Here is a 55920-nt window from a genome sequence, read left to right as displayed (position 1 = left end):
CCAGCTCGCGGACGGCGTCCCACGGCTCGTCCGGCAGCGGCGGCGCCGACCGCGCAAGAGCCAGCAGCGCGTCCAGGTCGCAGCCCTCACGCACCCGTCCGGCGAGCGCGGCCACCGACTCGACGGCCTCCGCACGCCGTTCGGCGACCGGCACCAGGCCCAGGTGCCGGGAGGGCGCGCGCACCACCTTCGTGCGCCGCAGGACGCCCAGCACCGGCACCCCCGAGCCTTCCAGCGCCTCCCGCAGCAGCTCCTCGTGCCGGTCGGAGCCCACCTTGTTGAGGATCACCCCCGCCACCCGCACGCCCGGGTCCCAGGCGGCGAAGCCGTGCACGAGGGCCGCCACCGACCGGGACTGCGAGGAGGCGTCCACCACCAGCACCACCGGGGCCCGCAGCAGTTTGGCCACGTGCGCGGTGGAGGCCAGTTCGCCCTGGCCCGCGGCACCGTCGTAGAGCCCCATCACCCCCTCGACCACGGCCAGGTCGGCACCCGCCGCGCCGTGCCCGAACAGCGGTGCGATCCGCTCGGGTCCGCACAGATAGGCGTCCAGGTTGCGGCCCGGACGCCCGGTGGCCAGCGCGTGATAACCGGGGTCGATGTAGTCGGGGCCCACCTTGTGGGGGGAGACGGCCAGGCCCCGCCCGGCGAACGCCGCCATCAGCCCGGTCGCCACCGTCGTCTTGCCGCTCCCGGAGGAGGGCGCCGCGACGACCAGGCGCGGTACCCGGATCACGCGGCGCCCCCGCCCCTCGGTGCCGCACTCACCATTCGATGCCCTTCTGGCCCTTCTGGCCCGCGTCCATGGGGTGCTTGACCTTCGAGAAGTCGGTGACCAGGTCGGCCGCGTCGATCAGCTCCTGCGGCGCGTTGCGGCCGGTGACGACCACGTGCTGGGTGCCGGGCCGCTCCCGCAGCACCTCGACCACCTCGGCGACGTCCACCCAGCCCCAGTGCAGCGGATAGGCGAACTCGTCCAGCACCAGCAGCCGGTACGTCTCGGCGGCAAGGTCCCGCTTGACCTGCTCCCAGCCCTCCCGGGCCGCCGCCTCGTTGCTCAGCTCCGCGTCCTGCACGTTGCGCTTGAGCCACGACCAGCCCTCGCCCATCTTGTGCCAGGTCACGGTGCCGCCCTCGCCCGTGTCGCCGAGCACTTTGAGGGCCCGCTCCTCGCCGACCTTCCACTTGGCGGACTTGACGAACTGGAAGACCCCGACCGGCCAGCCCTGGTTCCAGGCGCGCAGCGCCATCCCGAACGCGGCCGTCGACTTCCCCTTCCCGGTCCCCGTGTGCACCGCGACCAGCGGCCGGTTGCGGCGCTGACGGGTGGTCAAGCCGTCCTGCGGCACGACACTCGGCTGTCCCTTCGGCATTACGCGGCCCTCCCTGCGATACGTGCGTCCTGTGCGCCGGTCGTACGGCGGACGAGTGCGGTCACCGCGTCCGCGCGCAGTTCGTCGAGCGTGACGGCCTCGCCGCCCAGGTACTGCGCCAGCTCCCGGGCCAGCCCCAGCCGCACGTGCCCCTGCTCGCAGTCCACGACCACCGAGGCGACCCCGTCGGCCGCCAGCAGCCCCGCAGCCTGCCGGGCCCGCACCAGCGGCTCCGGCCCCCCGGTGGCCCGCCCGTCGGTGACCGTCACCAGCAGCGCACGCCGCGCCGGGTCCCGCAGCCGCTCCACCCGCAGCACCTCGCGGGCCCGCAGCAGCCCCGCCGCCAGCGGGGTGCGGCCACCGGTCGGCAGCGTCTCCAGCCGGGCCGCCGCCGCGTCCACCGACGAGGTCGGCGGCAGCGTCACCTCGGCGTCACCGCGCCGGAAGGTCACCATGCCGACCTTGTCCCGCCGCTGGTAGGCGTCCAGCAGCAGCGACAGCACCGCGCCCTTGACCGCGCTCATCCGCTGCCGCGCCGCCATCGAACCCGAGGCGTCCACCACGAACAGCACGAGGTTGCCCTCGCGCCCCTCGCGGACCGCCTCGCGCAGATCGTCCCGGCGCACCACCAGACCGCTGCCGCGGCGCCCGCGCGCCTGCTGGTGCGGCGCCGCCGCCTGCACGGTGGCCGCCAGATGCAGCTTGCCGAGCGCCCCCTGCGGGCGGCGCGCCCCCGTGGTGCGGCCGTGCGCCGTACGGGCCCGCGAGCGCCGGCCCGCCGCGCCCTCGCCGAGACCGGGAACGGTCAGCGCACGCGCCTTGAACGGCTCACCCGCGGGAGCCGCGGGCTGCGGCGCCGCCGGGGCCTGGGCGCCCGTCCCCGTGCCGGAGGGCTCCTGGGCCGCCGGGCCGGCCTGCTCGGGCAGCGAGGGCCGATCCGCCGGCCCGCCCTCGTCCCGCGGGGCCTGCCCGGACTGCGACGGCGCGTCCTGCGGCGGCACTCCGCCCCCGCCGCCGGGCCCGCCGTCGGGTCCGTCACCGGGACCGCCGTCCGGCCCGTCGCCGGGGCCGCCGTCCGGGGGCTCGGGCCCCTCGTCCTCCTGCGGGGCGTGCTCCTCCAGCGTCCGGTCCAGCATCTCCTCGTCGAGCCCCGGCGCGTCGAACGGGTTGCGCCGCCGCCGGTGCGGGAGGGCCAGCAGCGCGGCCTGCCGCACGTCGGCCTGCTCGACCTGATCGCGCCCCGCCCAGGCGGCCAGCGCCGTCGCCGTACGGGCCATCACCAGATCGGCGCGCATGCCGTCCACCTCGAACGCCGCGCAGGTCGCCGCGATCTGCCGCAGCGCCGCATCCCCGAGCCGCACCCGCGGCAGCAGCGCGCGGGCCGCCGCGATGCGCTCCCGCAGCCGCTGCTCCTCGTCGGCCCAGCGCGCCGCGAACGCTTCCGGGTCGTCGTCGTGGGCCAGCCGCCGCCTGACGACCTCCACCCGCTGCTCCGGCTCCCGGGAGGCGGCCACCTCCACCGTGAGCCCGAACCGGTCCAGCAGCTGCGGGCGCAGCTCGCCCTCCTCCGGGTTCATGGTGCCCACCAGCAGGAAACGGGCGGCGTGCCGTACGGAGACGCCTTCCCGCTCCACGTAGGAGGAGCCCATGGCGGCGGCGTCCAGCAGCAGGTCCACCAGATGGTCGTGGAGCAGGTTCACCTCGTCCACGTAGAGGATGCCCCGGTGCGCGTCCGCCAGCAGGCCGGGCTCGAACGCCTTCACACCCTCGGACAGGGCCCGTTCGATGTCGAGCGCGCCCACCAGCCGGTCCTCGGAGGCGCCCACCGGCAGCTCCACCATGCGGGCCGGGCGCGTCTCACCGGTGCCCGCTCCGACGGCGTGCGGGCCGTCCGGGCAGCCGGGGTCGGGCGAGGCGGGGTCGCAGGAGAAGCGGCAGCCGGCGACGACCTCGACCGGGGGCAGCAGCGCGGTCAGCGCCCGGACGGCGGTGGACTTCGCGGTCCCCTTCTCGCCGCGCACCAGGACGCCGCCGATCGCGGGGGAGACGGCGTTCAGCAGAAGGGAGAGCTGCAAGTCCTCCTGGCCGACGAGGGCGGGGAAGGGATAGGGGATCACGCGTCACTCCTTCGAGCGGCTTCGGTCGGACACGTCGCGCTCAGCGGAACGCGACAGCACAAGTCGGTGGGGGCGCCTCGGCCCCGCGCGGTCGGCGCGGGGCCTGGCGGCAGCGCACGCCGGCCGCCCCGGCGTGCGGCGCGTGGCGGGCGGGCGCCGGGCGGAGCGACGGTCACGGCGCTCCCGGGGCGACGAACGGCAGACCCGTCGGTACGCCCTCCTCGATGAGCCGGAGCAGGGCCGCCGTGTCCGCGTGCTCCTCGATCAGGTCGCCGAGCCGGTCGAGCTGTTCCTCGCGCAGCGCGGCGAACCGGGTGTCGGGCGCGGGCACGAAGGCGCGGCCCGCGTCGGCGGCGACCCGGCGCAGGAAGGCGCGGCGGAAGCCGTCCGACTCCAGCGAGCCGTGCCAGTGGGTGCCCCACACGGTGCCGGCCCGGCAGCCGTCCAGCGCCCGGCCGTCCGCACCGGTCAAGAACGCCTCGCCGCCCAGCACCTCGGCCACCCCGTGGTGGATCTCGTAACCGTCCACCGGTTCGCCCAGGGCGGTGCCGTGCGGCCGGGCGAGGGTCTTGTCCCGGGCGAACCGCACCCGCACCGGCAGCAGTCCCAGCCCCTCGACGACGCCCGCGCGGGACTCCACCTCGTCCTCGATGCGCTCGCCCAGCAGTTGGTAGCCGCCGCAGATGCCCAGCACGGGCCGGCCCTCGGCGGCCCGCCGCGCCAGTGCCGCGGCCAGCCCCCGGTCACGCAGCCACGCCAGTGCCCGCACCGTCCCGCGGGTGCCGGGGACGACGACCAGATCGGCGTCGGCCAGCTCTTCCGGGCGGTCGCAGAAGCGCACGACGACACCCGGTTCGGCCGCCAGCGCGTCCACGTCGGTGAAGTTCGACATCAGCGGCACCGGCAGCACCGCGACCCGGAGCACGTCGGCACCGTGGGGCGCGGCGACGGCGGACTCGCGCACGGTGCCCCGCAGCGAGACCCGCAGCCCGTCCTCCTCGTCGATGCCCAGCCCGTGCCGGTGCGGCAGCACCCCCAGGGTGGGCCGGCCCGTCAGCCCGCGCAGCATCTCCAGGCCGGGCTCCAGCAGGGAGACGTCACCCCGGAACTTGTTGACCAGATAGCCGGCCACCAGTTCCTGGTCCTCCCGGGACAGCAGCGCCGTCGTCCCGAACAGCGAGGCGAACACCCCGCCGCGGTCGATGTCGCCGACCACCACCACCGGCAGCCGGCAGGCCCGCGCCAGCCCCATGTTGACGATGTCGCTGCGGCGCAGATTGATCTCCGCGGGGCTGCCGGCCCCCTCGCAGATCACCGCGTCGTGGGTGCGCCGCAGCTCCTCCAGGCAGCCCACCACGGTCTCCAGCAGCTCCTCGCGCCGCCCGTACCGCACGCCGCCCGCCTCGCCGGTACGGCGCCCGAAGTAGCCGCGGGCCGACATCTCGCCCACCGGCTTGCCCAGCAGCACCACCTGGCTGGTGCGGTCGCCGCCCGGTTTGAGCAGCACCGGGTTCATCAGCGCGCTCGGCTCGGTGCGGGCCGCCGCCGCCTGCATGGCCTGCGCACGGCCGATCTCGGCGCCCTGCCGCGTCACGTACGAGTTGAGCGACATGTTCTGCGCCTTGAACGGCGCCACCCGCAGGCCCTTGCGGGCCAGCCAGCGGCAGATGCCCGCCGTCACCACGCTCTTGCCGGCGTCCGACGTGGTCCCCGCCACCAGCAGTCCGCCCCCGGTCACCGTGCTCCCCTCTCGTCAGTGACGCGCCGGGCCCGCCGCAGGGCCCCGCCCAGCGCGCAGCCGGCCGCCAGCGCGAGCATGCCCACCCGGCGGGAGAGCCGCACCGCACGCTCGATGTCGGCGGAACGCACCGCGCGTCCCGCGCTGTTGAGGACGGGCCGGTGCTCGGTGCGGCCCCCGTAGGACAGCGTCCCGCCCAGCCGTACGCCCAGCGCGCCCGCGAACGCGGCCTCGACGGGGCCCGCGTTGGGGCTCGGATGGCGGTGCGCGTCCGTACGCCAGGCCCGTACGGCACCCCGCGGATCGGGCCCGGCAGCGGCGGCGAGGGCGGCCGTCAGCCGGGCGCCGGGCCGGCCCGCGGCGTCGTCCAGCCGCGCCGACGCCCAGCCGAACCTGCGGTGGCGCGGGGAGCGGTGCCCCACCATCGCGTCCAGGGTGTTGACCGCGCGGAACCCCAGCAGCCCCGGCACGCCCGCCAGCGCGCCCCACACCAGGGCGCCCACGACGGCGTCCGAGGTGTTCTCCGCGACCGACTCGACCACCGCGCGGGCGATCTCCTGCCCGTCCAGGTGCTGCGGGTCGCGCCCGCACAGTGCGGGCAGCCTCTCGCGGGCCGCGGCCAGGTCCCCGGCCTCCAGCAGGGCACCGACGGCCCGCGCCTCCCGGGTCAGCGACGTACCGCCCAGCACCGCCCAGGTGGCGGCGGCGGTCACGGCGATCCCGGGCAGCGGGGGGCGGCCCAGGGCGCGCGCACCCCTGTCCAGCGCGCCCCCGACGGCGACGGCGCCGCCCGCGCACAGCACGGTGTACAGCGCGCCCACCCCCCGGTGGTCGCGCCACATCCGGCGCTCCAGCGCCGCGGCGGCCCGCCCGAAGAGGGCGACGGGGTGGCCGCGTACGGGGTCGCCCAGCAGCGCGTCGGCGGCGTATCCCAGCACGGCGCCGGCCGCCCAGCAGCCGGGGCGGGGTCCGCCCGTCCGCGCACCGGTGAGGGGGCCGCTGCCGCGGCGGTCACCGGCCCGCATCACGCCGCGCGCCGGGCGCGGGCACCCGCTGCGGGGAGCGGAAGGCAGGCCGGAACGGCAGCAGATGCCGGGAACGACGGGGACGACGGGGATATGGCGGCGCAGCCACGCATGACGGTGTCCTCACTCAGGGTCCTCGCCCTGGCTCGACTCGACCGGCGGCGAGAGTCTCCTGGCTCCCGGATCCGCGCCGCTCCCGCCTTCCAGCCGCGTGGGCCGTGGCTCGCTGGGTGACGCTCCCCGGTGACAGTGGCGGGACCGCGCCGGATTCGCACCGGCTTCCTCTCCGTGCCGCCGTTGGGCACCGGAAGTCCACCACGCCCGACTGACCCCGTCAACTCGCCCTTGACCTGCGACGGGGGAGTGTGAGCAGACACACCGCGAGGGGGTGCGGGAGACATCCCGCACCCCCTCGCGTGCCGCGCCGGCCGCCGGGACGGCTAGGCGGCGATGAGGTAGATGCCGTACGCGACCGCCGCCAGGCACACCGCGTAGCAGACGTAGGAGCCGGTACGGCCCAGCGCCGAGGGAGCGGCGCCCGAGGCCCGGGGGGAGCCGGCGACGATGCCGACGGTGAAGACGCCGACGAGTCCCACGGTCGCCAGCAGACTGACCCCGAAGACCTGGCCGAGAGCGGCCCAGTCGATGTTCATGCGGTCATCCCTTCCGAAGGTGCGACGGGGTCAGGAGAGGCTGCCCGCGGAGGCGGGCCGGCTCGGCGCGGACGGGGTCTCCTCCTGGGCCGCTCCCTCGGCCCCGAGGGCCACTCCCGCCGGGGGCGGCGGCGGGGCGACGGCCCGCATGGCGGTGGTGACCACTCCGGCCGGCTCGGGCTCTCCCACCGCCGGGGAGGCGGCGGCGGGCGCCGGCACGGGAGCCTCGGCGGGCTGCGTCCCGGCCGTCTCCTCGACGTCGTTGACGTTGGTGTGGTCCACCGGGGTGCGGCGCGAGCGGAGCCAGATGGCGCCGCAGGCCGCCACGGTCAGCACGGCGACGGTCGCCACGCCCCAGTCGCCCTGCTCGGCCAGCAGCGCGGCGCCCGCGGCGACGGCACCGGCGGCCGGCAGGGTCAGCGCCCAGCCGATGACCATGCGTCCCGCCGTCGACCACCGCACGACGCTGCCCTTGCGGCCGAGGCCGGAGCCCATCACCGCGCCGGAGCACACGTGCGTGGTGGACAGCGAGAAGCCGATGTGCGAGGAGGCCAGGATGGTGGCCGCCGCACTGGTCTGGGCGGCGAAGCCCTGCGGGGGCTGGATGTCGGTGATGCCCTTGCCCATGGTGCGGATGATGCGCCAGCCGCCCAGGTAGGTGCCCAGCGCGATGGCCAGGCCCGCCGAGGCGATGACCCACACCGGCGGGTCGGAGTCGGGCGCCAGCACACCGCCGGTGACCAGGGCCAGGGTGATGACACCCATGGTCTTCTGCGCGTCGTTGGTGCCGTGCGCGAGGGAGACCAGCGCGGCCGAGGTGATCTGGCCGGCGCGGTAGCCCTTGGCGGTGCGCCCCTCGTCGGCGTCGCGGGCGACCCGGTAGGTGAGCCGGGTGGCGCACAGCGAGGCGATGCCGGCGACCAGCGGCGCGGCGAGCGCGGGGATGAGGACCTTCATGACGACGACATCACCGTTGACCGCGCCGGTGCCGACCGCGGCGATCGTCGCCCCGATCAGGCCGCCCATCAGGGCGTGCGAGGAGCTGGAGGGCAGCCCGGCGAGCCAGGTCAGCAGGTTCCAGATGATCGCGCCCACCAGCCCGGCGAAGATCACTTCGGGCTGGACGCCGGAGCCTTCGTCGATGATCCCGGAGGAGATGGTCTTGGCCACCTCGACGGACAGGAACGCGCCGAGGAGGTTGAGGACCGCGGACATCGCCACCGCCGCCCGCGGAGCCAGTGCCCCCGTGGAGATGGTGGTGGCCATGGCGTTGGCCGTGTCGTGGAAGCCGTTCGTGAAGTCGAACACCAAGGCCGTGACGATCACGATCCCGATGAGAAGCGTGATGTGTTCCATTCACCAGGCACAATCAGTTCGAGGGGCATTTGACGCCGTGAACGTAAGTACGGCGAGTGAACAGCAGGTGAACTGGGGCAGGCGTCGAGGTGTCACCCCCCGGCGTCTGTTGTGTGGGACAGATCACACTACGCCGACGGGCCGTTCCAGCGCCGACACCGCAGGCCGGCACGGGCCCGGCGCGCCGCCCGGCACCGGCCCGCCCCGCGGTGCCGCACACCCCGGCCGGATGTCACTCCGCCGCCGCATCCCGGTGGTTTGGAGCCGCCGCGCGCGTCAACACTGGAGGGGATGCGTCTGCGAACCGCGGCACTGGCCGCCACCTGCGTGCTCGGTACCGGCGCCGCCACCCTGGCGGCCGGCCGGTACGCCGCCGGTGTGGCGCTCCGCCCGCCACGCCCCCGCACCGACGGCGGCAGCAGACCCACCGCCGGATTCGAGGGCACCCGGCTGACCGTCCACACGCACGAGGACGGCCGTGTCGCCGTGACCCGCTCGCTCGCCGCCCGCCTCCCCGGCGTCTACGGGCTGACCGGCCGGGGCGTGCACGCGGTCGTCGGCCCCGTTGTCGAGGACGAGACCGCCGCGCAGCCCCGCCCGCACGCGGTCGTCCGCGAACTGCGCCGGGTCAGCCGCGGCCGGCTGAGCACCGGCGCCACCGTACGCCTGACCCCGCAGGTGCACGCCGGCGACCCCGGCGAGGCCCTCGGCCTGGACTACGCCGACGTGGAGATCCCCGGCGAACTCGGCCCGCTGCCCGCCTGGTTCGTGTCCGGCGACCGCGCCGCCTGGGTCATCACCGTGCACGGCCTGGGCGCCACCCGCGAGCACCCCATGACGCTGCTCCCCTTCTACGTGAGCCGCCGCCTCCCGGTGCTCGACGTCAGCTACCGCGGCGACCCCGGCGCGCCCCCGCCCCCGGACGGCATCGGCCACCTGGGCAACTCCGAATGGCGCGACCTGGACGCCGCCATCCGGTACGCCGTCGGCAACGGCGCCCGCCGCGTCATCCTGCACGGCTGGTCCGCCGGCGCCACCATGGCGCTCCAGGCCGCCGCCAACTCCCCGCTGCGCGAGCACGTCGTCGGGCTCGTCCTGGACTCCCCGGTCCTCGACTGGCAGCGCACCGTCCGCGCCCTGGCCGCCTCCCGCGGCACCCCCGCGGCACTGCTGCCGCTCGTCGTCCGCGCCGTGCAGGGCAGAGCGGGGCTGCCCGCCGCGGCGCAGACCGTCCCCGGCGGCCCCACCGTCCCCACGCTGATCTTCCACGGCCCCGCCGACACCATCGCCCCCTGGGACGGCTCCCGCGTCCTGGCCGCGCGCAACGACCCGCTGGTCACCCTCCACCGGGTGCCGCACGCCCCGCACGCCGCCATGTGGAACGCGGACCCGCACGCCTACGAGGAGAAGCTCCGCCGCTTCCTGACGCCCCTCATGTGAGACCGCGTCACGCTGAGGGGCATTCAGCAGACGGCGCCCGCCCGGCCGCAGCCGCCGGCCCCTCCGGGAGACGGAGCGCGCGCCGCCGACGACCGGATATGGCACCCCAGGTTTGGGTTTCGACGGCGCAGCATGAAGACTGCTCCTGTGACGACGTCCCGTACTCCGCGAGACAACCGGCTCCGCCTCGTCCCCCGACAACCCGTCGCGGCTGCCCGGCGCACCGTGACGACCAGGCGTTCCGCACGGACGCCGCGGCAGCCGGACGGTATGCCGCCCCGCGACCAGCTCGCCCGGCAGGCCCGCGCCTGCCTCGCCGACGCCGTCCGCCTCGCCCACTGGGCGGCCCGCACCGGCCGGTCCCCGCACGCGGGCGACGAGGCCCGGCAGGCCGGCGAGGACCTGCGGATGACCGTCCGGCAGGTGCGCGCCCACTGGGACCGGGCCAAGCTGGCCGGGCTGATCGAACTCCACGACGGGACGGCGCGCGCCGGCTGGCGGCTGCGCGCCTGGGACCGCGACGACAGCGCCGTACTGCGCGGCTGGGTCGCCCTCTTCGACGCCTGGTCGCTGGCCCACCCGGGTCCCCTGGCGCACGACCAGGGCCTGGTCGCCGAGGTCGTGGAGGCCGTGCCCCAGTTCCTGTCGGTCATGCACCTGTCCGGCGGGCCCGTCACCTTCGAGATGCTGCACGACCTGCTGGCGCAGCGCATCGCCGAGCTGCGCGCCGAACGGGACACCGGCCAGGAGGCGGGCCGCGCCGTGGTCGGGGTCGCCCTGCCGGGGCTGCTCGACTGGGCGCTGGACGGGCTGTCCGCCGTCGGCGCCCTCACCCGCTGCCCCGACGAGGAGGCCGCCGAGGAGACCGGGCTGCGGCACGGCTCCGCCGTCCTGACCCCGCTCGGCCACTGGGCGGTGTGGACGAAGCTGGAGCAGATCTGCATCGCGGCGCAGAGCCCCGCCGGCAACATCGAGCAGTCCGCCGAGGAGATGCTGCGCGGCTGCGCCCGGATGACGCCCGGCCCGGCCCGCGACGAGTACCGCGCCTGGCTCGCCGCACGGCCCACCGGGCACGCCGTCACCGAGCTGCTGGAGGCCGCGCGCGGCGACGACGCGCTGATCAGGGGCCTGGCCTTCGAAGCGCTGCGGGTGGTGGGCGCACCCGCCGAGGAGGCCGTGCAGGAGGCCGCCGCCGAGCCGGTGCTGCGGCCCTACGCGCTGCTGTGGCTCGCCGAGCAGGCCGGCACCGATCCCGAGGACCTGGCGGGCGGTGCCCCCGGTGTGCTCACCCGCGAGGAGGCGACGTGGCTGTGGGTGGACACCGCGGCGGCCGTCACCGACCACGGCGAGGCCCAGCTGCTCGTCGACCACCTGGGCACCGCCGTCCAGGGCTCGGTCCCCCGGCTGCTGGAGGACGTACGGGCCACCGGGCACCCGCGCACCGTCCAGGTGCTGGTGGCGCTGGCCGCGGCGCATCCGGACCCGGCGCTGGCCAAGGCCGTGCGCCGGGCCGCGTTCCAGGTCCACACCGGCGGCGAGTGAACCCCGCGCCCGGCGGCGCCGGGCCGTCGCGTCCGTGACGGTCCGGCCGGCCGCCGACAGCCCGGCCGGCGCCCCGCGGGGGGGCGCGGACGCCGTCGGGACCACCGTCGCGCGGGCGCTCGTGCGGCGGAAAACTGTTTGCCCCGCGCCGGTAGACTGGGCCCATGCCTCATCTCCTCGTGCATTAGGCGTGCGTACGCCGCTTCCGACGCACTGATCCGTACGCACGTCCACAGTCCTGCCTTGGAGTCCCCCAGTGATCACCGCCTCCGGCCTTGAGCTGCGCGCCGGCGCCCGCGTCCTCATCGAGTCCGCCACCTTCCGCGTCGCCAAGGGCGACCGCATCGGCTTGGTGGGCCGCAACGGCGCCGGCAAGACCACCCTCACCAAGTGCCTGGCCGGCGAGGGCCAGCCCACCGCGGGCACCATCACCCGCAGCGGTGAGGTCGGCTACCTCCCGCAGGACCCGCGCACCGGCGACCTCGACGTGCTCGCCCGCGACCGCATCCTGTCCGCGCGCGGCCTGGACGTCGTACTCCGCAAGATGCAGGAGAACGAGCAGCGCATCGCCAACGGCCAGGGCGCCACGCGCGAGAAGGCGATGAAGAAGTACGAGCGGCTGGAGACGGAGTTCCTCACCAAGGGCGGTTACGCGGCCGAGGCGGAGGCCGCCACCATCGCCGCCAGCCTCGGACTGCCCGACCGGGTCCTCGGCCAGCCGCTGCACACCCTCTCCGGCGGTCAGCGCCGCCGCGTGGAGCTGGCCCGCATCCTCTTCTCGGACGCGGACATCCTGCTGCTCGACGAGCCGACCAACCACCTGGACGCCGACTCCATCGTCTGGCTGCGCGACTTCCTCAAGACCTACCGCGGCGGCCTCATCGTCATCTCCCACGACGTGGACCTCGTCGAGACGGTCGTCAACAAGGTCTTCTACCTGGACGCCAACCGCTCGGCCCTCGACATCTACAACATGGGCTGGAAGCAGTACCTCACCCAGCGCGAGGACGACGAGAAGCGGCGCAGGCGGGAGCGGGCCAACGCCGAGAAGAAGGCCGCCGCCCTCAACGCCCAGGCCGACAAGATGCGGGCCAAGGCGACCAAGGCCGTCGCCGCCAAGAACATGGCACGCCGCGCGGAGAAGATGCTCGCCGGGCTGGAGGGCGAGCGCCAGTCCGACAAGGTCGCCAAGCTGCGCTTCCCCGACCCCGCCCCGTGCGGCAGGACGCCGCTGATGGCGGAGGACCTGTCCAAGTCGTACGGCTCGCTGGAGATCTTCACGGGCGTGGACCTGGCCATCGACAAGGGCTCCCGCGTGGTCATCCTCGGCCTCAACGGCGCCGGCAAGACGACGCTGCTGCGGCTGCTGGCCGGTGTCGAGACGCCGGACACCGGCAAGGTCGTCCCCGGTCACGGGCTCAAGCTCGGCTACTACGCGCAGGAGCACGAGACGCTGGACGCGGACCGCACGGTCCTGGAGAACATGCGCTCGGCCGCGCCCGACATGGATCTCGTGGACATCCGCAAGACGCTGGGCTCCTTCCTCTTCTCCGGCGACGACGTGGACAAGCCGGCCGGGGTGCTCTCCGGCGGGGAGAAGACCCGGCTCGCCCTGGCGACGCTGGTCGTCTCCTCCGCGAACGTGCTCCTGCTGGACGAGCCGACCAACAACCTCGACCCGGCCAGCCGCGAGGAGATCCTCGGGGCGCTGCGCACCTTCACCGGCGCCGTCGTGCTGGTCACCCACGACGAGGGCGCGGTGGACGCCCTCCAGCCGGAGCGCATCATCATGCTCCCCGACGGGGTCGAGGACCTGTGGAGCGAGGAGTACGCGGACCTCGTCGCCCTTGCTTGATCCATCCCTTATGGATCATTCGGCCGACGGTTGATCCTTCATCTGAGTGAGGACGGCTCATACCCCCGGCGCGCCCCGCGCCGGGGGTACGTCTTCGTGCCAGCAGCGCCGCCCCGGGCGTGACTGTCCGCGCGGCGAGCCGCTGACCTGCCCATTCTTCCCGTGTACCCGCCATGGGCCGATGTGCACGTGCATCTGCATGAGGCCGGAATCTCCTCCTCCAGGAGATTCATGCTGTGCACAAGCGCCCAAGCCGCCCGCGAAGACCTTGCCGAATGGGTGGCCAGATGCGGGAGGAGGGGTGATCATGAGAGTCACAGAGCGCACTTCCCATGAGGAGGCACGGGTGGCCGAGACTCTGAAGAAGGGCAGCCGGGTGACCGGCGCCGCGCGCGAAAAGCTCGCGGCAGACCTGAAGAGAAAATACGACGCCGGAGCGAGCATCCGGGCGCTGGCCGAAGAAACGGGCCGTTCCTACGGGTTTGTGCACCGGATGCTCAGCGAGTCCGGGGTGACGCTGCGTGGTCGCGGCGGAGCGACCCGCGGCAAGAAGACATCCTCCTCCTGAGGGCGCCTTCACCCGTCGGCATGGCTTTCGGGCGTTCACTCCGGTGGTTACTCTTCGGTTAACCGAACTGCTGGGTAACCACCGGAGGAACCTCGATGACCCTGCTCGACAAGGACGGCGTGCACGTCACCGCCGAGGGCGAGGTGGCCACGGTCACCCTCACCAACCCGGCCAGGCGCAATGCGCAGACGCCCGCGACCTGGCGGGCGCTGGCCGAGGCGGGACGCGTGCTGCCGGGCTCGATACGGGTCGTCGTCCTGCGCGCCGAGGGCAAGTCCTTCTCCGCCGGGCTCGACCGCCGCGCGTTCGAACCGGAAGGCATCGAGGGCGAACTGTCGTTCCTCGACCTGGCACGCCGTACCGACGCGGAACTGGACGCCGCCGTCGCCGAGTACCAGCAGGCGTTCACCTGGTGGCGCCGCCCCGACCTCGTCAGCATCGCCGCGGTCCAGGGCCACGCCATCGGCGCCGGGTTCCAGCTCGCACTCGCCTGCGACCTGCGGGTGTGCGCCCACGACGTGCAGTTCGCCATGCGCGAGACCAGCCTCGGGCTGGTGCCCGACCTGGCGGGCACCCATCCGCTGGTCGGCCTCGTCGGCTACGCGCGTGCCCTGGAGATCTGCGCCACCGGCCGCTTCGTCCACGCCGACGAGGCCGAACGCGTGGGCCTGGCCAATCTGGTCGTCGACGCCGCCCAGTTGGAGGGCGCCGTCACCGATCTGGCCGCGGCCCTGCTCGCCGCGCCCCGCGACGCCGTGATCGAGACGAAGGCCCTGCTCGCCGGGGCGGGTACACGCTCCTACGACGAACAGCGCGCCGCCGAACGGGCCGCCCAGGCACGCCGTCTGCGCGACCTGGCCGGGCTGGGCGAGTAGCCGCCTCACCCCGACGGAGGAGCACCGCGCGCCCGGGCGGTTCCCGGCATGCCCCTCGCCGCTGCCGCACCGGGGAACGGACCGGGCCGGTGCCCCTACCGGCGGGCGGTCGGCGGCGGGTCCACGGCGGTGACCAGCACCGCCACGGTGACCCGGGGCGCCGCTTTCGCCCGGCCGGTGCCCGCCAGCACGTCGTGGGCCGCCGTACGCGCCGCCCGCGCGGCGTCCAGCGCCCGTACGCCCGGCGACAGCGCGACCTCCACCAGCACATGCCGCCGCTCCCCGGACGCGCCGGTGACCTGCACCGCGGAGGCCGCCGGGCCCGCCGCCACCCGGGAGAGGGCGGGGCCCACCACGGGAGCCAGCCGGGCCACCCCGTCCACGGCCAGCACCGCACGTGCGACCCGCCCGGCCTCGTCCCGGCCGCCCGCCTCGGTCCCGGAGCCGCCGGTGCCGGACCCCGCGGAGGACCCGCCCCGGCCACCGGCCTCGGGAGCGGCCGGGGCGTCCAGCAGCTCCGTCACCCGCAGATCGGCCGCCGTCAGCGGCAGCCCGAGCCCCCGGTCGGCGCAGTCCAGCAGTGCGCCGCGTACGGCGTCCACGGCGGCGGGCACGGTCGGATCGGCGTACACGGCCAGATCCGCCGTCAGCCGCAGCGGGCCGGGCGGCAGCGCGCTCGGCGGAGGCGGCACGGCGGGTCCGTCCGTCGCCGGGCCGGCGGGCCCGATCCGCACCCCGCTCAGCCGGGCGCCGCCCGCCGCGCGGCACAGCACCCCCACCGCCGCCTCCTCCGCGATCCACGCGCCGTCCGCCGCCCGCCCCAGCGGCAGCAGCCGCCCCAGACCGAGCTGTCGGCGCACCATGTGCGTCAGCCGTTCCGCCGGCATGGCCCTCACGTCCTTTCCGCGCCCGCGGCCCGCGGCGACCGCGCGATGCCGCGCCACGAGCCTGCCGCGCCGGGCCGCACCGTGCCCGCCCGTCCGCGCGCATCCGGTACCCCGCTCACCCGGTCGGCCCCGGCCCGCCCGCTGTGCGCGAGCGGTGCGCGTCCGTACGCGCCTAGTGTGAACAAGCGGGGCGGCAGGCCGCTCCGAACCTCCGAAAGGGGCGCGAGATGTCCGAGTCCAGTACGTCCAACCGCTCCGAGAACCGCGGCGCCTCCCAGGCGGCGGACGACAAGAGCGGCGGCCGGTCCGAGCCGACGCGGCGCGGGGGAGGCGGGCCGGCGGGCTCCAGGGGCCGAACGACCATCGCCGACGGGGTGGTCGAGAAGATCGCCGGCATGGCGGCCCGTGACGTGGTGGGGGTGCACGCGATGGGCGGCGGCATGTCCCGCACGTTCGGCGCGGTCCGCGACCGGGTGCCCGGCGGCGGCAAGTCCGTGACCCGCGGCGTCAAGGCCGAGGTCGGCGAGGTGCAGACGGCACTGGACCTGGAGATCGTCATCGACTACGGCGTCTCCATCGCCGATGTGGCCCGCTCCGTCAGGGAGAACGTCGTCTCCGCCGTGGAGCGGATGACCGGCCTGGAGGTCGTCGAGGTCAACATCGCGGTCAGCGACGTCAAGCTGCCCGACGAGGAGGACGAGGACGAAGAGGACCAGGACCGTCCCCGGTTGCAGTAGGGGCGTGGCCGCCGGGGTGAGCGCGCGCCGCGCACTGTGCCGCGGTGCCGAGCGAAGGAGCACATGATGAACATGGCCCTTGTCGGCTTGATCGCCGGCCTGGCGCTGGGATTCGCCGGGTACTTCGGCGGCTTCGGGGCCTTCCTGCTGGTCGCGGCGCTGGGCGCCGTCGGGTTCCTGGTGGGCAGGTTCGTCGACGGGGACCTGGACGCCGGGGACTTCTTCCGCGGTCGCGGCGACGAACGCCGCAGGTGACCGCGATGAGCGACACGAAGGCTCCGACCCCCTCACGGGCTCCGCTGCCCGGCTCCGAACGGGTCGCCGCCGCCGAGCGCGGCCAGACCCGGATCGCGGACCGGGTGGTCGCCAAGGTCGCGGCGCAGGCGGCACGCGAGGCCCTGCGCGGCTACCGCGCCGGCTCGGCGGCCGGCACCGGCACCGGCCAGGAGGAGGCCGACGCCCGGGCCCGCCGCCCGGCGGCTGGCCCGCCCGTACCGCAGCCCGTCGGCCGGACGACCGTCACCGTACGGGAGCGCACCGCCCGGATCCGGGTGTCGCTGGAGCTGGGCTACCCCTCCGACATCGGCGCCCAGTGCGGCGCGGTGCGGCGCCGGGTCGTCACCCGGGTGAGGGAACTGGTCGGCATGGAGGTGCCGGAGGTGGCGCTCGACATCGAGCGGCTGCACTCGGCGCACCTGCGGGGCGACAGCGCCAGGAGGGTGACGTGAGCGGCACGGAAGACACGAACCCGCAACCGGACGCCGGCGGCGGCCCCGCGCCGGGCACCACGCTGGAGAAGGAACCCGCCTCCGCCGGACCCGGCGGCCCGGGCCCCGGCCCCGACTACGCACCCGCCGGTCCGCGCGAGGGCAAGGCGGGCCGCTTCTGGGCGACACGCCGCGCCCCCGCCGCCGTCACGGCGCTGCTCCTGCTCGCCGGACTCGGATTCCTGCTGTACGACGTCGCCTCGGTGCGGGCGGGCCGCCCCGGCATGGCCTGGCGCCGCACCCTCGCCGACGAACTGGCCACCCGGCGCCTGGACGACGTCTTCGTCATGGCGGGCGCGGCCGTGGCCGCCGCGCTGGGACTGTGGCTGCTGGTGCTGGCCCTCACCCCCGGCCGCCGCTCACTGCTGACCATGCGGCCCGAGCTTCCGCAGGTCCGCGCCGGCCTCGAACGGTCCGCCGCCGCGCTGGTGCTGCGGGACCGCGCCATGGAGGTGCCGGGGGTGCAGGCCGTACGGGTGAAGGTCTCGCGCCGCAAGGTCCGCGCCCGGGCCCTGGCGCACTTCCGGGACCTGGAAGAGGTCCGCTCCGACCTCGGCGGTGCCCTCGGCGACGGCATCGACCAACTGGGCCTGGCCCGCAGGCCCGGCCTTTCCGTGCGCGTACGACGACCGGGCAAGTGACGGGAGACGAGAGCCATGCTGCGGACCGTCAACCGGGTGCTGACCGCACTGATCGGGCTGGTGCTGCTCGCACTCGGCCTGGCCGTGCTCTTCGCCGCCGCCGGACTGCCACGCCGCTGGGACCTTTCCATGCCGTCCGGCTGGCCCTGGACCCGCCCCGGCGACGTGGTGCTCACCGACGCCGACCGCACCCGCTGGACCGGGGAGGGCTGGTGGTGGCCGGTCGTCATCGCCGCCCTCGCCGTTCTGGCCCTGCTCAGCCTGTGGTGGCTGCTGGCACAACTGCGACGGCACCGGCTGGGCGAGGTGCTGGTCGACAGCGGCGACGGGGAGGGGGCGCGGCTGCGCGGCGGTGCGCTGGAGGACGTGGTGGAGGCCGAGGCGGAGGCCCAGCCGGGGGTGGACCGGGCCCGGGTGACGCTGACCGGACGGCGCCGCTCACCCCGGGCCCGGGTCGGGCTGGTGCTGGCCCCGCACGCCCAGCCGGGGCCGGTGGCGCACCGGCTGCGCGGCGAGGCCCTGCACCACGCGGCGACCTCGGCGGGGCTGGACGCCCTCCCCGCGGAGGTGCGCATGCGCGCGGCCCGCCACCGCGCCGAGCGCGTCAGCTGACCCGCCGGGCCCGCGCGGTGCCGGGCGCGGCTCAGAAACCGTGCAGGGCCCCGCCGTCCACGGGCACCATCACGCCCGTCAGATAGGAGGCCGCGGGGGAGAGCAGGAAGGCGGCGGTACGGCCGAACTCCTCGGGCGTGCCGTAGCGGCGCAGCGGGATCGCCTCGCAGTTGCGCTCCCGGGCGGCGTCCCCGTCCCCGGTCAGCGAGTCGAGGTACTGCATCCGCTCCGTCCCGATCCGCCCGGGCATCAGCCCCAGGACGCGGATGCCGCGCGGACCCAGCTCGTTGGCCAGGGTCTTGGCGAAGCCGGCCAGGCCCGGGCGCAGCCCGTTGGAGAGGGTCAGTCCGGGGATCGGTTCGTGCACCGAGGCGGACAGCACGAAACCGATCACGCCGCCCTCGCCCAGTTCCCCGGCCGCCGTGCGGGCCAGCCGGACGGCACCGAGGAAGACGCTGTCGAAGGCCGAGCGCCAGTGTTCGTCGGTGAGCTGGTCGGCGGGTACACCCGCCGGGGGACCGCCGACGCTGACCAGGAGGCCGTCGAACCGGCCGAAGCGTTCGCGGGCCGCGGCCACGACCTGCTGCGGGGTGTCCGGGGCGGCGTTGTCCGCGGCGATCCCCACCGCCCGGCCCTCGGCCCCGGACGCCTCGACGCCCAGTCGGGCCGCCGCCTCCTCGGCCGCCTTCTGGGAGCGGCCGGTGATGACGACGCGGGCGCCCTCGGCGAGCAACTGCGCGGCGGTGGCGAACCCGAGCCCGCGGGTTCCTCCGGTGACGACGTAGACGCGCTGAGAAAGTCCAAGATCCATGGTGAGCAGTGTGCCGCACACCGGCCGCCGGGCCACCGGTCAGGTGGTGACCTTCTCCGGCTCATCCGGCTTGCCGGGCTCCTTCTCCGCGTCCGGCTCCTCGTCCCCGGGCTGCTCCCCGGCCGCCGCCGTCTCCCCGGCCGCCGCCCGCTCGCGGCGCTCCTTCGCCTCCCGGCGCACCAGGACGACCCAGCCCACCGGTACCGCGCCGGTGAACAGCCACCACTGGATGGCGTACGCCATGTGCGGGCCGATGCCGCTGTGGTCGGGCTCCGGCAGCACCTCGGGCTGCTTGCCGTTCGGCTGCGGCTTCGTCTCCATGAGCTGGACGAAGCCGCCCAGCATCGGCCGGCCCACGTCCCCGGCCTGCTTCTTGCTGTTGATCAGCATGACCTGGCGGTCCGGCAGGCCCTTGGTGTCCTTGATGCCGCTGGCCTCGGTGGTCTCGTCGGGCATCATCCGCCCGGTGACGGTGACCTCGCCCCGCGGCGGCTCGGGAACCTTCGGGAAGCTGGTGAGATCGCCTTCCGAGCGGATCCAGCCCCGGTTGACGAGGATCGCCTTGCCGTCGTCGAGGACCAGCGGGGTGACGACGAAGTAGCCGATGGTGTCGCCGTCGGCCGCCGTACGGTGCCGTACGACGACCTCGTGCTCCGTGTCGTACCTGCCGTGCGCGGTGACCGTGCGGAACTTCTCGGCGGCGGCGGGCTCGCGGCCCACGCCCGTCAGCTCGGTGACCGGCACCGTGGGGGCGGCGAGGCTGGCGGCCACCTCCTCGTTGCGGGCCACCCGGCTCTCGTGGCGGTGCAGCTGCCAGAAGCCCAGCTTGATCATGACGGGGATCAGCACGAGACCGAGCAGGGTGAGGATCACCCACTGCCGGGACAACAGGAAGCGGTACACGCCTACTGACGGTACCCCTTCGGCCCTCCGCGCCCGGGCGCGGGCCCCGGGTCGCCCGAGTCGCGGCGGGGCGGGCCCGGGCGCGGCTCGCGCGCTCGGCTTCCGGGCTCCAGCTCCCGGGCCTCAGCTTCCTGCCTCAGCTCGCGGGGGCCGGGGCGACGTCCTGGAGGAGCTGGGTGAAGGCCGCCTCGTCGATGACGGGCGTGCCGAAGGAGCGGGCCTTGACGAGCTTGGAGGTGGCCGCGTCCGGGTCGTTGGTGACCAGCAGGCTGGTGAGCCGCGACACGCTGGTGGCGATGTGCAGTCCCGCCTCGATCGCGCGGTCCTCCAGCAGTTCGCGGTCCACGGAGGTGTCGCCGGAGATGGCCACCCGCATCCCCTGCACCAGCCGCCCTCCCGGTTCGTACCGCCCCGGGTTCGGGTAGGGGCAGGCGGGCCGTTTGCGGGAGGGCCGCCAGCTTCCGTAGGAGCGGTGGCCGCCGGCCGCCGGGCCGCCGCCGCGCCGCACCACCGACTCGGACCACTCGCTCAGCGGTTTGCACGCCAGCAGCGGCAGCCGTACCTGGTGCCGGGCCGCCAGATGCAGGCTGGGCCGGAAGACCTCGGCCAGTACGCGCGCGTCGTCCAGCGCGTGGTGCGCCCGCTGCTGGACGACGCCGTAGTGGGCGGCGAGCGATTCCAGCTTGTGGTTGGGCAGGGGCAGGGAGAGTTCCTTGGAGAGGGCGATGGTGCACAGCCGCTGGCGTACGGGTGCCTCGCGCCGGGCGCGGGCGTACTCCCGCGCGATCATCGACCAGTCGAAGATGGCGTTGTGCGCGACCAGGACCCGTCCGGCGAGCCGGGCGGCGAACTCGTCGGCGATCTGGGCGAAGAGCGGCGCCTCGGCCAGCGCCTCGGCCGTCAGCCCGTGGATCCAGGTGGGCCCCGGGTCCCGCTGCGGGTTGACGAGGGTGTACCAGTGGTCCTCGACCTCGCCGCGCGCGTCCAGGCGGTAGACGGCCGCCGACACTATCCGGTCGTCGCGCGCCAGCCCCGTCGTCTCGACGTCCACCACCGCGTAGCCGTCCGGGTATCCGGACGGCCAGTCGAGGGGTGGCCGGGCGTCGGCGGCGGGCTGCGCGGGGATGCGCTCGGACATCCCCTCGGTGCGTGCCGTCTGGTCTTCGAGCATGGTTCCAGAGAATACGGGGCGGTACTGACAGCGGTGTCAGGCACGCCTGCCGCGCGAGGTGCGCGGCGGCGCCGTGCGGTCTGCCGTGCGGGCGGACTGACGAGGCGTCGGAAGGGGCGAATCGGATATCGGGAGCAAACCGTCGACCAGTGCCCGTATCGTCGCCGTGAACACCTTCTCGGGGTCGGGAGGGGCGGCCAGGGCGCGGACGAGGGCGGGGTCGGTGTCCGCCGGGTCGTGCTCCCACCATCCGGGTTCGGCGGGACGCTGTTGGGGTGAGCGCTCCCGGTTGCGCTCGATCAGCACCTGACCGATGACCGAGAACTGCACGGCGCGTACCGCCTCGGCCGCGCGCGCCCCGCGCAGTCCGGCGGCGTGCGCCTCCCGGGCGAGCGCCTGCTGGGCGGCGTGGAACATCCGCTCCGTCAGGCCCCGTTCGTGCACCATCGCGACCAGATGCGGGCGGGCCAGCAACTCACGCCGCAGCGCGCGGGCCACCGAGACGATGCGGGCCCGCGGTGTGGTGCCGCGCGGCCGGATGTCGCCCAACTCCCGCACCGTGCGCTCGACGAGGGCCTCCAGCAGCGACTCGCGGTTGCCCACGTGCCAGTAGATGGAGGTGACGGCGGTGCGCAGTTCGGCGGCCAGCCTGCGCATCGTCAGTGCCTGCGGGCCGTGCTGCCGCACCAGGGCCGCGGCGGCGTCGATCACCTCGTCACGGGTGAGCGGGGCACGCTGCGGGGCGGACCGTGCGGGGTGGCGCTGCGGAGTCGGCATGATCCCCCATTCTCACCGCTGCGCGGGTCTTCACCCTTCGCGGAGATGGTTGTAACGGTGTTACAGCGTCGCGTTGGTGCGGCGCCGTCCCCGGGAGGTGTCGCGGATGGCACGAGTCAGGTACGGGCCGCGCGGGCAGGAAGCGGCCGAACGGGCACGGCGGGCGAGCGCCCGGCTCCCCGACATCTGGTCCACCGGCCTGCAGGCCGTCTGGGAGACCGACCCCGAGGTGGTGGCCGCCGTGCTGCCGCCGCCGCTCCAACCCGCCGCCCGCCCCCTCGTCCGCACCGCCGTCAGCCAGGTGGACCTGCCCGGCTACCCGCTCGGCGCCGGCTCCGTGGCCGTGGCCGCCCGGCACGCGGACGCCGACGGCTGGTACCCGCTGGTGATGCCGATGACCCACGAACGCGCCCTCATCGGCGGCCGGGAGGTGTTCGGCGAGCCCAAGAAGCTCGGCGAGGTCGGCGTCGAACGCGGGCCCGACGGCACGGTACGGGCCAAGCTGGCGCGGCACGGCATCACCTTCGTCGAGGTCACCGGCACGGTCGGCGGTGCGCTGCCGCTGCCGGAGCCCACCGCCAAGCTCGACTTCTACTTCAAGTTCCTGCCCGGCGTGGCCGGCAGCGGCTTCGACGGCGAACCGGTGCTGGTGCACTGCCTGCGCCACGAGAAGGTGCGCCGGCTCGAATCGGTCACCGGCACGGTCACCCTGCGCGACTCGCCCTACGACCCCGTGGCGGATCTGCCGGTACGCCGTCTGGTGGAGATCACCCTCGGCGAGAAGACCAGCGACCAGCGGGGCCGGGTCGCCGCCCGCGTCCGGCCCGAGGAACTGCTCCCGTACGTGCACCAGCGGTACGACGACGCGGCCCAGGTGCTCGACGGGCCTCCGCCGGGCGCGGACGGCACCGCGGGGGAGGGGAGCGTCTGATGCGGCTGGAAGCGGGACAGACCGCCGTCGTCACCGGTGCGGCCGGCGGCATCGGCCTGGCCATGGCCCGCCGCTTCGCCGCCGAAGGGCTCTCGGTCGTCCTCGCCGACGTGGAGCGTGCCCCGCTGGAGCGGGCCGCGGACGAACTGCGCGCCGCCGGCGCACGCGTTCTGGCGCGCGAGACGGACGTGAGCGACCCCGGCTCCGTCGAGGAGCTGGCCGAGGCGGTGCACGACACCTTCGGCGCCGTCCACGTCCTGTGCAACAACGCGGGCGTCGGCTCGGGCGCCGAAGGACGGATGTGGGAGCACGAACTCAACGACTGGAAATGGGCGTTCGCCGTGAACGTCTGGGGCGTCTTCCACGGCATCCGCGCCTTCGTGCCCCGCATGCTGGCCTCCGGCGAGCCCGGGCACGTCGTCAACACCTCCTCCGGCGACGGCGGTATCGCACCGCTGCCCACCGCCTCGGTGTACGCGGTGACCAAGTCGGCCGTCGTCACCATGACCGAATCCCTGTACGCGCACCTGCGGGCCGAGGGAGCGCGGGTCGGCGCCTCGGTGCTCTTCCCGGGCCCGCACATGCTGCGCACCGGCCTGTGGGAGTCGTACCGCAACCGGCCCGCCCGCTACGCCAAGACCCGCCCCCGCAAGACGCCCTACCGCAGCCTCGACCAGTGGGAGGCCGCCATGCGCGAGGCCGGGCACGAGGTGCGGTTCACCCCCGTCGAGGAGGTCGCCGGCCTCGTCGTCGAGGGCATCCGGGACGACAGGTTCTGGATGCTGCCGCCCAGCGAGCACAGCGACGCACAGATCAGGGCCCGCGCCCGCTCGATGCTGGAGCGGGCCGACCCGGACTACCTGGAGAGTTTCATCCTCGGTTAGGAGGGCCCGCCATGCAGGCGCCCCACGACGACCCGTACCTGATCATCTCCTCCGACTGCCACGCCGGGCTGCCCACCGAGCAGTACCGGCCCTATCTGGAGGCCGCCCACCACCGGGACTTCGACGAATTCCTCGCCCAGCGGCAGGCGCGCATCGAGGAGTCCACCCGGCTCGGCATCCGCAACGAGGCCTTCGCCCGCAAATGGTTCGAGGAGCACGAGGAAGGGCTGCGCGGCGGCTGGGACGCGGCCCAGCGCGTCAAGGAACTCGACGGCGACGGCGTGGCCGGCGAAGTCGTCTTCCCCGACGCCGACGCCGTGGACAGCGGCACCGCGGCCCCCTTCGGCGTCGGCCTCGGCCTGTCCGGCGACCACGACCCCGAACTGGGCATGGCCGGCGCCCGCGCCCACAACCGCTGGCTGGCCGACTTCTGCTCCGCCCACCCCGAGCGGCACTGCGGCGTCGCCCTGCTGCCCGTCACCGCCGAGCCGGACACCGTCGTCGCCGAGATCCACCGCGCCAAGGAGTCCGGTCTCGGCGCGCTGATGATCCCCGCCATGTGGGTGGACAAGGCGCCCTACCACGACCGCCGCTACGACCCGGTATGGGCCGCCGCCGCGGAGACCGGCATGCCCGTCGTCACCCACTCGGGTGCGGCGCCCCGCCACGAGTACGGCGATCACCTGGGCATCTACGTCAGCGAGGTCACCTGGTGGCCCGCGCGTCCGCTGTGGTTCCTGCTGTGGTCCGGTGCCTTCGAGCGGCACCCCGGGCTGCGGTTCGGCATCGCCGAGTCCGGCTGCTGGTGGCTGCCGAACCTGCTGTGGTTCATGGACCGGCTCTACCTGGGCGCGCACGGCGGCAAGAAGCTCTCGCCGTTCGCGGGGCTCTCCCGTCCGCCGCACGAGTACCTCGACCGCCAGGTCTTCGTCTGCGCCACCAACACCAAACGCCGCGAACTGGCCCAGCGCTACGAGATCGGCGTCGACAACATCCTGTGGGGCAGCGACTTCCCGCACCCCGAGGGCACCTGGCCGAACACCCGCGGCTGGCTGCGCGACACCTTCCACGACATCCCCGTCACCGAGACCCGCCGGATGCTGGGCGAGTCAGCCGCCGAGATCTTCGGCTTCGACACCGCAGCCCTGGCACCGCTCGCCCGCCGGATCGGCCCCACCCCCGCCGACCTGGGCCAGCCCGCCGACCAGCGGCCCGTCGAGGAGTCCTGGCGCCGCGCCCGTACGACAGGGCGGCACTGGCTGACCGGCGGCGACTTCCCGTTCGTGGGGAGGGACACATGACCGGCCCGGCACACCGCTACACCGTCATCTCCGCCGACTGCCACGCCGGCGCCGACCTGCCGGACTACAAGCCCTATCTGGGCAAGCGCTGGCACGACGAGTTCGACGCCTGGGCGGCCACCTACGTCAACCCGTACGAGGACCTGCTCGCCGACACCGCCGACCGCAACTGGAACTCCGGGCGGCGGCTGGCCGAGCTGGAGGCGGACGGCATCGTCGCCGAGGTCGTCTACCCCAACACCATCCCGCCGTTCTTCCCCTCCGCGTCGCTCATGGCCCCCGTGCCCGGCAGCGCCGAACTGGAGCGGCGGTGGGCCGGACTGCGCGCCCACAACCGGTGGCTGGCCGACTTCTGCGCCGCCGCGCCGGGGCGGCGGGCCGGGGTCGCGCAGATCCTCCTCAACGACGTCGAGCAGGCTGCGGCGGAGGTGCGGTGGGCCCGCGCGAACGGGCTGAGCGGCGGTGTGCTGCTGCCCGGCGTCCCCCCGGGCTCCGGCATCCCCGAGCTGTACTCACAGGCCTACGACCCGCTGTGGGCCGTCTGCGCCGAACTGGACGTCCCGGTCAACCACCACGGCGGCTCCGCCTCGCCCCAGCTGGGCGACGAGCCCGCCGCCCGCGCCGTCTTCATGGTCGAGACCACCTGGTTCTCGCACCGCGCCCTGTGGCACCTGACCTTCGGCGGTGCCTTCCGGCGCCACCCCGGGCTGCGGCTGGTGCTGACCGAGCAGGGCTCCGGATGGATACCCGGCGTGCTGGAGATGCTCGACTACTACCACGGCCGCCTGGCCGCCGCCGCGGGCCGCACGGCCACCGCCGAGGCGAAGTTCGGCGCCGGACTGGCCGCCGCGATGGGCGCCCGCCCCAGCGAGGTGTGGCACGACAACTGCTACGTCGGGGCCAGCTTCATGCGGCCCCACGAGGTGCCGCTGCGTTCCCGCATCGGACAGGACAAGATCATGTGGGGCAGCGACTATCCGCACGACGAGGGCACCCACCCCTACTCACGGGAGGGGCTGCGCATCGCGTTCGCGGGGCTGCCCCCGCAGGAGGTCGCCGCCATGGTGGGCGGCAACGCGGCACGGGTGTACGGCTTCGACCTGGCGCTGCTCGACCCCATCGCGGCCCGGGTCGGCCCCACGGTCGAGGAGATCGCCGAGCCGCTGACGGAGATCCCGGCCGAGGCGACCAGCCCGGCGTTCGCCCCCGAGGGAAGGGTCCGCGTCTGGTGACGCGGAGCCGCCGTGGCAGCGGCACCTCGGCCGCCGCTGCCACGGCGTTGCGGGCCGGCCCGCACCACCGGGACCCGCCGCCTCGACGGCCTCCGCACCGGCGCGGCGGCCTCCGCACCGGCGCGGCGCCTGCTCGCGCCGGCGCGGCGCGCGCCTGCCGGCTTCCCGGATCGTCCGTGAGGCGGGCGTCTGCTCTCGGTGTCTGTGAGGCGCCCGGCTGCTCTCCGAGTCCGCGAGGTGGGCGCCCTTCGTGCCCGGTGAGTGCCCGTCGCCCCCGCCCGCGAGGCGCGCCCGCCGCCCTCGGCGCCCGTCCTCCGCGTCGCCCGCCCGCTCTCCGGGTCCGCGAGGTGAGCGTCGGTTCTCGACGCCCGTGAGGTGCGCCCCCCGACGCCCGGGTGAGCGCCCGCCCTCACCAGAGTGGGGCGGCGCCCCGTCCCTCCTCGCCCGCGCGGCGTGCCCACCATCGCCCCTCCGTGAAGCGCCCGCCCTCCGTACCGGCGCGGCGCCCCGCCTGCTCTCCCAATGCCCGTGAGGCGGGCGCCCGTTCCCGCGTGTTGTTGACGGTTTTTCGCATACGCACGAGTAACAACCCCTGGCGGGACCGCGCCCGGCACCCTTACCTTCCTGACATGCCGTCCAACTTGCCCGACGTCGTGCTGTGGTCCGTCCCTGCCTTCGTCCTGCTCACCGTCGTCGAGATGGTCAGCTACCGCCTGCACCCGGACGAGAAAGCCGCCGGATACGCGGCCAAGGATGCCGCGACCAGCATCACCATGGGGCTCGGCAGCCTGGTCTTCGACGCGCTGTGGAAGATACCCATCGTGGCCGTCTACGCGGCGGTCTACGAACTGACGCCCCTGCGCGTACCGCTCCACTGGTGGACGCTCGTGCCGATGCTGCTCGCGCAGGACTTCTGCTACTACTGGTCCCACCGCGGACACCACGTCATCCGCATCCTGTGGGCCTGCCACGTCGTGCACCACTCCAGTCGCAAGTTCAACTTGACGACCGCCCTGCGCCAGCCGTGGACCACCTGGACGGTCTGGCCGTTCTACCTGCCGCTGATCGCCCTGGGCGTGCACCCGGCCGCCCTCGCGTTCTGCTCCTCGGCCAACCTGGTCTACCAGTTCTGGATCCACACCGAACGCATCGGCAAGCTGCCCCGCCCCGTCGAGTTCGCCTTCAACACGCCCTCGCACCACCGGGTCCACCACGCCTCGCAGGGCTCCTACCTGGACCGCAACTTCGGCGGCATCCTCATCGTCTGGGACCGGCTCTTCGGCTCCTTCGTCCCCGAGACCGACCGGTGTGTCTTCGGGCTGACCAAGAACATCGACACCTACAACCCGCTGCGCGTGGCCACCCACGAATACGTGGCCATCGCCCGGGACCTACGCCGCGCCCGCAGCTGGCGCGAGCGGGGCGGACGCATCTTCCGCGGCCCCGGCTGGCAGCCGGCCGACCGGCCGCAGGGCGGCCGACAGCCGGGCGACGACCGGCTGCGGGGCGGAGAGCCGGTCTCCGCGCTGTCTCCCTCCAGCGGTCCGGCCGGCCCGCCCGCCTGACACCGATCCGCCGATCCGCCGTCCCCTTGCCGGCGCAGCCGGACATTCGGGGCCGGACATACGGCGCCGGACATACGGAGGCCCCGCGCACGGAGGCACAGACGCACGGGGGCCGGGCCGCTCGGAAGCGGCCCGGCCCCGGCTTCTCCCCGCCGGCCCCGCACCGGGCGCGTCGCACCCGGCCCGGGACCCGTCAGAGGGTGAGCGTCACTTCGTGACGGCCGCCAGCGCGTCCACCAGTCCGTGACCGTAGAAGCTGTTGTTGCCCTTCACACCGGTGCACTTGGCCGCGTAGGTGCCCTTGCCGTCCGGGTCGTAGCTCGCCGGGCACGGCAGGGTCTGCGCCTGGGCCTTCAGCAGCCAGGAAATCTCCTGGGCGCTCGACTTGGGGTGGGTGCTCTTGAGCAGCGCAGCCACGCCCGCGACCTGCGGGCCCGCCATCGAGGTGCCCTGGAGGTAGGCGTACTCGCCGTTCGGCATGGTGGACAGCACGCCGCCGTCCTTGGCCGGCTCGTCCGGGGTCTGGAAGGCCCGGTCACCGCCCGGGGCCGTCACGTCGATCTGGTTGCGGCCGTAGTTGGAGTAGTACGACTTGAGGTTCTCCGGGCCCGTCGCCGAGACGGAGGTCGCGCCCTCCAGCATCGTGGGCACGTCCGGGCAGGACGCCGGGTTGATGGTGCGCTTGACCGGCGTGCTGTCGTTCGGGCTGGAGTCGTCGACGATCTGCGCCGCCGCGTGGTCGTGCGAGGAGTTGCCCGCGGAGGTGACCGTGGTGACGCCCTTGCGCTGCGCGTACTTGACGGAACGCTGCACCGCGTCGGCGATCGCCTTCTGGTCGGCCTGGTCGTCGCAGTTGTACAGCCACGGGTCGACGTAGTAGCTGTTGTTGGTGACCGAGACGCCGTGGTCCGCGGCGAAGACCATCGCGCAGACGACCGCCTCGCCGTAGAACAGCGAGGTCTCCGGCTCGCTCACCTTGATGGACGAGACCTTGACGCCGGGCGCGGTGCCCGCGATGCCGACGCCGTTGCGGTCGGCCGCGATGATGCCCGCCACGTGGGTGCCGTGGTAGTCCTCGTCCGGGTTGTACGGGCGCCAGGCGCCGCGCGAGGTGTCGGCCTTGCCGCCGACGCAGTTGGCGGACTGCTTCGCGGAGAAGTTGGCCTTCAGATCCGGGTGGGTGTCGTCCACGCCGGTGTCGATGACTCCGACGGTGACCTTCTTGCTGCCCTCGTTGACCAGGGCGGCCTTGTCGGCCTTGATGGCCCGCTTGTCCCACTGGAGGGACTCCAGCGGCTCCTGGCCGTTGGCCTGCGCCTTCGCCAGCGTGGACGCCTTCTTCGGCTCCTTGACGAAGACCGGCTTGCCCACCTCGGTGGTGGTCGCGGCCTGGAGCGGGGCGGTACGCGTGGCGCCCGCGGAGTCGACTCCCTTGACCGCGCGGAGGGTCTGGCCGAACTCCGGGTTGGCGGAGTGCGCGACGATGACGCCTATCTTCTTGTACGTCGCGACGACCTTGCCGTCAGCTTCGCGTATCTCCTTCTTGACACGTTCGACGGTACCGCCGTCGGTCGCCGTGTTGACGACGTAGCTGAGCTTCTCGCCCGCCTTCGCCTTCGGCGCAGCGGTGTCCGTGGTGCTCTGCGCATTCGCCGCGGCGGCGCCCGCCAGGCCCAGCGAAGCGGTCAGCACCAGTCCCAGCGGCACCGCGAGAGCACGCCGCCGCTTGGAAGGTCTCGGATCCATGGGGTCTCCATGTCGTCTGAAGTTGTCCACGAATGACGGAAGTTATCCCTGAGCGGCAGGTGACTGCAATGGATTGATGGAGAAAGTCCGAAGGCGTTGCGGAGCGAAGATCGGCTTTGACTGTTTCCTCAGCCGCCCCCTGTCGTCACGACCGGGCTCGCCTTACGATGCGCGCACCATGCGCCACTTGAGACGTGGATCACACTCTTCCGTTCGTACCGTCCCCTCGCGAACCGACTGGAGTCATCGTGGACACCGCCCCTGAGCACGCGCCCTCCGGCCCACCGGACGGCCGGGACTACACGGACGTGCAGAACAGCGCCGAATTCGGCGAACTGCGGAGCCGCTACCGCACGTTCGTCTTTCCGCTCACCGTCGCGTTCATCGTCTGGTACCTGCTCTATGTGCTGCTCTCCAACTACGCGGGCGGCTTCATGGGCACCAAGGTCGCGGGCAACCTCAACGTCGCCTTCGTCCTCGGCCTCGCCCAGTTCGTCACCACGTTCCTGATCGCCTGGTGGTACTCGCGCTTCGCCGCCGCCAAGCTCGATCCGAAGGCGCACGCACTCAAGACGCGGCTGGAGGCCGAGGACCTGAGCCGGACAACCGGAGCCGGCATCGGCCACCAGGCCGACCCCCGCGACGAGGACAAGGGCGAACTCGCCGGTCAGGAGGACGACGCATGAGCGCCACCACCCACGCACTCGCGGCCCCCACCGCTCAACTGGCCGCCGAGGGGGCGAGCGAGCACCGCCCGCTGATCATCACCCTGTTCTCCCTCTTCGTCGTCATCACCCTCGCCGTCACCGTCTGGGCGGGCCGCCGCACCAAGGACGCCACCGACTTCTACGCGGGCGGCCGGCAGTTCAGCGGCTTCCAGAACGGCCTGGCCATCTCCGGCGACTACATGTCCGCCGCGTCCTTCCTGGGCATCGCCGGCGCCATCGCCCTGTCCGGGTACGACGGCTTCCTGTACTCCATCGGCTTCCTCGTCGCCTGGCTCGTGGCCCTGCTGCTGGTCGCCGAGCCCCTGCGCAACTCCGGCCGCTACACCATGGGCGACGTCCTCGCCTACCGGATGCGCCAGCGGCCCGTCCGTACGGCCGCCGGGGTCTCCACCATCATCGTGTCGATCTTCTACCTGCTCGCCCAGATGGTCGGCGCCGGCGCGCTCGTCGCCCTGCTGCTGGGCATCACCGGCGAAACCGGCAAGAACCTGATCGTCGTCTTCGTCGGCATCATCATGATCCTCTACGTGACGATCGGCGGGATGAAGGGCACCACCTGGGTCCAGATGATCAAGGCGTGCCTGCTGATCGGCGGCACCGTCATCATCACCGTCCTGGTGTTCCACAAGTTCAACTGGAACCTCTCCACCCTGCTCGGCGCCGCCGCCGAGAACAGCGGCAAGGGTGCCGCGTTCCTGGAACCCGGACTCAAGTACGGCGCCACCGCCACCTCGAAGATCGACTTCCTGTCGCTCGGCATCGCCCTCGTCCTGGGCACCGCGGGGCTGCCGCACATCCTCATCCGCTTCTACACCGTGCCCACCGCCAAGGCCGCCCGGAAGTCCGTCAACTGGGCCATCGGCATCATCGGCGTCTTCTACCTGATGACCATCGCCCTCGGCTTCGGCGCCGCCGCCCTGCTCACCCCCAAGACGATCACCGACTCCAACGCCGCGGGCAACACCGCAGCGCCCCTCCTCGCACAGGAGATCGGCGGCGGAGCGGACTCCACCGGCGGGGCCGTACTGCTCGCGATGATCTCCGCGGTGGCCTTCGCCACCATCCTCGCCGTCGTCGCCGGCCTGACCCTGGCGTCCTCCTCGTCCTTCGCGCACGACCTGTACGCCAACGTCATCCGCAAGGGCCAGGCCACCGAGAAGGAGGAGGTCAAGGCCGCCCGCGTCTCCGCCGTCATCATCGGTGCCGTCGCCATCGGGCTGGGCATCTTCGCCGGCAAGCTCAATGTCGCCGGTCTGGTGGCGCTCGCGTTCGCCGTCGCGGCGTCCGCGAACCTGCCCACCTTGCTCTACAGCCTCTTCTGGAAGAGGTTCACCACGACGGGCGCGCTGTGGTCCATCTACGGAGGGCTCGTCTCCTCCGTCCTGCTGGTGTTCTTCTCACCGGTCGTCACCGGCAAGGAGACCTCGATGTTCCCCGGCGTCGACTTCGCCTGGTTCCCGCTGGAGAACCCCGGGCTCATCTCCATTCCGCTGGGCTTCCTGCTCGGCTGGGTCGGCTCCCTGCTGTCGCGGGACGAGGCTGCGGGCGGCAAGAAGTACGCCGAACTGGAAATCCGCTCCATGACGGGCCTGGGCGCCCACTGAGCCCGCAGCCGTCGGGCCGGGGCGTCCCGCCCTGTGGCGGACCCCGGCCCGACGGCGAATCGCGAAGCCCCCCGCTGGTGCGACCCCCGCGAGGGGGTGGCCCTCGCACCTGCGAGCCCCCATCGGCCCAAGCTGTCGGATCCCACAACAGTGACTTACGCTGCGAAGCAGATCACGCACATGGGAGGCCCTCAGCATGCTGCTGGACACCTACGGCCGGGTCGCCACGGACCTACGCGTCTCGCTGACCGACCGCTGCAACCTGCGCTGCACCTACTGCATGCCGGAAGAGGGCCTGCAGTGGCTGGCGAAGCCCGACCTCCTGACGGACGACGAGATCGTCCGGCTCATCCGGATCGCCACCTCGCAGCTCGGCGTCGAGGAGGTCCGCTTCACCGGTGGTGAACCGTTGCTGCGTCCGGGACTGACGGGCATCGTGGCGCGCTGCGGCGAGCTGGAGCACCGTCCCAGGATGTCGTTGACGACGAACGGTATCGGTCTGGACCGGACGGCCGAGGCGCTCCGCGAGGCCGGTCTGGACCGGGTGAACGTTTCGCTGGACACCCTGGACCCGGACACCTTCCAGCGCATGACGCGCCGCAAGCGTCACGCGGACGTGCTGCGGGGCCTGGCCGCGGCGCGCGCGGCGGGCCTGACACCGGTGAAGGTGAACGCCGTGCTGATGCCCGGCCTCAACGACCAGGAGGCTCCCGACCTGCTGGAGTGGGCGCTGGAGGAGGGCTACGAGCTGCGGTTCATCGAGCAGATGCCGCTGGACGCCCAGCACGGCTGGCAGCGGGAGGGGATGATCACGGCGGGGGACATCCTGGCGGCGCTGCGTGAGCGCTTCACCCTGACGCCCGAGGGCGAGGGGGAGCGGGGTTCCGCGCCGGCGGAGCGCTGGCTGGTGGACGGCGGCCCGGCGCGGGTGGGGGTCATCGCGTCGGTGACCCGCCCGTTCTGCCGGGCCTGCGACCGTACGCGGCTGACGGCGGACGGGCAGGTGCGTACGTGTCTGTTCGCCACCGAGGAGTCGGATCTGCGGGGCGCGCTGCGGTCCGGCGCGGACGACGCGCGGATCGCCGAGCTGTGGCGCAAGGCGATGTGGGGCAAGAAGGCGGGGGCAGGGATCGACGATCCGTCGTTCGTGCAGCCGCAGCGACCGATGTCGGCGATCGGCGGCTGAGGGGGCGGACGCCCCCGTCGCGCCGAGGGCCCGCACGCATGGAGCCCTCCGGCGGCGAGGAGGGCGGCTCCTACCGCCGGTGCTCTTCCCCGGTGCCGGCCGGCTCCCATTCGGCCAGCGGCACGGTGTCCTTGAGGAAGCCGCGGACACCGAGGAACGTGGCGAGGTGCTCACGGTGTTCCTCGCACGCCAGCCACGTCTTGCGGCGGTCGGGCGTGTGCAGCTTCGGGTTGTTCCAGGCCAGCACCCAGACGGCCGCCGCGCGGCAGCCCTTGGCGGAACAGATGGGGGTCTCGGGCCCCTCGCTGGGGGAGGTGGGGGAAGGGATCACCCTTCCATCCTCTCTCAGGGGCCGGACACCTTCTCCAAGGGTCCGGACAACAAGCGACGCCGGGCAGCCACGGGGGGAGCCGCCCGGCGTCGGTCCATCGCTCCGACGGGGGATGCGGAGCGCACATGAAGTATGGCATGCGGGAGCGTCCCCGGTGCACGGAACCGCAGGATTGAACCGAGCTTTTCTTGTGCTTTGCGTGAACGACAAACTCAACTGCGGTCGGACGTGGGCTGGTTCGGGCGCCCTTCGGCCTCTTCCGGACGGGCCCGGCCTTCCGCTTTCGTCACGTCGGAGCCCTCCAGCACGCGGCGGGGGGAGTCCAGCAGATAGGCGGAGGGCATCGAGGGGGCGTTCTCGCGGCCCGCGTTGGCGATCACCACCGCGACGTAGGGCAGGATCGCGCCGAGTACCAGGGTGGCGATGGCCAGCGGCCGTTCGACGTTCCACAGCACCACGGTCAGCAGGACGGCGACCGTGCGGACCAGCATCGAGATCACATAGCGGCGCTGCCGTCCGCGAACGTCTTCCTGGAGACCCTGCCGGGCCCCGGTGATCCGGAAAACCTCCGGCTGGTGCTGCTTCCGCATCCCGCTCCACCACCTGCTCAGCTGCCGTCCTCCGCGGCCGTACCGGGAGATCCGGACCCCTTCCACGGTACGCCCCGCGTGCGTCGGGAACGAGACCGGGGCACCGCGCGGACGCGACCGGTCGCCCTGCGTACGGCGTGGTGCGGGCCGCTCCGGCGGGCGGCGTAGCCCCTCCCGGCGCCCGGCCCGCGTCCGCCCGGCCGCGGGTGCCCGCACGGGCCGCGGGTCCTCACCGGCCCGGCAGCAGGCCGGCGCGGTGGCGGGCCCGCGCGGGGCCCGCCACCCGGGTCACAGGCCGCGGATCTCGGCGACCTTGCGGCCCGCCTTGAGGTACACGGCGTCGGCGGCGCCGTCCGCGTGGGCGGCGACGGCCTCACGGGCCACCTCGGCCAGCGGGCGCAGCGCCTCCGTCTCGGACAGCACGACGGCCTGCTGGTCGCGGCCGGTCTTCTCCACGATCAGCCGCAGCCCGTTCTGCTTCGCGATCCGCCGGGCGGCCGAGGCGCTGGGCGTGAACTCCAGCACCTTCGTCAGCACGGCCGCGACGCCTTCCTCGCCGTGCTCGGCCACCTCCACGGCGGGCAGGGTCCCGGCGTCGGAGAAGGACTTCTTGGAGAACTGCGCGACGAAGTGCGCCCGGGCCGCCATCGCCGCCGGTACGCCGTGCAGTGCGGCGACGACCTCGCCCGCGAGGATCTTCTTGAGGTCCATCGGGTGCAGCGAGCCGGCCTCGATCCGGGCGGTCGCCTGTTCGATCTCCGCGTCCGTCCACTCCGTCCAGGCCCGCAGGTAGGGCACCATGAGCCGGTCGGGGATGGACATGATCTTGCCGAAGACCTCGTCGGGCGAGCCCGACAGCCCCACGTAGTTGCCCTTGGACTTGGACATCTTCGCGCCGGAGCCGTCGGTGCCCTCGACCAGCGGCATGGTGACGACGAGCTGCGGCTGCTGCCCGTGCGCCTCCATCACCCGGCGGCCCATCTGGAGGTTGAGCAGCTGGTCGACGCCGCCCAGCTCCACGTCGCAGGCCAGCTCGACCGAGTCGAGGGCCTGTGCGACCGGGTAGAGCAGCTCCGACATGGTCAGCCCGGAGCCCTCCGCCAGCCGGTTGCGGAAGTCCTCGCGCTGGAGCAGCGAGGAGACCGGGACCTGGGCCAGCAGTCCCAGCAGCTTCGGCAGCGTGTAGGGGGCGAGCCACTGGCTGTTGTGGGCGAAGCGCACCTTCTCGAAGTCGAAGAAGGGCCGCACCTGCTCCTGGTAGCCGGACAGGTTGCGGGCGATGTCCTCGTCCGTCAGCGGCGGGCGTTCGGCGGTACGGCCCGAGGGGTCGCCGATCTTCGCGGTGAAGTCCCCGATGATGAGCGTGATGTCGTGGCCCATCCGCTGGAAGCGGCTGAGCACGATGATCGGCACCGCGTGGCCCAGGTGCACATCGGCCGCCGTCGGGTCGATGCCCAGCTTGATGTGGAGGCTCTTGCCCTGCGCGGCCCGCTCCTCGATGCGTTCGGCCAGCTTCTCCACCGAGGGCAGCAGCTCCACCGCCCGCGCCCCGATCAGTTCGGCCTGTTCCCTGGCCGGCAGATCGCTCAGGTCCAGATAGCGGCGGGCCCCGGTCTCCTCGAGCAGCCGCTCGACGTTGGCGTCGGTGGAGAGGTCCTGGGCCAGCAGCTCACTGGCGCGCTGTACGGAGTCGCCGAGGCGTGTCACGTCACTGTCCTGGTGTGGTGGTCGAAAAGGGTCACGTGAAGTCTATGCGCCGCCACCGGCGTCGCCGCCCGCGGCTGCCGGGTGCCGCGGGGGTTCTGTAGGGACTCCACAGGAGCCCGGCGGGGCCCCTGTCCGTGCCCGAGTGCTCGTGACCCCGCGGTGACCGGATAGGTTCTCCGTGGGACAGAACGCGACAGCAGAAGCAAGGAAGGGTGGTCACACAGTGAGCCGCTCAGTGCTCGTGACCGGGGGAAACCGCGGCATCGGCCTCGCCATCGCCCGGGCCTTCGCCGAGGGGGGCGACAACGTCGCCGTCACCTACCGCTCCGGAGAGCCGCCGGAGGGCTTCCTCGGCGTCAAGTGCGACATCACCGAGCCGGAGCAGGTGGAGCAGGCGTACAAGGAGGTCGAGGAGAAGCAGGGCCCCGTCGAGGTCCTCGTCGCCAACGCGGGCATCACCCGTGACCAGCTTCTGCTGCGGATGTCCGAGGAGGACTTCACCTCGGTCATCGACACCAACCTCACCGGCGCCTACCGCGTGGTCAAGCGTGCCTCCCGCGGCATGCTGCGCGCGCGCAAGGGCCGTATCGTGCTGATCTCCTCGGTCGTGGGCCTGCTGGGCCAGGCGGGGCAGGTCAACTACGCCGCCTCCAAGGCCGGTCTGGTGGGCTTCGCCCGCTCGCTCTCCCGCGAGCTGGGCTCCCGCAACATCACCTGCAACGTGGTCGCACCCGGCTTCGTGGACACCGACATGACGCGCGCGCTGAGCGAGGAACAGCGCGCCGAGTTCGTCAAGCAGGTGCCGCTGGGCCGCTACGCCGAGGCGGCGGAGGTCGCCTCCGCGGTCCGCTTCCTGGCGTCGGACGAAGCGGCGTACATCACCGGAGCCGTCATTCCCGTGGACGGCGGATTGGGCATGGGTCACTGAACATGAGCGGAATTCTCGCCGGCAAGCGCGTCCTGATCACCGGCGTGCTGACCGAATCCTCGATCGCCTTCCACGCGGCCAAGGTCGCCCAGGAGGAGGGCGCCGAGGTGCTGCTGACCGGCTTCGGGCGGCTCTCCCTGGTGGAGCGCATCGCCAAGCGGCTGCCCAAGGAGGCGCCGGTCATCGAGCTGGACGTGACGAACAAGGAGCACCTCGACGGGCTGGCGGCGAAGGTCGCCGAGCACTTCGGCGACGACGCCTCGCTGGACGGTGTGGTGCACTCCATCGCCTTCGCGCCGCAGGACGCGCTGGGCGGCAACTTCCTCAACACCGAGTGGGAGTCGGTCGCCACGGCCGTCGAGGTCTCGGCGTACTCGCTCAAGTCGCTGACGATGGCGCTGCTTCCGCTGCTGGAGAAGCGCGGCGCCTCCGTCGTCGGCATGGACTTCGACGCGCAGCTGGCCTGGCCGAAGTACGACTGGATGGGTGTCGCCAAGGCGGCGCTGGAGTCGACCTCGCGCTACCTCGCCCGCGACCTGGGGCACAAGAACATCCGCTGCAACCTGGTCTCCGCCGGGCCGATCAAGTCGATGGCCGCCAAGTCCATCCCGGGCTTCGAGGAGCTGTCGGACGTGTGGAACACCCGCGCGCCCATCGGCTGGGACCTGGCCGACCCGGAGCCGGCCGGCCGCAGCATCGTCGCCCTGCTGTCGGACTTCTTCCCGAAGACCACGGGCGAGATCGTCCACGTCGACGGCGGCGTGCACATGATGGGTGCCTGACGGGCGCCCGCCTCACCGGGGACCGGCGCCCCGGGGGCCGCGGGGGTGCTCACTGCACCCCGTGGCCCCATTCCGCCGTGTGGGAGGCCGCCTCTTCGGAGGCGGCCTCCACGTTCTGCTCGCGGACGGCCGTCAGCAGCCGTGAGTGGTCCATGTAGTCCTCCGGGCGCAGCTCGTCGCCGACGTCCTTGCGCAGGAAGGCGCGCAGCAACTCGCCGAGGTCCGCGTAGACGGCGGTCAGCACCTCGTTGTGCGACGCGGCGACCACGCCCATGTGGAGCCCTCTGTCCGCGTCGATGAACCGTTCGACGTCGCCCGACTCCCACGCCGCCTCCCGGCGCTCCAGCAGCCTGTCGAGCTGTGCGAGGTCCTCCTCCGTACGCCGCCGGGCGGCCAGCCGTGCCCCGGCGGTCTCCAGCGCGGAGCGCAGTTCCGCGACGTGCCGCAGGTCGGCTCCCTCGAAGCGGCGGTGCATCACCCCGGCCATCTCGCTGGTGGCCACCACGTAGGTGCCCGAGCCCTGCCGGATGTCGAGCAGCCCGTTGTGCGCGAGTGCCCGTACGGCCTCCCGCACCGTGTTGCGGGCCACGCCCAGCTGTTCGACCAGCTCGGGTTCGGTGGGGATGCGGCAGCCCACGGGCCACAGTCCGGAGGTGATCTGCTGCCGGAGTGTGGCGATCACCTGGTCGACGAGGCGGGCGCGCTGCGGGGCGCACAGCGGGGGCACAGCCGGCGGGGACGGTGCGGTCGCCGCGGACGGTGGCGGGGGAAGCGAGTGGCCGCGATTCATCCCATCATTCTATGATGTGCCGCATGGCCATGGCAGACGACGACCCCAGGAATTCCGCACCGGCGACAGATGTGACCACCCACCCGGGTGCCGGCACCCGCACCGCAGCCGCGCGCCCCGACACCACCCCCGCGGTCCCCCCGGAACCGGGCGGTACCGCTCCCGTCGCCCGCCGCTGGGTGCTCCGCACGGTCGCCGTCGGGCTCGTCCTCGCCGCGCTCAACCTGCGCCCCGCCATCTCCGGGCTCGGGCCCCTCCTGGAGGAGGTCCGCGACGGACTGCACATGAACGGCACCGTCGCCGGGCTGCTCACCTCCGTGCCGCCGCTGTGCTTCGCGCTCTTCGGCGGACTCGCCCCCCGGCTGGCCCGTCGCCGCGGCCCGGCCACCGTGGTGCTGGCCGGCATGGTGGCCGTCACCCTCGGGCTGGTGCTGCGGCCCTTCGCCGGCGGCACCGCCACCTTCCTCGCCGCCACCGCGCTGGCCCTGGCCGGTATCGCGGTCAGCAACGTGCTGATGCCCGTCGTGGTCAAGCACTGGTTCCCCGACCGGGTCGGCACCATGACCGGGCTCTACTCGATGGCGCTGGCCATGGGCACCTCGGCAGCCGCCGCCGTCGCCGTGCCGCTGACCGGCGCACTCGGCGGCAGCTGGCGCCTCGGCCTCGGCGCCTGGGCCGTGCTCGGCGTACTGGCCGTCATACCGTGGGCCGTCATCTCCCGGGACCGCTCCGCCCGTGCCCCGGAGCCCGAGGCCGCGCAGGAGGCCGTCCCGGAGGAGACGGCCGAGGGCGAGGCCCGTACGGAGGCCCGCGACAAGAGCGCCGGGCAGGCGCGGGGTGCGGCCCCGCTGCGCATCGTCAAGTCGCCGACCGCCTGGTGGCTGGGGGTCTTCTTCGGTCTCCAGGCGTCCGCCGCCTACATCACGATGGGCTGGCTGCCGCAGATCTTCCGGGACGCCGGCGTCTCCGCCTCGGCCGCCGGCGTGATGCTCGCGGTGACGATGGGCATGGGCATCCCCCTCTCCTTCGTCCTGCCGAAGGTGGCCGCCCGGATGCGGCACCAGGGTCCGCTGGTGCTCGCCCTCGGCGTCTGCGGCCTGGTCGCCTACACCGGACTGTGGTTCGCGCCCGCCTCCGGCGCCTGGGTGTGGGCGGTCGTGCTGGGTGTCTCCAACTGCGCGTTCCCGCTGGCTCTCACCATGATCGGCATGCGGTCACGGTCCAGCGCCGGCGTGGTAAAGCTGTCGGCCTTCGCCCAGAGCACCGGCTATCTGCTCTCCATCCCCGGCCCGCTGCTGGTCGGCGCCCTGCACGATGCGAGCGGCGGCTGGCACGTGCCGATCCTGCTGATGGCGGGGCTGATGGTCGCGCAGATGGCGTCCGGTCTGCTGGCGGGCCGGGACCGGGTCATCGAGGACGGGCGCTGAGTGCGACACTGGCACACATGCCAGTCCTCGAACCGAACCCGCCCAAACCGCAGAAGAAGCTGCTCATGATCTTCGGCGCGATGATGGCCGTGACCCTCGTCATCGGGGTGATCGCCAGCATCGCCGCCCCCTGACCCGGCGCCCCCGCGCCCACGGTGGGGCGGGCCCGCCCCACCGTGGTGGGGCCGGCCCCACCGTCCCCTAGGGGGCCAGTGTCAGGGGTAAGTGGGTGGCTCACCGGATGGGACACCGCCCGCCCGGTCCGTACCGTCGAAGCCCGAGCGACGACGAGCACGGAACCCGGAGGCGAGCAGGATGACGGCCCCCGTGCGCCCCACGCCCGAGCACGACCCGGCCGGCGGCGCCGGACGCGGCACCGCCGTACAGACACGGCTGCCCTGGTGGGGGGTGCTGCTCCCGGCCGTGGGCTTCGTGCTGCTGCTCGTCCTCCTGCTGGACGGGGGCCCGGCGCACGCCGCCCAGCACACCACCGGCAGCCCGCTGACGTCCTTGCTCATGCGGCTGTGGGAGATCTTCGGCGGCTGACCGGAGCAGACCGCCCAACACCCCGCGCCCGGCACCGCGTTTCGTGCGAAGCTGGGAAACATGAGCGTCGATGTGCCCCGCAATATCGTCCTTCTCCGGCACGCCAAGGCGGACTGGCCCCAGGTCGCGGACCACGAGCGGCCCCTCTCCGAGCGCGGCCGGCTGGAAGCCCCCGCGGCGGGCGAATGGCTCGCCAAGCAGGGCATCACCCCGCAGCTGACCCTCTGCTCCACGGCGACCCGCACCCGTGAGACCTGGAAACTGGCCGCCCCGCACCTGCCGAGACGGCCCAGGACGGTGTACGAGGAGCGGCTCTACGAGGCACCGCCCGGCCTGATCATCGAGATCGTCAACGAAGTGGCGGACGAGGTGCGGGACTTGCTGGTGATCGGCCACAACCCGGGCATGCAGTCGGTCGCCGACGTGCTCGCGGGGGAGGCCGACGGTGATGCGCGGGAGCGGCTGGCACGCGGTTTCCCCACCGGCTCCGTCGCCGTGCTGCGGCACACCGGCTCCTGGAAGGCCCTGGAGGCGGGCCGCGCCCATCTGACGCACTTCTGGTCGCCGCACGAGTGACACCCGTACGCCTGCCGGCCGCGGTGGTGCGGCAACGGGACGCATGCCGTCGCCGGGTGCCCGCAGGCGTACGCCCGTACGAGTGAGGACCGGGGCCGCGGGGGAGGGGCGGGCCGGTGCGGGGATCAGTCCTCGGCGCCGGCCGTCCCGTCCGCGGCCTCGACCTCTTCCCGGGTGATGCCCAGCAGGTAGAGCACGGTGTCCAGGAACGGCACGTTCACCGCCGTGTGGACCTTCTCCTGCACCAGCGGCTTGGCGTTGAAGGCCACCCCGAGGCCGGCGGTGTTGAGCATGTCGAGATCGTTGGCGCCGTCCCCGATGGCGACGGTCTGCGCCAGCGGCACCCCCGCCTCGGCGGCGAACCGCCGCAGCAGCCGGGCCTTGCCCGCGCGGTCCACGATCTCACCGGTGACCCGGCCGGTCAGCCTGCCGTCGACGATCTCCAGGGTGTTGGCCGAGGCGAAATCGAGGCCCAGCTCCTCCTGGAGGGCGTCGGTCACCTGGGTGAAGCCGCCCGAGACGACGCCCACCTGGTAGCCGAGCCGTTTGAGCGTGCGCACCAGGGTGCGGGCGCCGGGGGTGAGCCGTACCTGGGCGCGCACCTTCTCGACCACGGACTCGTCCAGCCCGGCCAGCAGCGCCACCCGCTCGTGCAGGGACTGCTCGAAGTCCAGCTCCCCGCGCATCGCCCGGGCCGTCACCTCGGCGACCTCGGCCTCGCAGCCGGCGTGGGCCGCGAACAGTTCGATCACCTCGTCCTGGATGAGGGTGGAGTCCACATCCATGACGACCAGCCGCTGCGCCCGCCGCTGGAGCCCCGAGGCGACGACGGCCACGTCCACCCCGTACTTCTTCGCCTCCAGCGCCAGCGAGGTGCGCAGCAGCGCCGTCTGGGCGCCGGAGACGTCGAACTCGACCGCCAGCACCGGGTACTTGGCCAGCCGGAAGATCCGGTCGATGTTGCCGCCGGTGGAGGTGATGCTGGCCGCTATGGCGGCGGTCGACTCGGCGGTCAGCGGATGTCCCAGCACGGTGACGTGCGAACGGCCGGTGCCGCGCGGCCGGTTGTCGCCGACACCGGAGATGATCTCGGCCTGCATGCCCACGGACTCGGCCCAGCTGTGCACCGTGGCGCGCAGCTCCCCTTCGGTGCCGGTTCCGGTACCGGGCGCGGTCACCAGGGCGCACAGCGTGATGCGGCCCCGGGTGACGAGCTGCTCGATGTCGACGACCTCGACGGCGTAGGCCGCCAGGGTGTCGAAGAGACCGGCCGTGATACCGGGCCGGTCCTTGCCGAAGATCTTGACGAGAAGAGTCGGGGTGTCCGCGTAGGACGGCGGGGCCACATCTGCGCTCATGGTGCTCTCACAGTACCGCCGTCCGTCCCGGCACCCCGCCCCGGCCCGGTGCCGTCCGACGGGGAGTGACCGTATGTTCGCGGCGGGTCCACCCGGGGGACGCCGCAGGTCCACCGGGCGGCCGGACCGGGCCCGCCCGCCACCCGGCGGAGGCTTGTCCGGATCAGTCGTGATCAGTACCGACGGGGGCGGATGGGTGGTGATCGGTACGGGCATCCGCACCCGGGTCCGGTTGCGTCGGTGACCTGCGCGTACCGCGAGCGGCATTCCGGCGCCGGAACGGTCACAGCCTGGTCCCTACGCGCTGGCCCGGCTTCCTGTCGGGGTGCCGTGCCTGGAATAGTTCCCCACGATGTTCGCCATCCCTAGACTCCCTCTCTGCAGGGGGTACCTCGGGGGACAACTTTGTGGGGCATGGAGTGCCGGAACTCGTACTGGAATTGAACGGACAGACCTGGACGCTCGACCCGTCCAGGGCGTACACCCTCGGCCGCGATCCGCAGGGGGACGTGGTGATCGAGGACGCCAGGGTTTCCTGGCGGCACGCCACGGTGCGCTGGGGAGGGCGCGCCTGGGTCATCGAGGACCACGGCAGCACCAACGGCACGTACGTGCAAGGGCGGCGGCTCCAGCAGTTGGAGCTGGCGCCCGGCATGAGCGTCCATCTGGGCAACGCGACCGACGGTCCGAAGCTCACCTTCTCCGGCGGTGGCACACCGGCCCCCGGGGGGTACGCCCAGGGCGTGCCGCAGCAGCAGGGGCAGCCCCAGGCGGCGCAGGCCGTGGCCGCGCACGACGCGCCCACCCAGCAGCCGCAGGTCGGCGGTCCGGCCGGCCAGAACTGGGGCGGGCAGCCGCAGCAGCCGCACCCGGGCTGGCAGCAGCAGGCCCCGCAGGCGGCGGCGCCGCAGATGCAGCAGCCGTACGCGCCCCCGCAGCAGTACGCCCAGCAGCCGCAGCACCAGCAGCCGCCGCACCAGATGCCGCAACAGCCGCAGATGCAGCAGCAGATGGCGCCGCAGGGCGTCCCCACCCCGCACGGTGCCCCGGCCGCGCACGGCGGACGCGGTCCGCAGGGCACCGGCGGTCCCGCGGGCGGCCCGGCCGGCGGCGGTGACCGCAGCCCGACGACGTTCCACCAGCTGGCCCTCGGCCGGGTGATGCGCATCGGCCGTGCCCTGGAGAACGACCTGGTCGTCTCCGACCTCCAGGTCTCCCGGCACCACGCCGAGTTCCACGCCTCGCCCGACGGCCGCTGCGAGATCCGCGACCTGGGAAGCCACAACGGCACCTACGTCAACGGCCAGCCGATCCCCAAGTCCGGCACCGTCTCCATCGGGCCGCAGGACATCGTCGGTATCGGCCACTCCACCTTCCGGCTGGTGGGGGACCGGCTGGAGGAGTTCGTCGACACCGGTGAGGTGTCCTTCTCGGCCCGCCATCTGACGGTGAAGGTGGACGGCGGCAAGGTCATCCTCAACAACGTCACCTTCGGTGTCCCGGAGAAGTCCCTCATAGGCGTCATCGGCCCCTCCGGCTCCGGGAAGTCCACGCTGCTGCGTGCGCTGACCGGCTACCGGCCGGCCGACTCCGGCGAGGTCCTCTACGACAACCGGAACCTCTACAAGCAGTTCGCCGAACTGCGGCAGCGCATCGGCCTCGTCCCGCAGGACGACATCCTCCACAAGGAGCTGAAGGTCCGTACCGCGCTGCGCTACGCCGCCAAGCTCCGCTTCCCCGGCGACGTCGCCGAGGCCGAGCGCAACGCGCGCGTCGAGGAGGTGCTGGCCGAGCTCAAGCTGGACATCCACGCCGACAAGCGCGTCACCTCCCTGTCCGGCGGCCAGCGCAAGCGCGTCTCGGTCGCCCTGGAGCTGCTCACCAAGCCGTCGTTGATCTTCCTGGACGAGCCCACCTCCGGCCTCGACCCGGGCATGGACCGCGATGTGATGCAGCTGCTGCGCGGACTGGCCGACGACGGCCGCACCGTGCTCGTCGTCACCCACTCGGTGGCCGAGCTCCAGCTGTGCGACAAGCTGCTGGTGATGGCGCCCGGCGGCGGCGTGGCCTACTTCGGCCCGCCCGAGGAGGCGCTCAACTTCTTCGGCTACGACTCGTGGGCGGACGTCTTCTCCGCGTTCGAGAACTACCGCGACTACGACTGGATGGGCCGCTGGCAGGGCTCCCAGCACTACCAGATGTACGCGGCCGACATCGACGCGCAGCTGCCGCAGCAGGACCCCTACGCGGCGCAGCACCAGGCGATGCAGCCGACGAAGCTCCAGAAGCCGCAGAGCTGGGGCAGCCAGCTGTGGACCCTGATGAGACGCTACATCTCGGTGATCGCCTCGGACCGCTCCTTCCTGGTGCTGTCCTTCGTCACCCCGCTGATCCTCGGCTTCGTCAGCACCCTGATGCCCTCCGACTACGGGCTGACCGCACCGCCGATGAAGACCAACGGCGACGCGGGCCCCATCCTGCTGATCCTCGCCATCGGCGCCTGCTTCTCCGGCGCGGCCAACTCGGTACGCGAGCTGATCAAGGAACGCGTCATCTACGAACGGGAACGGGCCACGGGCCTGTCCCGGTCGGCGTACCTGATGTCCAAGGTCATCGTCCTGGCCGTGGTCGCCGCCATCCAGGGCGTGCTGATGTGCGTCGTCGGCTTCATCCCGCGTGACCTGCCCGAAGAGGGCCTGCTGATGAACAACCCGGCCATCGAGATGGCGCTCGTGATGATCGCGCTGGGCGGCACGTCGATGATGTTCGGCCTGATCATCTCCTCGCTGGTGAAGACCTCCGAGAAGACGATGATCCTGCTGGTGCTCTTCGCCGTGGTGCAGGTCGTCTTCACCGGCATCCTCTTCAAGCTGTACGACAGCCCGGGCGTCGAGCAGTTCGCCTGGCTGATGCCGTCCCGCTGGGCCATCGCCGGGCTGGGCACCACCGTCGAGCTGGGCCGGCTGATGCCGCAGGACAAGAAGGACCCGACCAACACCGACCCGCTGTGGGACCACTCCCTCGACCAGTGGGCGATGGACGTCGGCATCCTGCTCCTGATGGGCGTCCTGTGCTACTTCGTCGTGATCCGGCTGCTGCGCCGCCACGAGCCGGAGATCATGCGCGAGTGAGCGCCGGCTGACACCCGCCCCAGGGGCCCCCTCGCCGAGGGGGCCCCTTCGCGTCCGGGCCCCTCCCCGCCCGGGGCGCGCCGCCCCGTCCCGGCCGGGACCCGGGTCCTAGGACCACCGGCCGGGTGCGTACCTGCCGCCGGCCGGTCCCGGCCGCCCCGGGGCCGCGAGTACCGTGAGCGGCATGGTCCCCCGCTCAGGGCTCGCCGCCATCAGCGCGGCGCTGCTCGCCATGAACAGACAGCTGGAGGTGCGCGACGTCCTCCAGACCATCGTCGCCTCCGCCCGCGACCTGCTCGGCGCCGAGTACGCCGCCCTCGGGGTCCCCGACGACCAGGGCGGCTTCGCCCAGTTCGTCGTCGCCGGAGTCGACGAGGACAAATGGGAGGAGATCGGCCCGCTGCCGCGCCAGCACGGCATCCTCGCCGCGATGCTGCACGAGGCCACCCCGCAGCGCCTCGCCGACGTCCGCAAGGACCCCCGCTTCGGCGGCTGGCCCGCGGCACACCCCGTACTGGCCGACTTCCTCGGCATGCCCATCGCCGACGGCGAGCAGGTCCTCGGGGCGCTCTTCCTCGCCAACAAACCCTGCGGCCCCGAGGCGCGTACCGGCCGGCGCGCCTGGCAGGAGCGGCCCTGCGCCTTCACCGAGGACGACGAGGACCTGCTGCGGCTGCTCGCCCAGCACGCCGCCATCGCGCTCACCAACGCCCGCCTCTACGAGCGCAGCCGCGAGCTGACCATCGCCGAGGAGCGCACCCGCATCGGCCACGAGCTGCACGACGCGGTGGCGCAGAAACTCTTCTCCCTGCGGCTGACCGCCCAGGCGGCCACCGCCCTGATCGACCGGGACCCCGCCCGCGCCAAGGCGGAGCTGGCCGAGGTGGCCCGGCTCTCCGCGGAGGCGGCCGACGAACTGCGGGCCGCCGTCGTCGAGCTGCGCCCGGCCGCGCTGGACGAGGACGGCCTGGTGGCCACCCTCCGCACCCAGGCGCAGGTCCTCGACCGTGCCCACAGCGCGCATGTCGACTTCGTCTGCGAGGGGGTGCGGGCGCTGCCGTCCGCGCAGGAGGAGGCCCTGCTGCGGGTCGCCCAGGAAGCCCTGCACAACGCCCTGCGCCACGCCGGCGCCGAGCACGTCCGCGTCACCCTCGCCCGCCGCGGCCCGTCCGTCGTGCTGACCGTCACCGACGACGGCACCGGCTTCGACCCGGGCGCGGTCCGCTCCGCCGGCCGCCACCTGGGCCTGGTCTCCATGCGGGACCGGGCCGCCGGGGTCGGCGGCAGCCTGACCGTCCACTCGGAGCCCGGCAAGGGCACCGTCGTCGCAATGGAGGTGCCCGGTGGCTGACCGGATCCGTGTACTGCTCGTGGACGACCACCAGGTGGTACGGCGCGGCCTGCGCACCTTCCTGGAGGTGCAGGACGACATCGAGGTGGTCGGAGAGGCCGCCGACGGCGACGAGGGCGTGGCCCGCGCCGAGGAGCTGCGGCCCGACGTCGTCCTGATGGACGTCAAGATGCCCGGCACCGACGGTGTCGAGTCCCTGCGGCTGCTGCGGGAGCGCGGCAACCAGGCGCGGGTCCTGATCGTCACCAGCTTCACCGAGCAGCGCACCGTGGTGCCCGCCCTGCGCGCCGGCGCGGCCGGCTACGTCTACAAGGACGTGGACCCCGACGCGCTGGCCGGCGCCATCCGCTCCGTGCACGCCGGGCACGTGCTGCTCCAGCCCGAGGTCGCCGGGGCGCTGCTCAGCGACGACCAGGGCGGTGCCGGCCGCGGCCCCGCGCTGACCGAACGGGAGCGCGAGGTGCTGGGGCTGATAGCGGACGGACGCTCCAACCGCGAGATCGCCAGGGCGCTGGTGCTGTCGGAGAAGACGGTCAAGACCCACGTCTCCAACATCCTGATGAAGCTGGACGTGGCCGACCGCACCCAGGCGGCCCTGTGGGCGGTACGGCACGGCCTGACACGGTAGGGCGGACGTCGGCCCGCACCGCCGGCCGGGACACCGCAAAGGGCACTGCTGTTCGCATCAGGGCGGTGATTCATACCGTCGTGTGGTCGTCATCTTTTCTCCGCATCCTCCCCGGCCGTCACCCGTTTGCCATGACGTGCCCGCGGCGGCCGGCCGCGCGGCGCTCAGCTGATTCCACAGGGTTCGACAGGGAGAACACCCCATGAACACCGCCAAGAAGGCCGCCCTCGTCCTCGCCGCCGCCGGTGTCGCGGCCGGTGCCACCGCCGGCTCCGCGTTCGCCACCGGGCACGGCGCCGGTGCCCAGGGCTCGGCCACCAAGTCGCCGGGCGTCGGCTCGGGCAACCTCGTGCAGGCCCCGATCCACATCCCGGCGAACGTCTCCGGCAACTCGGTGAACGTCGTGGGCGTCCTCAACCCCGCCTTCGGCAACCTCGCCGTCAACCGCTGACGCACCCGGCGGCGGGAGGGCGCGGGCGGTCCCCGCACAACCCCCCGGCGGACCGTCCCGCACCGGGCGCCCCGGCGTCAGGGGCGCCCGCCCTCCCGCCGCCGCTCCAGCTCCTCCGCGTACGCGTTGTACGCCGCGACCTGCGCCCGCCGCGCCGTCCGCTCCACCGGACGCAGCGCCGCGGCCCGCGCCGCGATCTCCGAAGCGCTCACCGCACCCCCGTGCTCCCTCCCGTCACCGGCACCGCCGCCGTACGCGATCGACACCAGCGCCCCCACCCGCTGGGCCAGCTCCAGCACCCGCACGGCCCGCGGCGGATAACCGGGCGCCAGCAGCTGCCTGCCCGCCTCCATCCGGGCCCGGTACGCCTCCAGCGCGGCGTCGGCCACCGGACCGGAACCGGCCACATCCAGCCGTGTCAGCACCTCCGTCGCCTCCCGCAGCGCCTCGGCCAGCTCCCGCTCGGCCTCCGCCAGCGACGGCACGTCCGCCGGCGGCGCCTCCCGCACCGGCAGGCACTCCCACAGCACCTCGGTGTGCACGTCCTCCGGCCCCGCACCCTCGGGCCCCGCCTCGTGCACCACCGGGACCAGGCCCAGCGCGGTGCCGTGCACCAGCACCGCCTCCTCGGCCTCCAGGGCCCGCGCGTTGAACTCGGGCGGCCCGCTCAGCCCCAGCGGATGGCCGGGCACCGGCAGCGCGACCCGCAGCCCCACCGCGCCCAGCGCCCGCAGCCGCCCCAGCGCCAGGGTGAGCCCCACCGGTCCGCCCGGCTCCCCGGACAGCGCGACGCGGTGCCGCCCGTCGTCGTCGGCGATGCGCTCGGCCGCCTCGTCGGGCGAGACGAGACCGGCCAGCAGCGCGTTTCCCCAGGCGGCCAGCCGCCCCGAGCGAGGTTCTGTGAGCATGAACCCAGCCTAAGGAACGGCTTTCGCACACGGTGGCGTAGGTTTTCCCCTGGGGAATGTGCCCACAGGCACTCAAACGCGACTGCAATAGGAGACAACGCGCTCATGAGCGAAGTTCTGGAGCTGGTGGACGTATCCGTGGTCCGCGACGGGCGTGCTCTGGTGGAAGATGTCTCCTGGTCGGTCAAGGAAGGCGAACGCTGGGTGATCCTCGGCCCCAACGGCGCCGGCAAGACCACACTCCTCAACATCGCCTCCAGCTACCTGTTCCCGACCTCCGGCAAGGCCAGCATCCTCGGCGAACGCCTCGGCAGCGTCGACGTGTTCGAACTGCGTCCCCGCGTGGGCATGGCAAGCATCGCCATGGCCGAGAAGCTGCCCCGCCGTCAGACCGTGCTGGAGACCGTGCTGACCGCCGCCTGGGGCATGACGGCACACTGGCAGGAGAGCTACGAGAAGGTCGACGAGGACCGCGCCCTGGCCTTCCTCGACCGGCTGGGCATGTCCGAGTACCTCGACCGCAAGTTCGGCACCCTCTCCGAGGGCGAGCGCAAGCGCACCATGATCGCCCGCGCCATGATGACCGACCCCGAACTGCTGCTCCTCGACGAGCCCGCCGCCGGCCTCGACCTGGGCGGCCGTGAGGACCTGGTGCGCCGCCTCGGCCGGCTCGCACGGGACTCCTACGCCCCCTCCATGCTGATGGTCACCCACCACGTCGAGGAGATCCCGCCCGGCTTCACCCACGTCCTGATGCTCCGCCAGGGACGCGTACTGGCCGCCGGCCCGCTGGAGACCGAACTGACCTCCCGCAACCTGTCGTTGTGCTTCGGGCTCCCGCTCGTCGTCGAGACGCAGAACGGCCGCTGGACCGCCCAGGGGCTGCCCCTGCGCTGATCCGGCGCCTACCGCGGCATCACCTACGCGCCTACCATGGCCGTGTGGACGCATGGGTCTGGTGGCTCGTAGCCGCCGCAGCGCTGGGAATCCCGCTCATCATCACGGCCATGCCCGAATTCGGCATGCTGGGGGTGGGCGCGGTCGCGGCTGCCGGTACGGCCGGGATCGGCGGGGGACCTGTCGCCCAGGTCGTCGTCTTCGCACTCGTCTCCGTCGCACTGATCCTGGTCGTCCGGCCCCTGGCACGCCGCACCCGCACCCAGCGCCCCGCCCTGGCGAGCGGCGTCGAAGCCCTCAAGGGCCGGCAGGCCGTGGTGCTGGAGAGGGTCGACGGACAGGGCGGACGCATCAAGCTCGCCGGTGAGATCTGGTCGGCCCGCGCCCTCGACTCGTCCGAAAGCTATGAGCCGGGAAGGCAGGTGGACGTGGTCGAGATCGACGGGGCAACCGCTGTCGTGATGTGATGGCGTGAGCAACCGCACACGATCGGCAATTCTTCGACATCAGCAGGGGGCAAGGCCGTGGACGCCATCATCATCGTCCTGATCATCCTGGTGGTGCTTGTCTTCATCGCGCTCATCAAGACGATCCAGGTCATCCCACAGGCCAGTGCGGCGATCGTAGAGCGCTTCGGACGGTACACCCGCACCCTCAACGCGGGCCTCAACATCGTCGTACCGTTCATCGACACCATCCGCAACCGCGTGGACCTGCGCGAACAGGTCGTTCCCTTCCCCCCGCAGCCGGTGATCACCCAGGACAACCTGGTCGTGAACATCGACACGGTCATCTACTACCAGGTGACCGACGCCCGGGCCGCCACCTACGAGGTCGCCAGCTACATCCAGGCGATCGAGCAGCTCACCGTCACGACACTGCGCAACATCATCGGTGGCATGGACCTGGAGCGGACCCTCACCTCCCGCGAGGAGATCAACGCGGCCCTGCGCGGCGTCCTCGACGAGGCCACCGGCAAGTGGGGCATCCGCGTCAACCGCGTCGAACTGAAGGCCATCGAACCGCCGACCTCCATCCAGGACTCGATGGAGAAGCAGATGCGCGCCGACCGCGACAAGCGTGCCGCCATCCTCCAGGCCGAAGGTGTCCGCCAGTCCGCGATCCTCACCGCCGAGGGCGAGAAGCAGTCGGCGATCCTCCGCGCCGAAGGTGAGTCCCGCTCCGCCGCGCTGCGCGCCGAAGGTGAGGCCCAGGCCATCCGCACCGTCTTCGAGTCCATCCACGCCGGCGACCCGGACCAGAAGCTGCTCTCCTACCAGTACCTCCAGATGCTCCCGAAGATCGCCGAGGGCGACGCCAACAAGCTCTGGATCGTCCCCAGCGAGATCGGCGACGCCCTCAAGGGCCTCGGTGGCGCACTCGACAACTTCCGCCCCGACAACGGCAACAGCAGCCGCGGCAACGGCGGCGGCACCCCCACCCCGCCCAGCGTCCCCAAGCCCCCGCGCGAGCAGCCCCCGCTCGACTCCTGACAGACCCCCGGCCACCGGACCGGAACCGTCCCGGCAGCCGGAACCCCGCGCACGACGACAGCCCCTTCGGGCATGATCAGTGGCACCGACACCGATCACCGGAGGGGCTGACGCGTGACCGTATGGGAGGCAATGGCCGTCTGCGCCGCCGGAATCGCGGCCGGCGGCATCAACACCATCGTCGGCTCCGGCACCCTCATCACCTTCCCCGTACTGCTCGCCGTCGGGCTGCCGCCCGTGACCGCGAACGTCTCCAACTCCCTCGGCCTCGTCCCCGGCTCGGTCAGCGGCGCCATCGGCTACCGCCGCGAGCTGCGCGGCCAGCGCGACCGCGTCCTGCGCCTCGGCGCCGCGGCCCTCGTCGGCGGCCTGACGGGGGCCGTACTGCTGCTCACCCTCCCCAGCAGCGCCTTCGACATGATCGTCCCGGTGCTGATCGCGCTCGCCCTCGTGCTCGTCGTCCTCCAGCCCAGGCTGGCCGCCGCCGTCCGGCGCCGCCGCGAGCGCGACGAGCGGTCCGGCCATCCGCACGGCGGAGCGCCCCTCCAGGGCGGCATCGCGCTCGCCGGCGCGTACGGCGGCTACTTCGGCGCCGCCCAGGGCGTCGTCTACCTCGCCCTCATGGGCCTGCTGATCCACGACGACCTGCAACGCATCAACGCCGTCAAGAACGTGCTCGGTGCCGTCGTCAACGGCACCGCCGCCGTCTTCTTCCTCTTCGTCGCCGACTTCGACTGGACCGCCGTCCTCCTGATCGCCTGCGGATCGGCGGCAGGGGGACAGATCGGCGCCCGCATCGGACGCAGACTGTCCCCCTCCGTACTCCGCGGCGTCATCGTGGCCGTCGGCCTCGCCGCCATCGCACAACTCCTGCTGCGCTAGGCGCCCCGCGGGCCGGTACGGTCACGCCGTCGCCGGCAGCGACAGCCACTCCGGAAGGGTGTCGCCCTCCTTGAGCCCGAGCGCCAGCAGCAGCGCATCGGCCGGGGTCGGCTCGAACGGTTTGACCAGCAGCGTCATCCCCGCCTGGGCCGGCGTCCGGTCCGCCTTGCGGTGATTGTCCGCCGCGCAGGCCGCGACCGTGTTCAGCCAGGTGTCACCGCCCCCGTGCGAGCGCGGCACGATGTGGTCGACCGTGGTCGCCCGGCGTCCGCAGTACGCGCACCGGTGCCGGTCCCGCACCAGGACGCCCCGCCGCGACCACGGCGCCCGTTGTCGGAAGGGCACTCTCACGTACCGGCACAGCCTGATCACCTGCGGGACCGGTATCTCCAGCTGCGCCGCGCGGACCTTCAGCCCGGGGTGCGACTGCTCGACGACGGCCTTCTCCCGCATCACGAGCACCACCGCGCGCCGCAGCGAGACCGTCGACAACGGCTCGAAACTCGCGTTGAGTACCAGCGTCTCCCGCATCCCGGACCGCCTCCCCTTCTTCCGGGTTTCCCCGGAATTCCTCCCGTTGCTCCCCGTACGCCCCGCGCCGGGGTGGCTCCACTGTGCCGCTGCCCCTGCGGGCCGACAACGCAATTTCCCTACCCCCACCGGGAGATGAAACGCCCGCGAACACCACGGAACGCGTCAGGGAAAAGGAAGGAGAAGGCAAAGCGGTCGGGGAGAGGCGGCCCCAAGGAAGGGAAGCGCCCGGGAGGGAAGACCTCAGGAGCCGGAGACGGGCCGGTCCGGAGACGAGCGGGAGACGGAGGCTCTGCAGGCGGCCGGGCCCGAAGGCGACACCGGAACCGGGACCGGAAGGCGCGCGGGAAGAGTCGAAGGCAGCCGGCGCGGTCGTCCGGCCCCCGGCCGGACTCCGGCAGACGGCGGCGCCGATGTGCGCCTGCCGCCCCCGCTCGCGGTGCTCGACCGCGGCACGGTGCCGACTGCCCCTCCATACGTTGCGCCGCGCACGGAGCGCGGCGCAACGGAGTTTTCCTCAGACGAACGACGAAGGCAGCTTTTCGGACAACCTGACGGTCAGCCTTCCGCGGGCACCTCGTACTCGGCGATCAGCTGACCCCGCCCCAGCGTGTGGAAGCGCAGGTTGAACCCCACGACCGCGGGCGAAGCGTCGGCGTCCGGACCGAGCTTCTCGGTGTCCACCGCGTAGACGGTGAACACATACCGGTGCGGGCCGTCCCCGGGCGGCGGCGCGGCCCCGCCGAAGTCACGGGTCCCGAAGTCGTTGCGCACGTGGACGGCGCCCTCGGGCAGCCCCTCCATCCCGCCAGTACCGGCGCCCGTCGGCAACTCGGTCACGGAGGCGGGGATGTCGAAGACGGACCAGTGCCAGAACCCGCTGCCGGTCGGCGCGTCCGGGTCGAAGCACGTCACCGCGAAACTCTTCGTCCCCTCCGGGAACCCCTCCCAGCGCAGATGCGGCGAGGTGTTCCCCTCCGCGTACACCTGTGCGGAACCCAGATGGCCGCCGTCCGCCAGATCGTCGCTCATCACCCGAATCGACGGCACCGGAGGGTGGAAGTCATGGGGGAGCGGGCGCCGTTGCTGGTCGGTCACGTCGGAACCTCCTCGTCACGCGAATCGCTGTTCCGGCCAGCCTAACGATCGCGACAGCCACTCTTTGCCACCATGGCGGGGTGCGACAGCACGCCCCGTACATCCCCGCCCCATGCCCGCAGCCGTCAACGCCGTCAGGTGAGTGACCACGACGAGAACCCGAAGCGGTGGTGCGACATGACCAGCCCCGTGGAACTGCCCGAGCTCCCCCCGGCCGACCTCCCCGGCCTCTTCGACGCCTCGGTGCCCCCCGGCGTCTACCGGTTCCCCTCGGTGGGACCCGACGCCCTCATGCAGGCGGACGCGGCAGGCTGGTTCGACGCGGTCGTGGACCTGACCGGCGTCACCAACAAGGCCGACTTCATGGAACGTTGCGCCACCGGGCTGGAACTCCCCGACTACTTCGGCCGCAACTGGGACGCCCTCGCCGACCTCCTGACCGACCTGTCCTGGTGGGGGAAGAGCCGCGGCTACCTGGTGCTCGCCACCGGCTGGACCGAGTTCGAGCAGGCCGACCCCCAGGACGCGGCCGAGGCCGCGAACGTCTTCTCCGCCGCGGTCGGCTTCTGGTCGGTACGCGAGACCCCGCTCAGCATCCTGCTGGGCTGAGCGGGGCCCCACGCGTCCGGCCGCCGGCCGGCGTCGGCTCAGAACCAGTTGCGCTTGCCGCCCACCTCGGCCAGCCACTGGTGGAGGTACGCCGCCCAGTCCGTCTGCTGGTACGTACCGAAATCGACCGGGAAAGCCCGGTAGGTGTCGCTGCCCTCCGAGAAGAGCCCACCCTTCTTGTCCATCTCCAGCACCACGTCCATCCCCTGCGCGTCGGCGACGAACGACAGCTCCACCTGGTTGAGCCCCCGGTACTGCTCGGGCGCGTGGAACTCGATCTCCTGGTAGAAGGGCAGCTTCTGCCGCGTACCGCGAATGTGCCCCTTCTCCATGTCCGCCGACTTGAAGCGGAAGCCCAGCTGCCCGAACGCGTCCAGAATCGCCTGCTGCGCCGGCAGCGGGTGGATGTCCACCGGGTCGAGATCGGTCGAGTCCACCGCACGGGCGATGGCCAGCTCCGTGCACACCCCGATCTGCATACCGCGCAGCTTCTGCCCCAGGAACATCGTCACCGGCGTCTCCCAGGGCACCTCCAGACCGAACGGCACCACGTGGGAGGCGCCCTCGTACAGGGTCACCGCCCCGCCGAGCTGCTGAGTCCCGAAGACGATGTTCTGACGGGTCTCACCGTCGCTCGTCTCGACCTCGACCAGGGCCTGGAGCCCGACCGACAGCGACTGGATCTCCTGCTGCACCGAGCCGCCCTCGATCCGCACCTCGCCCTGCACCACACCGCCGGGCACGGCGTGCGGCTCGTTCAGCACGGTGTCGACCGAGGCGCTGCCCATCCCCAGGCTCGCGAACAGCTTCTTGAAACCCATCCTTCGTCCTCCCCTTCGCAGCCCCCGCGACACGGGAGCGGCCGTTTCTCATACGCGGTTCTTGTACGCTCGGAGGGCATGATCGCAGGCCGAGACCGCAAGCCCAGCACGAGCAGCGGCCACTCCTACCTCCCCCGTTCCTTCTTCGACCGTCCCGTCCTGGATGTCGCACCGGACCTTCTCGGACGCGTACTGGTACGCACGACGCCGGAAGGCCGGATGCGGTTGCGGATCACCGAGGTCGAGGCCTACGCGGGCGAGGCGGACCCCGGCTCCCACGCCTACCGGGGCAGGACCGAACGCAACGCCTCGATGTTCGGCCCGCCAGGTCACGCGTACGTCTACTTCATCTATGGAATGTGGTACAGCCTCAACCTGGTCTGCGGCCCCGAGGGCCAGGCCAGCGGTGTACTGATCCGGGCCGGCGAGGTCCTGGAGGGCGTGGAGCAGGCCAGGCGCCGCCGCCCCAAGGCCCGCAAGGACGCCGAGCTCGCCAAGGGCCCGGCCCGCCTCGCGACGGCGCTCGCCGTGGACCGCGAACTGAACGGCGCCGACGTCTGCTCCCACGACGACACCGCGCCCCTGGGCGTCCTCGAGGGTCGGCCGCAGAAGCACGACGCCATACGGAGCGGCCCCCGCACCGGCGTCGGAGGCGAGGGCGCCCACCACCCGTGGCGCTTCTGGCTCGCCGACGATCCGACGGTCAGCCCCTACCGGCCGCACAAACCGAGGAACCGCCGCCCGGCGCTTGACGCAGGCCGTACGACCCCCTAATGTGGACCGAGCCGCTGAACGCGGGACAGCTTGTCATGGGCGTCCAGCCCGGAGCGTCACCCGCAAAACCTTCGGCGGCGATTCACTACCTACGACGTACCCCCAGATCGGGGTCGCTTTCGGCACGCCGAAAAACGATCCCGAAACACTCGATTAGGAGTTCCGGGGAAAACGCGCTAACGTAGTGGACACCGAAAGGGCAAACGTCCGGAGAGACCGGTGAAACGGTTTCGAAGGAAGCGTCCGTTCCTTGAGAACTCAACAGCGTGCCAAAAGTCAACGCCAG

Annotated in this window: 55 protein-coding genes, 1 pseudogene and 1 riboswitch (1 of these 57 only partly in view); of the genes and pseudogenes, 34 read left to right on the top strand and 22 right to left on the bottom strand. The window is 73.0% G+C overall.

Annotated features, from left to right (window positions below):
• The 7 genes from IO40_RS0114935 to IO40_RS0114905 all read right to left on the bottom strand — a co-directional run.
• Positions 1–736 carry the beginning of a cobyrinic acid a,c-diamide synthase CobB gene (locus IO40_RS0114935; RefSeq protein ID WP_016468142.1) on the bottom strand. Its footprint begins 737 nt before the window's first position, so only the first 736 of its 1473 coding nucleotides appear in the window; its start codon is at positions 734–736; the stop codon falls past the left edge of the window.
• 28 nt (positions 737–764) lie between these two features.
• Complete coding sequence (cobO, locus tag IO40_RS0114930) at positions 765–1373, bottom strand: cob(I)yrinic acid a,c-diamide adenosyltransferase (RefSeq protein ID WP_016468141.1); 609 nt, start codon at positions 1371–1373, stop codon at positions 765–767.
• Positions 1373–3490 (bottom strand): putative cobaltochelatase, encoded by a 2118-nt coding sequence (locus tag IO40_RS0114925; RefSeq protein ID WP_016468140.1) that lies wholly within the window; start codon positions 3488–3490, stop codon positions 1373–1375. Before IO40_RS0114925 ends, cobO begins: the two co-directional genes overlap by 1 nt.
• A gap of 172 nt (positions 3491–3662) precedes the next feature.
• A complete protein-coding gene (locus tag IO40_RS0114920) occupies positions 3663–5228 on the bottom strand; it encodes a cobyric acid synthase (protein WP_016468139.1) in 1566 nt (521 codons plus the stop codon).
• Complete coding sequence (locus tag IO40_RS0114915) at positions 5225–6253, bottom strand: cobalamin biosynthesis protein (protein ID WP_016468138.1); 1029 nt, start codon at positions 6251–6253, stop codon at positions 5225–5227. Before IO40_RS0114915 ends, IO40_RS0114920 begins: the two co-directional genes overlap by 4 nt.
• Before the next feature lie 166 nt (positions 6254–6419).
• A riboswitch (cobalamin riboswitch) is annotated at positions 6420–6537 on the bottom strand.
• Positions 6538–6693: 156 nt separating this feature from the next.
• The gene (locus IO40_RS0114910) at positions 6694–6906 is read right to left on the bottom strand and encodes a hypothetical protein (protein ID WP_016468137.1); all 213 of its coding nucleotides are present in this window, start codon (positions 6904–6906) and stop codon (positions 6694–6696) included.
• A gap of 30 nt (positions 6907–6936) precedes the next feature.
• Complete coding sequence (locus IO40_RS0114905; RefSeq protein WP_016468136.1) at positions 6937–8262, bottom strand: inorganic phosphate transporter; 1326 nt, start codon at positions 8260–8262, stop codon at positions 6937–6939.
• A 291-nt stretch (positions 8263–8553) separates the two neighbouring features.
• Here IO40_RS0114905 and IO40_RS0114900 point away from each other — a divergent pair, with 291 nt between their 5' ends.
• The 5 genes from IO40_RS0114900 to IO40_RS0114880 all read left to right on the top strand — a co-directional run bounded on the left by IO40_RS0114900 (position 8554) and on the right by IO40_RS0114880 (position 14542).
• Complete coding sequence (locus IO40_RS0114900; protein WP_016468135.1) at positions 8554–9702, top strand: alpha/beta hydrolase family protein; 1149 nt, start codon at positions 8554–8556, stop codon at positions 9700–9702.
• Between the two features lie 270 nt (positions 9703–9972).
• Positions 9973–11244, top strand: coding sequence for a hypothetical protein (locus IO40_RS0114895; protein ID WP_016468134.1), 1272 nt, complete (start codon positions 9973–9975; stop codon positions 11242–11244).
• A 256-nt stretch (positions 11245–11500) separates the two neighbouring features.
• On the top strand, positions 11501–13099 hold the full coding sequence (locus IO40_RS0114890; RefSeq protein ID WP_016468133.1) for an ABC-F family ATP-binding cassette domain-containing protein: 1599 nt from the start codon (positions 11501–11503) through the stop codon (positions 13097–13099).
• Positions 13100–13445: 346 nt separating this feature from the next.
• Positions 13446–13667 carry a helix-turn-helix domain-containing protein gene (locus tag IO40_RS0114885; protein ID WP_030408682.1) on the top strand — a complete coding sequence of 74 codons (222 nt, stop codon included), beginning with the start codon at positions 13446–13448 and terminating at the stop codon, positions 13665–13667.
• Positions 13668–13762: 95 nt separating this feature from the next.
• Entirely contained in the window at positions 13763–14542 is a 780-nt protein-coding gene (locus IO40_RS0114880) for an enoyl-CoA hydratase/isomerase family protein (RefSeq protein ID WP_016468131.1), read from the top strand.
• A gap of 95 nt (positions 14543–14637) precedes the next feature.
• On the opposite strand, the gene IO40_RS0114875 is transcribed toward IO40_RS0114880, so the two are convergent.
• Complete coding sequence (locus IO40_RS0114875) at positions 14638–15429, bottom strand: hypothetical protein (protein ID WP_016468130.1); 792 nt, start codon at positions 15427–15429, stop codon at positions 14638–14640.
• A 227-nt stretch (positions 15430–15656) separates the two neighbouring features.
• Between IO40_RS0114875 and IO40_RS0114870 the strand changes: the two genes are divergently transcribed.
• From IO40_RS0114870 to amaP, 5 genes are all read left to right on the top strand, one after another.
• Positions 15657–16166, top strand: coding sequence for an Asp23/Gls24 family envelope stress response protein (locus IO40_RS0114870; RefSeq protein ID WP_016468129.1), 510 nt, complete (start codon positions 15657–15659; stop codon positions 16164–16166).
• 66 nt (positions 16167–16232) lie between these two features.
• Positions 16233–16421 (top strand): hypothetical protein, encoded by a 189-nt coding sequence (locus IO40_RS0114865; RefSeq protein WP_016468128.1) that lies wholly within the window; start codon positions 16233–16235, stop codon positions 16419–16421.
• A 5-nt stretch (positions 16422–16426) separates the two neighbouring features.
• Positions 16427–16894 carry a hypothetical protein gene (locus IO40_RS0114860; protein ID WP_041968939.1) on the top strand — a complete coding sequence of 156 codons (468 nt, stop codon included), beginning with the start codon at positions 16427–16429 and terminating at the stop codon, positions 16892–16894.
• Positions 16891–17574 carry a DUF6286 domain-containing protein gene (locus tag IO40_RS0114855; protein WP_031175539.1) on the top strand — a complete coding sequence of 228 codons (684 nt, stop codon included), beginning with the start codon at positions 16891–16893 and terminating at the stop codon, positions 17572–17574. Before IO40_RS0114860 ends, IO40_RS0114855 begins: the two co-directional genes overlap by 4 nt.
• A gap of 15 nt (positions 17575–17589) precedes the next feature.
• Positions 17590–18186: an alkaline shock response membrane anchor protein AmaP gene (gene amaP / locus IO40_RS0114850; RefSeq protein ID WP_030408686.1), complete on the top strand. Its 597-nt coding sequence runs from the start codon at positions 17590–17592 to the stop codon at positions 18184–18186.
• Positions 18187–18217: 31 nt separating this feature from the next.
• On the opposite strand, the gene IO40_RS0114845 is transcribed toward amaP, so the two are convergent.
• From IO40_RS0114845 to IO40_RS0114830, 4 genes are all read right to left on the bottom strand, one after another.
• Entirely contained in the window at positions 18218–18997 is a 780-nt protein-coding gene (locus IO40_RS0114845) for an SDR family oxidoreductase (protein ID WP_031175538.1), read from the bottom strand.
• Positions 18998–19036: 39 nt separating this feature from the next.
• Positions 19037–19900 carry an SURF1 family cytochrome oxidase biogenesis protein gene (locus IO40_RS0114840; RefSeq protein ID WP_031175537.1) on the bottom strand — a complete coding sequence of 288 codons (864 nt, stop codon included), beginning with the start codon at positions 19898–19900 and terminating at the stop codon, positions 19037–19039.
• A gap of 136 nt (positions 19901–20036) precedes the next feature.
• Positions 20037–21071: a DEDDh family exonuclease gene (locus IO40_RS0114835; protein WP_030408689.1), complete on the bottom strand. Its 1035-nt coding sequence runs from the start codon at positions 21069–21071 to the stop codon at positions 20037–20039.
• Positions 21072–21107: 36 nt separating this feature from the next.
• Complete coding sequence (locus IO40_RS0114830) at positions 21108–21848, bottom strand: TetR/AcrR family transcriptional regulator (RefSeq protein WP_030408690.1); 741 nt, start codon at positions 21846–21848, stop codon at positions 21108–21110.
• A 106-nt stretch (positions 21849–21954) separates the two neighbouring features.
• On the opposite strand from IO40_RS0114830, the gene IO40_RS0114825 reads away from it, so the two are divergent.
• From IO40_RS0114825 to IO40_RS0114805, 5 genes are all read left to right on the top strand, one after another.
• Positions 21955–22779 (top strand): acetoacetate decarboxylase family protein, encoded by an 825-nt coding sequence (locus tag IO40_RS0114825; RefSeq protein ID WP_030408691.1) that lies wholly within the window; start codon positions 21955–21957, stop codon positions 22777–22779.
• Positions 22779–23663 (top strand): SDR family NAD(P)-dependent oxidoreductase, encoded by an 885-nt coding sequence (locus IO40_RS0114820; protein ID WP_016468119.1) that lies wholly within the window; start codon positions 22779–22781, stop codon positions 23661–23663. The genes IO40_RS0114825 and IO40_RS0114820 overlap by 1 nt, the downstream gene beginning before the upstream one ends.
• An 11-nt stretch (positions 23664–23674) precedes the next feature.
• Positions 23675–24964, top strand: coding sequence for an amidohydrolase family protein (locus IO40_RS0114815; protein ID WP_030408693.1), 1290 nt, complete (start codon positions 23675–23677; stop codon positions 24962–24964).
• Positions 24961–26196: an amidohydrolase family protein gene (locus IO40_RS0114810; protein ID WP_031175536.1), complete on the top strand. Its 1236-nt coding sequence runs from the start codon at positions 24961–24963 to the stop codon at positions 26194–26196. The genes IO40_RS0114815 and IO40_RS0114810 overlap by 4 nt, the downstream gene beginning before the upstream one ends.
• A gap of 629 nt (positions 26197–26825) precedes the next feature.
• Positions 26826–27761 carry a sterol desaturase family protein gene (locus IO40_RS0114805; RefSeq protein WP_031175535.1) on the top strand — a complete coding sequence of 312 codons (936 nt, stop codon included), beginning with the start codon at positions 26826–26828 and terminating at the stop codon, positions 27759–27761.
• A 207-nt stretch (positions 27762–27968) separates the two neighbouring features.
• On the opposite strand, the gene IO40_RS0114800 is transcribed toward IO40_RS0114805, so the two are convergent.
• Positions 27969–29507, bottom strand: coding sequence for a S8 family peptidase (locus IO40_RS0114800; RefSeq protein ID WP_016468115.1), 1539 nt, complete (start codon positions 29505–29507; stop codon positions 27969–27971).
• Between the two features lie 248 nt (positions 29508–29755).
• On the opposite strand from IO40_RS0114800, the pseudogene IO40_RS0114795 reads away from it, so the two are divergent.
• The 3 genes and pseudogenes from IO40_RS0114795 to moaA all read left to right on the top strand — a co-directional run.
• Positions 29756–30091: pseudogene (locus IO40_RS0114795) on the top strand (DUF485 domain-containing protein); the annotation flags it as partial.
• A 98-nt stretch (positions 30092–30189) separates the two neighbouring features.
• Complete coding sequence (locus tag IO40_RS0114790; RefSeq protein ID WP_016468113.1) at positions 30190–31839, top strand: solute symporter family protein; 1650 nt, start codon at positions 30190–30192, stop codon at positions 31837–31839.
• A gap of 196 nt (positions 31840–32035) precedes the next feature.
• Positions 32036–33025, top strand: a complete 990-nt coding sequence (gene moaA / locus IO40_RS0114785; protein WP_016468112.1) for a GTP 3',8-cyclase MoaA — start codon at positions 32036–32038, stop codon at positions 33023–33025.
• 70 nt (positions 33026–33095) lie between these two features.
• Here moaA and IO40_RS0114780 read toward each other — a convergent pair whose 3' ends face one another.
• The 3 genes from IO40_RS0114780 to tyrS all read right to left on the bottom strand — a co-directional run bounded on the left by IO40_RS0114780 (position 33096) and on the right by tyrS (position 35653).
• Entirely contained in the window at positions 33096–33356 is a 261-nt protein-coding gene (locus tag IO40_RS0114780; protein WP_016468111.1) for a hypothetical protein, read from the bottom strand.
• A gap of 212 nt (positions 33357–33568) precedes the next feature.
• On the bottom strand, positions 33569–33946 hold the full coding sequence (locus IO40_RS0114775) for a DUF3099 domain-containing protein (RefSeq protein ID WP_016468110.1): 378 nt from the start codon (positions 33944–33946) through the stop codon (positions 33569–33571).
• 288 nt (positions 33947–34234) lie between these two features.
• Positions 34235–35653 (bottom strand): tyrosine--tRNA ligase, encoded by a 1419-nt coding sequence (tyrS, locus tag IO40_RS0114770; protein ID WP_016468109.1) that lies wholly within the window; start codon positions 35651–35653, stop codon positions 34235–34237.
• Positions 35654–35876: 223 nt separating this feature from the next.
• Here tyrS and fabG point away from each other — a divergent pair, with 223 nt between their 5' ends.
• Together fabG and fabI are read left to right on the top strand one after the other, a co-directional pair.
• Positions 35877–36581 carry a 3-oxoacyl-[acyl-carrier-protein] reductase gene (fabG, locus tag IO40_RS0114765; protein WP_030408697.1) on the top strand — a complete coding sequence of 235 codons (705 nt, stop codon included), beginning with the start codon at positions 35877–35879 and terminating at the stop codon, positions 36579–36581.
• A 2-nt stretch (positions 36582–36583) separates the two neighbouring features.
• The gene (gene fabI / locus IO40_RS0114760) at positions 36584–37363 is read left to right on the top strand and encodes an enoyl-ACP reductase FabI (protein WP_016468107.1); all 780 of its coding nucleotides are present in this window, start codon (positions 36584–36586) and stop codon (positions 37361–37363) included.
• 49 nt (positions 37364–37412) lie between these two features.
• Here the strand turns inward: fabI and IO40_RS0114755 are convergent, their stop codons facing one another.
• A complete protein-coding gene (locus IO40_RS0114755) occupies positions 37413–38153 on the bottom strand; it encodes a FadR/GntR family transcriptional regulator (protein WP_016468106.1) in 741 nt (246 codons plus the stop codon).
• Between the two features lie 23 nt (positions 38154–38176).
• Here IO40_RS0114755 and IO40_RS0114750 point away from each other — a divergent pair, with 23 nt between their 5' ends.
• The 4 genes from IO40_RS0114750 to IO40_RS0114735 all read left to right on the top strand — a co-directional run bounded on the left by IO40_RS0114750 (position 38177) and on the right by IO40_RS0114735 (position 40702).
• Complete coding sequence (locus IO40_RS0114750) at positions 38177–39580, top strand: CynX/NimT family MFS transporter (RefSeq protein ID WP_016468105.1); 1404 nt, start codon at positions 38177–38179, stop codon at positions 39578–39580.
• A 17-nt stretch (positions 39581–39597) separates the two neighbouring features.
• Complete coding sequence (locus tag IO40_RS39425) at positions 39598–39714, top strand: SGM_5486 family transporter-associated protein (protein ID WP_016468104.1); 117 nt, start codon at positions 39598–39600, stop codon at positions 39712–39714.
• A gap of 181 nt (positions 39715–39895) precedes the next feature.
• A complete protein-coding gene (locus tag IO40_RS0114740) occupies positions 39896–40126 on the top strand; it encodes a hypothetical protein (RefSeq protein WP_016468103.1) in 231 nt (76 codons plus the stop codon).
• A 60-nt stretch (positions 40127–40186) separates the two neighbouring features.
• Positions 40187–40702 carry a SixA phosphatase family protein gene (locus IO40_RS0114735; protein ID WP_031175534.1) on the top strand — a complete coding sequence of 172 codons (516 nt, stop codon included), beginning with the start codon at positions 40187–40189 and terminating at the stop codon, positions 40700–40702.
• A 125-nt stretch (positions 40703–40827) separates the two neighbouring features.
• Here the strand turns inward: IO40_RS0114735 and serB are convergent, their stop codons facing one another.
• Positions 40828–42060: a phosphoserine phosphatase SerB gene (serB, locus tag IO40_RS0114730; RefSeq protein WP_016468101.1), complete on the bottom strand. Its 1233-nt coding sequence runs from the start codon at positions 42058–42060 to the stop codon at positions 40828–40830.
• 419 nt (positions 42061–42479) lie between these two features.
• On the opposite strand from serB, the gene IO40_RS0114725 reads away from it, so the two are divergent.
• The 4 genes from IO40_RS0114725 to IO40_RS0114710 all read left to right on the top strand — a co-directional run bounded on the left by IO40_RS0114725 (position 42480) and on the right by IO40_RS0114710 (position 47621).
• Positions 42480–45191 carry an FHA domain-containing protein gene (locus IO40_RS0114725; RefSeq protein WP_031175533.1) on the top strand — a complete coding sequence of 904 codons (2712 nt, stop codon included), beginning with the start codon at positions 42480–42482 and terminating at the stop codon, positions 45189–45191.
• A 184-nt stretch (positions 45192–45375) separates the two neighbouring features.
• Positions 45376–46542, top strand: a complete 1167-nt coding sequence (locus tag IO40_RS0114720) for a GAF domain-containing sensor histidine kinase (protein WP_016468099.1) — start codon at positions 45376–45378, stop codon at positions 46540–46542.
• Entirely contained in the window at positions 46535–47170 is a 636-nt protein-coding gene (locus tag IO40_RS0114715; protein ID WP_016468098.1) for a response regulator, read from the top strand. Before IO40_RS0114720 ends, IO40_RS0114715 begins: the two co-directional genes overlap by 8 nt.
• Positions 47171–47372: 202 nt before the next feature.
• Positions 47373–47621: a chaplin gene (locus tag IO40_RS0114710; protein WP_016468097.1), complete on the top strand. Its 249-nt coding sequence runs from the start codon at positions 47373–47375 to the stop codon at positions 47619–47621.
• A 77-nt stretch (positions 47622–47698) separates the two neighbouring features.
• Here IO40_RS0114710 and IO40_RS0114705 read toward each other — a convergent pair whose 3' ends face one another.
• A complete protein-coding gene (locus IO40_RS0114705) occupies positions 47699–48529 on the bottom strand; it encodes a hypothetical protein (protein WP_016468096.1) in 831 nt (276 codons plus the stop codon).
• 105 nt (positions 48530–48634) lie between these two features.
• On the opposite strand from IO40_RS0114705, the gene IO40_RS0114700 reads away from it, so the two are divergent.
• The 4 genes from IO40_RS0114700 to IO40_RS0114685 all read left to right on the top strand — a co-directional run bounded on the left by IO40_RS0114700 (position 48635) and on the right by IO40_RS0114685 (position 51801).
• Entirely contained in the window at positions 48635–49426 is a 792-nt protein-coding gene (locus IO40_RS0114700; RefSeq protein ID WP_016468095.1) for an ABC transporter ATP-binding protein, read from the top strand.
• 44 nt (positions 49427–49470) lie between these two features.
• Positions 49471–49893: an NfeD family protein gene (locus IO40_RS0114695; RefSeq protein WP_016468094.1), complete on the top strand. Its 423-nt coding sequence runs from the start codon at positions 49471–49473 to the stop codon at positions 49891–49893.
• A gap of 57 nt (positions 49894–49950) precedes the next feature.
• The gene (locus IO40_RS0114690; RefSeq protein ID WP_016468093.1) at positions 49951–50919 is read left to right on the top strand and encodes an SPFH domain-containing protein; all 969 of its coding nucleotides are present in this window, start codon (positions 49951–49953) and stop codon (positions 50917–50919) included.
• Between the two features lie 114 nt (positions 50920–51033).
• Complete coding sequence (locus tag IO40_RS0114685) at positions 51034–51801, top strand: sulfite exporter TauE/SafE family protein (RefSeq protein WP_016468092.1); 768 nt, start codon at positions 51034–51036, stop codon at positions 51799–51801.
• Positions 51802–51822: 21 nt separating this feature from the next.
• Here the strand turns inward: IO40_RS0114685 and IO40_RS0114680 are convergent, their stop codons facing one another.
• Complete coding sequence (locus IO40_RS0114680) at positions 51823–52332, bottom strand: HNH endonuclease (protein ID WP_016468091.1); 510 nt, start codon at positions 52330–52332, stop codon at positions 51823–51825.
• A 558-nt stretch (positions 52333–52890) separates the two neighbouring features.
• Positions 52891–53430 carry a YbhB/YbcL family Raf kinase inhibitor-like protein gene (locus tag IO40_RS0114675; protein ID WP_016468090.1) on the bottom strand — a complete coding sequence of 180 codons (540 nt, stop codon included), beginning with the start codon at positions 53428–53430 and terminating at the stop codon, positions 52891–52893.
• Positions 53431–53568: 138 nt separating this feature from the next.
• Between IO40_RS0114675 and IO40_RS0114670 the strand changes: the two genes are divergently transcribed.
• Positions 53569–54039 carry a barstar family protein gene (locus tag IO40_RS0114670; protein WP_225843312.1) on the top strand — a complete coding sequence of 157 codons (471 nt, stop codon included), beginning with the start codon at positions 53569–53571 and terminating at the stop codon, positions 54037–54039.
• 38 nt (positions 54040–54077) lie between these two features.
• On the opposite strand, the gene IO40_RS0114665 is transcribed toward IO40_RS0114670, so the two are convergent.
• The gene (locus IO40_RS0114665; RefSeq protein WP_016468088.1) at positions 54078–54860 is read right to left on the bottom strand and encodes a sporulation protein; all 783 of its coding nucleotides are present in this window, start codon (positions 54858–54860) and stop codon (positions 54078–54080) included.
• A 78-nt stretch (positions 54861–54938) separates the two neighbouring features.
• Between IO40_RS0114665 and IO40_RS0114660 the strand changes: the two genes are divergently transcribed.
• Positions 54939–55634 carry a DNA-3-methyladenine glycosylase gene (locus IO40_RS0114660; protein ID WP_030408706.1) on the top strand — a complete coding sequence of 232 codons (696 nt, stop codon included), beginning with the start codon at positions 54939–54941 and terminating at the stop codon, positions 55632–55634.
• The last annotated feature ends 286 nt before the right edge of the window (positions 55635–55920 follow it).

The organism is Streptomyces albus subsp. albus (genome assembly GCF_000725885.1).
Lineage (GTDB): Bacteria > Actinomycetota > Actinomycetes > Streptomycetales > Streptomycetaceae > Streptomyces > Streptomyces albus.
This window is presented reverse-complemented; position numbering and strand designations above follow the sequence as displayed.

Bases quoted from the DNA above. Each gene is read 5' to 3' on its own strand.
- cobO (WP_016468141.1), bottom strand. From the start codon at position 1,373: ATGCCGAAGGGACAGCCGAGTGTCGTGCCGCAGGACGGCTTGACCACC.
- IO40_RS0114915 (WP_016468138.1), bottom strand. From the start codon at position 6,253: ATGCGGGCCGGTGACCGCCGCGGCAGCGGCCCCCTCACCGGTGCGCGG.
- IO40_RS0114910 (WP_016468137.1), bottom strand. From the start codon at position 6,906: ATGAACATCGACTGGGCCGCTCTCGGCCAGGTCTTCGGGGTCAGTCTG.
- IO40_RS0114905 (WP_016468136.1), bottom strand. From the start codon at position 8,262: ATGGAACACATCACGCTTCTCATCGGGATCGTGATCGTCACGGCCTTG.
- IO40_RS0114900 (WP_016468135.1), top strand. From the start codon at position 8,554: ATGCGTCTGCGAACCGCGGCACTGGCCGCCACCTGCGTGCTCGGTACC.
- IO40_RS0114895 (WP_016468134.1), top strand. From the start codon at position 9,973: ATGCCGCCCCGCGACCAGCTCGCCCGGCAGGCCCGCGCCTGCCTCGCC.
- IO40_RS0114880 (WP_016468131.1), top strand. From the start codon at position 13,763: ATGACCCTGCTCGACAAGGACGGCGTGCACGTCACCGCCGAGGGCGAG.
- IO40_RS0114875 (WP_016468130.1), bottom strand. From the start codon at position 15,429: ATGCCGGCGGAACGGCTGACGCACATGGTGCGCCGACAGCTCGGTCTG.
- IO40_RS0114870 (WP_016468129.1), top strand. From the start codon at position 15,657: ATGTCCGAGTCCAGTACGTCCAACCGCTCCGAGAACCGCGGCGCCTCC.
- IO40_RS0114865 (WP_016468128.1), top strand. From the start codon at position 16,233: ATGAACATGGCCCTTGTCGGCTTGATCGCCGGCCTGGCGCTGGGATTC.
- IO40_RS0114860 (WP_041968939.1), top strand. From the start codon at position 16,427: ATGAGCGACACGAAGGCTCCGACCCCCTCACGGGCTCCGCTGCCCGGC.
- amaP (WP_030408686.1), top strand. From the start codon at position 17,590: ATGCTGCGGACCGTCAACCGGGTGCTGACCGCACTGATCGGGCTGGTG.
- IO40_RS0114845 (WP_031175538.1), bottom strand. From the start codon at position 18,997: ATGGATCTTGGACTTTCTCAGCGCGTCTACGTCGTCACCGGAGGAACC.
- IO40_RS0114835 (WP_030408689.1), bottom strand. From the start codon at position 21,071: ATGCTCGAAGACCAGACGGCACGCACCGAGGGGATGTCCGAGCGCATC.
- IO40_RS0114830 (WP_030408690.1), bottom strand. From the start codon at position 21,848: ATGCCGACTCCGCAGCGCCACCCCGCACGGTCCGCCCCGCAGCGTGCC.
- IO40_RS0114825 (WP_030408691.1), top strand. From the start codon at position 21,955: ATGGCACGAGTCAGGTACGGGCCGCGCGGGCAGGAAGCGGCCGAACGG.
- IO40_RS0114820 (WP_016468119.1), top strand. From the start codon at position 22,779: ATGCGGCTGGAAGCGGGACAGACCGCCGTCGTCACCGGTGCGGCCGGC.
- IO40_RS0114815 (WP_030408693.1), top strand. From the start codon at position 23,675: ATGCAGGCGCCCCACGACGACCCGTACCTGATCATCTCCTCCGACTGC.
- IO40_RS0114810 (WP_031175536.1), top strand. From the start codon at position 24,961: ATGACCGGCCCGGCACACCGCTACACCGTCATCTCCGCCGACTGCCAC.
- IO40_RS0114805 (WP_031175535.1), top strand. From the start codon at position 26,826: ATGCCGTCCAACTTGCCCGACGTCGTGCTGTGGTCCGTCCCTGCCTTC.
- IO40_RS0114800 (WP_016468115.1), bottom strand. From the start codon at position 29,507: ATGGATCCGAGACCTTCCAAGCGGCGGCGTGCTCTCGCGGTGCCGCTG.
- IO40_RS0114790 (WP_016468113.1), top strand. From the start codon at position 30,190: ATGAGCGCCACCACCCACGCACTCGCGGCCCCCACCGCTCAACTGGCC.
- moaA (WP_016468112.1), top strand. From the start codon at position 32,036: ATGCTGCTGGACACCTACGGCCGGGTCGCCACGGACCTACGCGTCTCG.
- IO40_RS0114775 (WP_016468110.1), bottom strand. From the start codon at position 33,946: ATGCGGAAGCAGCACCAGCCGGAGGTTTTCCGGATCACCGGGGCCCGG.
- fabI (WP_016468107.1), top strand. From the start codon at position 36,584: ATGAGCGGAATTCTCGCCGGCAAGCGCGTCCTGATCACCGGCGTGCTG.
- IO40_RS0114755 (WP_016468106.1), bottom strand. From the start codon at position 38,153: ATGAATCGCGGCCACTCGCTTCCCCCGCCACCGTCCGCGGCGACCGCA.
- IO40_RS0114750 (WP_016468105.1), top strand. From the start codon at position 38,177: ATGGCCATGGCAGACGACGACCCCAGGAATTCCGCACCGGCGACAGAT.
- IO40_RS39425 (WP_016468104.1), top strand. From the start codon at position 39,598: ATGCCAGTCCTCGAACCGAACCCGCCCAAACCGCAGAAGAAGCTGCTC.
- IO40_RS0114740 (WP_016468103.1), top strand. From the start codon at position 39,896: ATGACGGCCCCCGTGCGCCCCACGCCCGAGCACGACCCGGCCGGCGGC.
- IO40_RS0114735 (WP_031175534.1), top strand. From the start codon at position 40,187: ATGAGCGTCGATGTGCCCCGCAATATCGTCCTTCTCCGGCACGCCAAG.
- serB (WP_016468101.1), bottom strand. From the start codon at position 42,060: ATGAGCGCAGATGTGGCCCCGCCGTCCTACGCGGACACCCCGACTCTT.
- IO40_RS0114720 (WP_016468099.1), top strand. From the start codon at position 45,376: ATGGTCCCCCGCTCAGGGCTCGCCGCCATCAGCGCGGCGCTGCTCGCC.
- IO40_RS0114710 (WP_016468097.1), top strand. From the start codon at position 47,373: ATGAACACCGCCAAGAAGGCCGCCCTCGTCCTCGCCGCCGCCGGTGTC.
- IO40_RS0114705 (WP_016468096.1), bottom strand. From the start codon at position 48,529: ATGCTCACAGAACCTCGCTCGGGGCGGCTGGCCGCCTGGGGAAACGCG.
- IO40_RS0114700 (WP_016468095.1), top strand. From the start codon at position 48,635: ATGAGCGAAGTTCTGGAGCTGGTGGACGTATCCGTGGTCCGCGACGGG.
- IO40_RS0114680 (WP_016468091.1), bottom strand. From the start codon at position 52,332: ATGCGGGAGACGCTGGTACTCAACGCGAGTTTCGAGCCGTTGTCGACG.
- IO40_RS0114665 (WP_016468088.1), bottom strand. From the start codon at position 54,860: ATGGGTTTCAAGAAGCTGTTCGCGAGCCTGGGGATGGGCAGCGCCTCG.
- IO40_RS0114660 (WP_030408706.1), top strand. From the start codon at position 54,939: ATGATCGCAGGCCGAGACCGCAAGCCCAGCACGAGCAGCGGCCACTCC.